At 72.0% G+C, this 57671-nt stretch carries 52 protein-coding genes (1 of these 52 running past the window's edge); 36 read left to right on the forward strand and 16 right to left on the reverse strand.

Annotated features, from left to right (window positions below; translation table 11 throughout):
* The first annotated feature begins 207 nt into the window (after positions 1-207).
* The 9 genes from fmt to FCN18_RS15940 all read left to right on the forward strand — a co-directional run bounded on the left by fmt (position 208) and on the right by FCN18_RS15940 (position 7715).
* Positions 208-1134, forward strand: a complete 927-nt coding sequence (gene fmt, locus FCN18_RS15900) for a methionyl-tRNA formyltransferase (RefSeq protein WP_112274475.1) — start codon at positions 208-210, stop codon at positions 1132-1134.
* Complete coding sequence (locus FCN18_RS15905) at positions 1131-2549, forward strand: RsmB/NOP family class I SAM-dependent RNA methyltransferase (RefSeq protein WP_113643081.1); 1419 nt, start codon at positions 1131-1133, stop codon at positions 2547-2549. The genes fmt and FCN18_RS15905 overlap by 4 nt, the downstream gene beginning before the upstream one ends.
* Complete coding sequence (locus FCN18_RS15910; protein ID WP_137095489.1) at positions 2546-3046, forward strand: flavoprotein; 501 nt, start codon at positions 2546-2548, stop codon at positions 3044-3046. Before FCN18_RS15905 ends, FCN18_RS15910 begins: the two co-directional genes overlap by 4 nt.
* A 73-nt stretch (positions 3047-3119) precedes the next feature.
* Entirely contained in the window at positions 3120-3794 is a 675-nt protein-coding gene (gene rpe / locus FCN18_RS15915) for a ribulose-phosphate 3-epimerase (RefSeq protein WP_206077927.1), read from the forward strand.
* Positions 3795-3825: 31 nt separating this feature from the next.
* On the forward strand, positions 3826-4833 hold the full coding sequence (ribD, locus tag FCN18_RS15920; RefSeq protein ID WP_112274871.1) for a bifunctional diaminohydroxyphosphoribosylaminopyrimidine deaminase/5-amino-6-(5-phosphoribosylamino)uracil reductase RibD: 1008 nt from the start codon (positions 3826-3828) through the stop codon (positions 4831-4833).
* Positions 4833-5459, forward strand: a complete 627-nt coding sequence (locus tag FCN18_RS15925) for a riboflavin synthase (protein WP_112274467.1) — start codon at positions 4833-4835, stop codon at positions 5457-5459. Before ribD ends, FCN18_RS15925 begins: the two co-directional genes overlap by 1 nt.
* 2 nt (positions 5460-5461) lie before the next feature.
* Positions 5462-6754: a bifunctional 3,4-dihydroxy-2-butanone-4-phosphate synthase/GTP cyclohydrolase II gene (locus tag FCN18_RS15930; protein WP_112274466.1), complete on the forward strand. Its 1293-nt coding sequence runs from the start codon at positions 5462-5464 to the stop codon at positions 6752-6754.
* On the forward strand, positions 6751-7260 hold the full coding sequence (gene ribH, locus FCN18_RS15935; protein ID WP_112274464.1) for a 6,7-dimethyl-8-ribityllumazine synthase: 510 nt from the start codon (positions 6751-6753) through the stop codon (positions 7258-7260). Before FCN18_RS15930 ends, ribH begins: the two co-directional genes overlap by 4 nt.
* Positions 7261-7319: 59 nt before the next feature.
* Positions 7320-7715 (forward strand): PH domain-containing protein, encoded by a 396-nt coding sequence (locus tag FCN18_RS15940; protein WP_112274869.1) that lies wholly within the window; start codon positions 7320-7322, stop codon positions 7713-7715.
* A 79-nt stretch (positions 7716-7794) separates the two neighbouring features.
* Here FCN18_RS15940 and FCN18_RS15945 read toward each other — a convergent pair whose 3' ends face one another.
* Positions 7795-8574 (reverse strand): exodeoxyribonuclease III, encoded by a 780-nt coding sequence (locus FCN18_RS15945; RefSeq protein WP_113643079.1) that lies wholly within the window; start codon positions 8572-8574, stop codon positions 7795-7797.
* Positions 8575-8646: 72 nt separating this feature from the next.
* Between FCN18_RS15945 and FCN18_RS15950 the strand changes: the two genes are divergently transcribed.
* From FCN18_RS15950 to FCN18_RS15975, 6 genes are all read left to right on the forward strand, one after another.
* Positions 8647-9324, forward strand: coding sequence for an HAD family hydrolase (locus tag FCN18_RS15950; RefSeq protein ID WP_137095491.1), 678 nt, complete (start codon positions 8647-8649; stop codon positions 9322-9324).
* Between the two features lie 44 nt (positions 9325-9368).
* A complete protein-coding gene (uvrC, locus tag FCN18_RS15955) occupies positions 9369-11315 on the forward strand; it encodes an excinuclease ABC subunit UvrC (protein ID WP_137095492.1) in 1947 nt (648 codons plus the stop codon).
* A 21-nt stretch (positions 11316-11336) separates the two neighbouring features.
* Entirely contained in the window at positions 11337-12224 is an 888-nt protein-coding gene (gene rapZ, locus FCN18_RS15960) for an RNase adapter RapZ (RefSeq protein ID WP_228713987.1), read from the forward strand.
* Positions 12225-12232: 8 nt separating this feature from the next.
* Complete coding sequence (locus FCN18_RS15965; RefSeq protein WP_112274865.1) at positions 12233-13198, forward strand: gluconeogenesis factor YvcK family protein; 966 nt, start codon at positions 12233-12235, stop codon at positions 13196-13198.
* On the forward strand, positions 13198-14184 hold the full coding sequence (gene whiA / locus FCN18_RS15970) for a DNA-binding protein WhiA (RefSeq protein WP_112274456.1): 987 nt from the start codon (positions 13198-13200) through the stop codon (positions 14182-14184). Before FCN18_RS15965 ends, whiA begins: the two co-directional genes overlap by 1 nt.
* A gap of 145 nt (positions 14185-14329) precedes the next feature.
* Complete coding sequence (locus tag FCN18_RS15975; RefSeq protein WP_137095493.1) at positions 14330-15355, forward strand: glucosyl-3-phosphoglycerate synthase; 1026 nt, start codon at positions 14330-14332, stop codon at positions 15353-15355.
* 88 nt (positions 15356-15443) lie between these two features.
* Here FCN18_RS15975 and FCN18_RS15980 read toward each other — a convergent pair whose 3' ends face one another.
* Positions 15444-15881: a PPOX class F420-dependent oxidoreductase gene (locus FCN18_RS15980; RefSeq protein ID WP_137095494.1), complete on the reverse strand. Its 438-nt coding sequence runs from the start codon at positions 15879-15881 to the stop codon at positions 15444-15446.
* A gap of 214 nt (positions 15882-16095) precedes the next feature.
* On the opposite strand from FCN18_RS15980, the gene FCN18_RS15985 reads away from it, so the two are divergent.
* The 3 genes from FCN18_RS15985 to FCN18_RS15995 all read left to right on the forward strand — a co-directional run bounded on the left by FCN18_RS15985 (position 16096) and on the right by FCN18_RS15995 (position 22877).
* Positions 16096-17562, forward strand: a complete 1467-nt coding sequence (locus FCN18_RS15985) for a hypothetical protein (protein ID WP_369973602.1) — start codon at positions 16096-16098, stop codon at positions 17560-17562.
* Positions 17559-18350: a hypothetical protein gene (locus FCN18_RS15990; RefSeq protein WP_112274450.1), complete on the forward strand. Its 792-nt coding sequence runs from the start codon at positions 17559-17561 to the stop codon at positions 18348-18350. The genes FCN18_RS15985 and FCN18_RS15990 overlap by 4 nt, the downstream gene beginning before the upstream one ends.
* An 81-nt stretch (positions 18351-18431) precedes the next feature.
* The gene (locus FCN18_RS15995; protein WP_137095495.1) at positions 18432-22877 is read left to right on the forward strand and encodes a hypothetical protein; all 4446 of its coding nucleotides are present in this window, start codon (positions 18432-18434) and stop codon (positions 22875-22877) included.
* 81 nt (positions 22878-22958) lie between these two features.
* On the opposite strand, the gene FCN18_RS16000 is transcribed toward FCN18_RS15995, so the two are convergent.
* Positions 22959-23603: a LysE family translocator gene (locus FCN18_RS16000; protein WP_113643075.1), complete on the reverse strand. Its 645-nt coding sequence runs from the start codon at positions 23601-23603 to the stop codon at positions 22959-22961.
* 48 nt (positions 23604-23651) lie between these two features.
* On the opposite strand from FCN18_RS16000, the gene FCN18_RS16005 reads away from it, so the two are divergent.
* The 6 genes from FCN18_RS16005 to FCN18_RS16030 all read left to right on the forward strand — a co-directional run bounded on the left by FCN18_RS16005 (position 23652) and on the right by FCN18_RS16030 (position 28760).
* The gene (locus tag FCN18_RS16005) at positions 23652-24827 is read left to right on the forward strand and encodes a winged helix DNA-binding domain-containing protein (protein ID WP_137095496.1); all 1176 of its coding nucleotides are present in this window, start codon (positions 23652-23654) and stop codon (positions 24825-24827) included.
* A gap of 145 nt (positions 24828-24972) precedes the next feature.
* Positions 24973-25977, forward strand: coding sequence for a type I glyceraldehyde-3-phosphate dehydrogenase (gap, locus tag FCN18_RS16010; RefSeq protein ID WP_112274442.1), 1005 nt, complete (start codon positions 24973-24975; stop codon positions 25975-25977).
* 3 nt (positions 25978-25980) lie between these two features.
* Positions 25981-27186 (forward strand): phosphoglycerate kinase, encoded by a 1206-nt coding sequence (locus tag FCN18_RS16015; RefSeq protein WP_112274440.1) that lies wholly within the window; start codon positions 25981-25983, stop codon positions 27184-27186.
* Between the two features lie 100 nt (positions 27187-27286).
* A complete protein-coding gene (gene tpiA / locus FCN18_RS16020) occupies positions 27287-28072 on the forward strand; it encodes a triose-phosphate isomerase (protein ID WP_137095497.1) in 786 nt (261 codons plus the stop codon).
* Positions 28073-28131: 59 nt separating this feature from the next.
* Positions 28132-28362, forward strand: coding sequence for a preprotein translocase subunit SecG (gene secG / locus FCN18_RS16025; protein WP_112274436.1), 231 nt, complete (start codon positions 28132-28134; stop codon positions 28360-28362).
* Between the two features lie 56 nt (positions 28363-28418).
* Positions 28419-28760, forward strand: coding sequence for an RNA polymerase-binding protein RbpA (locus FCN18_RS16030; protein ID WP_110339356.1), 342 nt, complete (start codon positions 28419-28421; stop codon positions 28758-28760).
* A 58-nt stretch (positions 28761-28818) separates the two neighbouring features.
* Here FCN18_RS16030 and FCN18_RS16035 read toward each other — a convergent pair whose 3' ends face one another.
* The 7 genes from FCN18_RS16035 to tkt all read right to left on the reverse strand — a co-directional run bounded on the left by FCN18_RS16035 (position 28819) and on the right by tkt (position 38359).
* Positions 28819-30039 (reverse strand): sensor histidine kinase, encoded by a 1221-nt coding sequence (locus FCN18_RS16035; RefSeq protein ID WP_113643072.1) that lies wholly within the window; start codon positions 30037-30039, stop codon positions 28819-28821.
* Between the two features lie 167 nt (positions 30040-30206).
* Entirely contained in the window at positions 30207-30989 is a 783-nt protein-coding gene (gene pgl, locus FCN18_RS16040; protein ID WP_112274432.1) for a 6-phosphogluconolactonase, read from the reverse strand.
* Positions 30986-31960 (reverse strand): glucose-6-phosphate dehydrogenase assembly protein OpcA, encoded by a 975-nt coding sequence (gene opcA / locus FCN18_RS16045; protein ID WP_112274430.1) that lies wholly within the window; start codon positions 31958-31960, stop codon positions 30986-30988. The genes pgl and opcA overlap by 4 nt, the downstream gene beginning before the upstream one ends.
* Positions 31957-33486 carry a glucose-6-phosphate dehydrogenase gene (gene zwf / locus FCN18_RS16050; protein ID WP_112274428.1) on the reverse strand — a complete coding sequence of 510 codons (1530 nt, stop codon included), beginning with the start codon at positions 33484-33486 and terminating at the stop codon, positions 31957-31959. The genes opcA and zwf overlap by 4 nt, the downstream gene beginning before the upstream one ends.
* Complete coding sequence (locus FCN18_RS16055; RefSeq protein ID WP_137095498.1) at positions 33483-35102, reverse strand: glucose-6-phosphate isomerase; 1620 nt, start codon at positions 35100-35102, stop codon at positions 33483-33485. Before FCN18_RS16055 ends, zwf begins: the two co-directional genes overlap by 4 nt.
* 7 nt (positions 35103-35109) lie before the next feature.
* Positions 35110-36225 (reverse strand): transaldolase, encoded by a 1116-nt coding sequence (gene tal / locus FCN18_RS16060; protein ID WP_112274425.1) that lies wholly within the window; start codon positions 36223-36225, stop codon positions 35110-35112.
* Between the two features lie 34 nt (positions 36226-36259).
* Positions 36260-38359, reverse strand: coding sequence for a transketolase (tkt, locus tag FCN18_RS16065; RefSeq protein ID WP_137095499.1), 2100 nt, complete (start codon positions 38357-38359; stop codon positions 36260-36262).
* Between the two features lie 322 nt (positions 38360-38681).
* Between tkt and FCN18_RS16070 the strand changes: the two genes are divergently transcribed.
* From FCN18_RS16070 to FCN18_RS16080, 3 genes are all read left to right on the forward strand, one after another.
* Positions 38682-39662, forward strand: a complete 981-nt coding sequence (locus FCN18_RS16070; protein ID WP_137095500.1) for a heme o synthase — start codon at positions 38682-38684, stop codon at positions 39660-39662.
* A 93-nt stretch (positions 39663-39755) separates the two neighbouring features.
* The gene (locus FCN18_RS16075) at positions 39756-42104 is read left to right on the forward strand and encodes an ATP-binding domain-containing protein (protein ID WP_170200561.1); all 2349 of its coding nucleotides are present in this window, start codon (positions 39756-39758) and stop codon (positions 42102-42104) included.
* Between the two features lie 21 nt (positions 42105-42125).
* Entirely contained in the window at positions 42126-42719 is a 594-nt protein-coding gene (locus FCN18_RS16080; protein ID WP_112274417.1) for an FKBP-type peptidyl-prolyl cis-trans isomerase, read from the forward strand.
* Positions 42720-42850: 131 nt separating this feature from the next.
* Here the strand turns inward: FCN18_RS16080 and FCN18_RS16085 are convergent, their stop codons facing one another.
* Entirely contained in the window at positions 42851-43822 is a 972-nt protein-coding gene (locus FCN18_RS16085; RefSeq protein ID WP_137095501.1) for a quinone oxidoreductase family protein, read from the reverse strand.
* A gap of 167 nt (positions 43823-43989) precedes the next feature.
* Between FCN18_RS16085 and FCN18_RS16090 the strand changes: the two genes are divergently transcribed.
* The 6 genes from FCN18_RS16090 (at position 43990) to FCN18_RS16115 (ending at position 49519) form a co-directional block, all read left to right on the forward strand.
* Entirely contained in the window at positions 43990-44973 is a 984-nt protein-coding gene (locus FCN18_RS16090) for a DMT family transporter (RefSeq protein WP_112274413.1), read from the forward strand.
* 38 nt (positions 44974-45011) lie between these two features.
* Entirely contained in the window at positions 45012-45692 is a 681-nt protein-coding gene (locus tag FCN18_RS16095; protein ID WP_112274411.1) for a DUF3159 domain-containing protein, read from the forward strand.
* Positions 45693-45737: 45 nt separating this feature from the next.
* Positions 45738-47291, forward strand: a complete 1554-nt coding sequence (locus FCN18_RS39095) for a bifunctional phosphatase PAP2/O-acyltransferase family protein (RefSeq protein ID WP_158303121.1) — start codon at positions 45738-45740, stop codon at positions 47289-47291.
* A complete protein-coding gene (locus FCN18_RS16105; RefSeq protein WP_112274408.1) occupies positions 47284-47613 on the forward strand; it encodes a hypothetical protein in 330 nt (109 codons plus the stop codon). Before FCN18_RS39095 ends, FCN18_RS16105 begins: the two co-directional genes overlap by 8 nt.
* Positions 47610-48485, forward strand: coding sequence for an ATP-grasp domain-containing protein (locus FCN18_RS16110; RefSeq protein WP_112274406.1), 876 nt, complete (start codon positions 47610-47612; stop codon positions 48483-48485). Before FCN18_RS16105 ends, FCN18_RS16110 begins: the two co-directional genes overlap by 4 nt.
* Positions 48486-48550: 65 nt before the next feature.
* Entirely contained in the window at positions 48551-49519 is a 969-nt protein-coding gene (locus FCN18_RS16115; RefSeq protein WP_137095502.1) for a DUF6528 family protein, read from the forward strand.
* A gap of 61 nt (positions 49520-49580) precedes the next feature.
* Here the strand turns inward: FCN18_RS16115 and FCN18_RS16120 are convergent, their stop codons facing one another.
* From FCN18_RS16120 to mptB, 5 genes are all read right to left on the reverse strand, one after another.
* Entirely contained in the window at positions 49581-50522 is a 942-nt protein-coding gene (locus FCN18_RS16120) for an acyl-CoA desaturase (protein WP_113643063.1), read from the reverse strand.
* Between the two features lie 154 nt (positions 50523-50676).
* The gene (locus tag FCN18_RS16125; protein ID WP_113643062.1) at positions 50677-51651 is read right to left on the reverse strand and encodes a COX15/CtaA family protein; all 975 of its coding nucleotides are present in this window, start codon (positions 51649-51651) and stop codon (positions 50677-50679) included.
* A 172-nt stretch (positions 51652-51823) separates the two neighbouring features.
* A complete protein-coding gene (locus FCN18_RS16130) occupies positions 51824-52549 on the reverse strand; it encodes an ABC transporter permease (protein ID WP_137095607.1) in 726 nt (241 codons plus the stop codon).
* 68 nt (positions 52550-52617) lie between these two features.
* A complete protein-coding gene (locus FCN18_RS16135) occupies positions 52618-53541 on the reverse strand; it encodes an ABC transporter ATP-binding protein (RefSeq protein WP_112274398.1) in 924 nt (307 codons plus the stop codon).
* 24 nt (positions 53542-53565) lie between these two features.
* A complete protein-coding gene (mptB, locus tag FCN18_RS16140; protein WP_137095608.1) occupies positions 53566-55224 on the reverse strand; it encodes a polyprenol phosphomannose-dependent alpha 1,6 mannosyltransferase MptB in 1659 nt (552 codons plus the stop codon).
* Between the two features lie 102 nt (positions 55225-55326).
* Here mptB and FCN18_RS16145 point away from each other — a divergent pair, with 102 nt between their 5' ends.
* The 3 genes in view from FCN18_RS16145 to sufD are tightly spaced (at most 1 nt apart) and all read left to right on the forward strand, a layout consistent with a single transcriptional unit that may run on beyond the window.
* Positions 55327-56079: a helix-turn-helix transcriptional regulator gene (locus FCN18_RS16145; RefSeq protein WP_206077917.1), complete on the forward strand. Its 753-nt coding sequence runs from the start codon at positions 55327-55329 to the stop codon at positions 56077-56079.
* Complete coding sequence (sufB, locus tag FCN18_RS16150) at positions 56076-57524, forward strand: Fe-S cluster assembly protein SufB (protein ID WP_112274396.1); 1449 nt, start codon at positions 56076-56078, stop codon at positions 57522-57524. The genes FCN18_RS16145 and sufB overlap by 4 nt, the downstream gene beginning before the upstream one ends.
* Before the next feature lies 1 nt (position 57525).
* Positions 57526-57671: the beginning of a Fe-S cluster assembly protein SufD gene (sufD, locus tag FCN18_RS16155; RefSeq protein ID WP_112274394.1), read on the forward strand. It continues 1030 nt past the right edge of the window; 146 of the gene's 1176 nt are visible here — the first part of the coding sequence; the start codon lies at positions 57526-57528; the stop codon falls past the right edge of the window.

Raw genomic sequence — 57671 nt, forward strand, 5'->3', positions numbered from 1 at the left:
CGTGCGGGAGCGGGGGACTCGCGTGCGGGAGCGGGGGACTCGCGTGCGGGAGCGGGGGACTCGCGTGCGGGAGCGGGGGACTCGCGTGCCGGAGCGGGGGACTCGCGCGTCGCGGCAATGTCCTAGTGCGGTCGGGCGCGGGGACGTGCGGGTGCGCGGCTTAGACTGGCCGGCGATGTTGTTCTCGCTCACCGCCCCGGATCGCCGATGAGGCTCGTGTTCGCGGGCACCCCCGAACCCGCCGTGCCGTCGCTGCGCGCACTGCTGGAGTCCCCTCGGCACGAGGTGGTCGCCGTCGTCACGCGCCCCGACGCTCCCGCTGGGCGGGGACGCAGGCTCGTGCGCTCACCCGTCGGCGCGCTCGCCGACGAACACGGCATCGAGGTGCTCACGCCGGCGAAGGCCGGCGATCCCGGGTTCCTCGCGCGCCTGGCCGAGCTGGCGCCCGACGCGTGCCCCGTCGTGGCCTACGGCGCGCTGCTGCCCCAGCGCGCGCTGGACATCCCGCGCCACGGCTGGGTCAACCTGCACTTCTCGCTGCTGCCCGCGTGGCGGGGCGCCGCGCCCGTGCAGGCGGCCATCCGGGCGGGGGACGAGATCACCGGCGCGTCGACGTTCCGCATCGTCAAGGAGCTCGACGCGGGGCCGGTCTACGGCGTGGTCACCGAGAAGATCGGCCGCACCGACACCGCGGGCGAGCTGCTCGGCAGGCTGGCGGTCTCCGGGGCCACGCTGCTGACCTCCACGATGGACGGCATCGAGGACGGTTCCCTGCGACCCGTGGCCCAGCCCGCCGACGGGATCACCTACGCGCCCAAGGTGACCGTCGACGACGCGAAGGTCTCCTTCACCGACCCGGCCGCGGCGATCGACCGGCACATCCGCGCGGTGACGCCCGACCCCGGCGCCTGGGCGCTGTTCCGCGGCGAGCGGTTCAAGCTCGGCCCCGTGACGCCGGTCGAGGGACCCGGACTGGAGCCGGGCGTGGTGCTCGCCGAGCGCAAGCGGGTGCTCGTGGGCACCGCTACCACGCCGGTGCAGCTGGGCGAGGTCCAGGCACAGGGCAAGAAACGCATGGCGGCGACCGACTGGGCGCGCGGCACGAGGATCGACAACGAGGAGCGCCTGACATGAACCCCGGTAGGCAGCGCAAGCCGGACCGGAACCGGCGGCCCGCGCCGCGTAAGCAGGGTCCGCGCAAACCACCCGTGGAGGACCCGGCCCGGCGGGTCGCGTTCGACGCACTGCGCGCGGTCAGCGAACGCGACGCGTACGTGAACCTCGTCCTGCCCGAGATGCTGCGCGAGCGCAGGATCACCGGCCGCGACGCCGCGCTGGCCACGGAGCTCACCTACGGCACCGCGCGGGCGCAGGGCCTGCTCGACGAGGTCATCGCCGCGTGCCTCGACCGGGAGCTGTCCAAGGTGGACAAGGCGGTGCTCGACGCGCTGCGGCTCGGCGCGTACCAGCTGCTGCGCACCCGGATCCCCGCGCACGCCGCGGTGGCGTCCACAGTGGACCTCGTGCGCGAGGAGGCGGGCTCGCACGTCGGCGGGTTCGCCAACGCCGTGCTGCGCAACGTGTCCGAGAAGGACGAGGCGGCGTGGCTCGAACAGCTCACGCCCGACCGCGACAGCGACCCCATCGGCTACCTCGCGCTGCACACGGCGCACCCGAGGTGGGTCGCGCGCTCGTTCGCGGAGGCGCTGGGCGACAAGGGCGCCGAGCTGGAGGCGGCGCTGCGCGCCGACGACGCCAGGCCGGCCGTGCACCTGCTCGCCAAGCCCGGCGAGATCAGCGCCGAGGAGCTGGCCGCCATCACCGGCGGCGACGAGGCGCCCTACTCGCCGTACGGCGTGCACCTGCCAACCGGGACCGGCGACCTCGCCGAGTCCGAGCCGATCCGCGAGCGCCTTGCGGTGGTGCAGGACGAGGGCAGCCAGCTCGTGGCGCTCGCCGCCGTCAACGCACCCGTCGACGGCGAGGACAGCCGCTGGCTCGACCTGTGCGCGGGCCCCGGCGGCAAGGCCGTGCTGCTCGGCTCGCTGGCCGCGATCTCGGGGGCGACGCTCGACGCCGTCGAGGTCACCCCGCACCGCGCGAAGCTGGTGAAGCAGGCGATCGACGGGCTGCCCGTGACGGTGCACACCGTCGACGGACGCGACCCCGGGCTGGAGGGTGGCTACGACCGGGTGCTGCTCGACGCGCCCTGCAGCGGCCTCGGCTCACTGCGCAGGCGGCCCGAATCGCGGTGGCGCAGGCAGCCATCGGACGTGCCGGGCCTGACGAAGCTGCAGAGCGAGCTGCTCGCCTCGGCGTTCCGGCTCGTGCGGCCCGGCGGGATCGTGGCGTACGTGGTGTGCTCGCCGCACCTGGCCGAGACCGAGGGCGTGTTCGGTGACGGCGTGCGCAGGGCGAAGGCCGAGGTGCTGGACGCGCGGGAGCTCTTCCCCGGTGTTCCGGACCTGGGCGACGGGCCGTACGTGCAGCTGTGGCCGCACCGGCACGGCACCGACGCCATGTTCTGCGCGCTCGCCAGGGCGCGGTGAGCCGGGTTCTTGGGCTCGTCGCCGGCTCGTGCGGCGGCGTGGAGACCCGGTTGCGCGCCGAGCTCGCCCTTCCGGCCACCGAGCGGGGCTGGCGGCTGGCGATCACGCTCACGCCCACGGCCGAGCGCTGGCTCGCCGCGAGCGGTGAGCTGGACCGGCTGCGGGAGCTCACCGACCTGGAGGTCCGCAGCGGCTCGCGGCTGCCGGGCGAGCCGCGCCCGCATCCCGATCCCGAGGTGTTCCTCTTCGCGCCCGCGACGGCGAGTTCGGTGGCCAAGCTCGCACTGGGCATCGCCGACAACCAGGCACTGACCGTCCTCGGTGACGCGCTGGGCGACCCGGCCGTGTCGATCGTGGTCGGCTACCAGGTGCGCGACACCCGCTCCGGCCATCCGGCCTGGCAGGGCCACCTCGATGCGCTCGCCTCCGCCGGTGTGCGCACCCACCGGCTGGACTGGACCGCGCCGTGGACGGACGTGCTCGACCTCCTGCCGTGACCGCCAGGGGAGGGTGCGCACCGATCGGGGCCGCGCGCGCCCCTCTACACTCGCGCGCGTGGCCCATCAACCGCTGATCGCACCAAGCATCCTGTCCGCCGACTTCGCCCGGCTCGGCGAAGAGATCGACGCCGTCGCGAAAGCCGGGGACACCCGCGCCGACTGGGTACACGTGGACGTGATGGACGCCCACTTCGTCCCCAACCTGACGCTGGGCCTTCCCGTGGTGCGGTCACTGCTCAAGGCCACCGACATCCCGCTCGACTGCCACCTGATGATCGAGGACCCGGACCGGTGGGCCCCCGGGTACGCCGAAGCGGGCGCCTACAACGTCACCGTGCACGTCGAGGCCGCCAACGACCCCGTGATGCTCGCCAAGAACCTGCGCGCCGCCGGAGCGAAGGCCGGCCTCTCGATCAAGCCGGGCACGCCGCTCGAGGACCACCTCGACACGCTCAGGCACTACGACACGTTGCTGGTGATGTCGGTGGAGCCGGGTTTCGGCGGCCAGTCGTTCATCCCCGAGGTGCTGGAGAAGGTCCGCACCGCCCGCCGCCTCGTCGACACCGGCCACTTGCAGGTGCTGGTGGAGATCGACGGCGGCATCAACGCCGACACCATCGAGCAGGCCGCCGAGGCGGGCGTCGACTGCTTCGTCGCGGGCTCCGCCGTCTACGGCGCGCAGGACCCCGGACAGGCCGTCGCCGCGCTGCGCGCGCAGGCCGCGGCCGCCAGGGTGGCGCACTGAGGTGACCTTCCCCGCACGCGAGCACGACACCATGGCGGTGGCGCTCGCGCTGAGCGAGACCGTGCGCGGCACCACGAGCCCGAACCCGCCGGTCGGCGCGGTCGTCCTCGACGCCGAAGGCAACGTCGCGGGCCAGGGCGCCACCCAGCCGCCCGGCGGGCCGCACGCCGAGGTCATGGCACTGCGCGAGGCGGGGGAGCGGGCCAGGGGCGGCACGGCGTTCGTGACACTGGAGCCGTGCTCGCACCACGGCCGCACGCCTCCGTGCACGGGCGCGCTGCTGGCCGCCGGGGTCACGACCGTGCGCTACGCGGTGGCCGACCCGCATCCGCTCGGCGGCGGGGGCGCCGACGTGCTCAGGGCCGCCGGGGTCGACGTCGAGGGCGGGCTGCTGGCCGCCGAGGTCGCGAGCGGTCCGCTGCGGGCGTGGCTGCACTTCGTGCGCACCGGACGCCCGCACGTGACGTGGAAGTACGCGGCCACGCTCGACGGCAGGGTCGCCGCCGCCGACCGGACGAGCCGGTGGATCTCCGGCCCCGTCTCGCGCGCTGAGGTCCACGCCATCCGGTCCGCGGCCGACGCGATCGTGGTGGGCACGGGCACGGTGCGCGCCGACGACGCGTGGCTCACCGTGCGCGACGCCGACGGCGTGCTCGCGCCCCGCCAGCCGCTGCGCGTGGTGGTGGGCACGGGCGGCATACCGGAGGGCGCGCGGGTGTTGGACGATTCGGCGGAGACGCTGCTCGCCAGGACCCGCGAGCCCGACGAGGTGCTCACGGCACTGGCCGAGCGCGGCGTGGTGGACGTGTTGCTCGAGGGCGGGCCGACGCTCGCGGGCGCGTTCGTGCGTGCCGGCCGGGTCGACCGCATCCTGGCCTACGTCGCGCCGATGCTCCTGGGTGCCGGGCCCGCCGCGCTCGGGCCTTCCGGAGTGTCAACCATCACCGAAGCACACCGTTGGCGGGTCGAAGGGGTCACCATGAGCGGTGACGACGTGCGGGTCGCCGCCGTCCCGCTCACCGGCGAGGGAGGCAGCTAGTGTTCACCGGGATTGTCGAGGAGCTCGGCGAGATCGCGCGCGTCGAGCCGTTGTCCGACGCGGCGCGCCTCACGGTGCGTGGTCCGCTGGTGACCAGCGACGCGCGGCACGGTGACTCGATCGCGGTGAACGGCGTGTGCCTGACCGTCGTCGAGGTCTCCGGCGACGAGTTCACCGTGGACGTCGTGCACGAGACGCTGAAGCGGTCGAGCCTCGGCCGGGCCGAGGCGGGCCGGCAGGTGAACCTCGAGCGCGCGATGCCCGCGAACGGCCGCTTCGGCGGGCACGTCATGCAGGGCCACGTCGACGGCACCGCCACGTTCCTGTCCCGGGACCCGGACGGGCTCACGCACTTCGCCTTCCCGGCCCCGCTCGGCCGCTACATCGTGGAGAAGGGTTCGATCGCGGTCGACGGCATCTCGCTCACCGTGGCCGCCGTGTCCAGGGAGGAGTTCTCGATCGCGCTCATCCCCACGACGCTGGAGCTGACCACGCTCGGCCGCACCGAGCCTGGAGACGTGGTGAACATCGAGGTCGACGTCCTCGCCAAGTACGTCGAGAAGCTGACTGCCGTCCACCTGCCCGGCGCCGGGGTGGACAATGGCAAGGGCAAGGAGGACGCGTGACCATGACAGATGCCAGTCCCTCGCTGGACGTCGAGACCATCGAGCGGGCGATCCAGGACATCGCCGACGGCCGGCCGGTCGTCGTGGTCGACGACGAGGACAGGGAGAACGAGGGCGACCTGATCTTCGCGGCCGAGAAGGCCACCCCGGAACTGCTGGCCTTCATGGTCCGCTACACCTCCGGCTACGTGTGCGTGCCGCTCACCGAGCAGGACTGCGACCGGCTCGATCTGCCGCCGATGTACCACACGAACCAGGACATGCGCGGCACCGCGTACACGGTGACCGTCGACGCGTCGGAGGGCGTGAGCACCGGCATCTCGGCCGCCGACCGCGCGCACACCATCCGGCTGCTCGCCGATCCGAACTCCCAGCCGGGCGACTTCCGCAGGCCGGGCCATGTGGTGCCGCTGCGCGCCAAGGAGGGCGGCGTGCTGCGCAGGCCCGGCCACACCGAGGCCGCCGTGGACCTGGCGCGGATGGCCGGGCTCGCCCCGGCCGGCGTGCTCTGCGAGATCGTGTCGCAGAAGAACGAGGGCGACATGGCACGGCGTGACGAGCTCGAGGTGTTCGCCGCCGACCACGACCTGCGGCTGATCACGATCGCCGACCTGATCGCCTACCGCAGGCGCAAGGAGAAGCAGGTCGAGCGCGTCGCCGAGGCCCGCATCCCGCTCGCGGCGGGAACGTTCCGCGCGATCGGCTACGACAGCCTGATCGACGGCATCGAGCATGTCGCCTTCGTCTACGGTGAGATCGGTGACGGCGAGGACATCCTCGTGCGCGTGCACTCGGAATGCCTCACCGGCGACGTCTTCGGCTCGCTGCGCTGCGACTGCGGCCCGCAGCTGCAGGCGGCGCTCGAGACGGTGGCCGGCGAGGGCAGGGGCGTCGTGCTCTACGTCCGGGGCCACGAGGGCAGGGGCATCGGGCTGCTGCACAAACTGCAGGCGTACCAGCTCCAGGACGCCGGGGCCGACACCGTCGACGCGAACCTCGCGCTCGGCGTGCCCGCCGACGCCCGCGACTACGGCACCGGCGCGCAGATCCTGGGCGACCTCGGGGTGCGCTCGATGCGGCTGCTCACCAACAACCCGGCCAAGCGGGTCGGCCTCGAGGGCTACGGGCTGCGCGTCACCGGGCGCGTTCCGCTGCCGATCTCGCCGAACCCGGAGAACCTGCGCTACCTGCGCACCAAGCGCGACCGGATGGGCCACGACCTGTCGCAGCTGGAGCATTTCGACGAGGTGGGAGCGGAGGTCGGCGACGTCCGCAACGGTGGAGGACAGGCGTGAGCGGAGAGGGACGGCCCGACGACGCAGGGCTGGAGCTGGCGGAGTGCGAGAATCTGAGGCTCGCTATCGTCGCGACGCGCTGGCACACGAAGATCACCGACAGCCTGCTGGAGAACGCGCTCAAGGCGGCGGGCGAGGTCAAGCTCGCCGACGAGCCGACGGTGGTGCGCGTGGCGGGCGCGGTCGAGCTGCCGGTGGTGGCGCAGGAGCTCGCGCGCAGGCACGACGCCGTGGTGGCCCTCGGCGTGGTGATCAGGGGCGGCACGCCCCACTTCGACTACGTGTGCGACGCGGTGACCGCGGGGCTGACGCGGGTCGCGCTCGACGAGAGCACCCCCGTGGGCAACGGCGTGCTGACGTGTGACACCGAGGAACAGGCGCTGGACCGGGCCGGGCTGCCCGGCTCCGCGGAGGACAAGGGCAGGGAGGCGACGGTCGCGGCGCTCACCGCGGCGCACGCCCTGCGCGGCCTGCGCCAGCCGTGGACGGAACGAGGATTCGGGTGAGTAGTGGCACCGTGACCGAACAGACGACCGTGCTGATCCGGCCGAGGCGGGCCGCGTGGATGGCCGGCGCCCTCGCCCTGCTGCTGCTCGTGGTGTTCACGGTGGTCGCCGTGCTGCTGCGCAGTTCGGACACGGGCGTGATCTTCCAGGTGAGCGACCAGGTCGCGATGATCGGCGTCGGCGTGCTGCTGGCGGGGGCCTCGCTGCTGTTCGCCATGCCGAGGGTGAAGGCCGACACCGAGGGCATCGAGGTGCGCAACGTGGTGGTGAGCCGCCGCTTCGCGTGGGGCGAGGTGCTGTCGGTGAGCTTCCCGGACGGCGCGTCGTTCGCCCGCCTCGAGCTGCCCGACGACGAGTACTACTCGGTGCTCGCCATCCAGGCCGTCGACCGGGACCGCGCCGTCGAGGCCGTGCGCGCCCTCCGCAAGCTCCACAAGGCCGCCCGCGGCGAGTAGACCCAACCAACCGCAGTGAAGGCCACCTTCACTGCGTTCAACGCAGTGAAGGTGGCCTTCACTGCGGTCGGCGAGGGCGCTAGACGGTCAGGTCGACCACTACCGGGGCGTGGTCGCTCGCGCCCTTGCCCTTGCGTTCCTCACGGTCGACGTAGGCGTCGCTCACGGCGTCCGCGAACGCCGGGTTGGCGTAGACCAGGTCGATGCGCATGCCGTTGTTCTTCGGGAACGCGAGCTGCCGGTAGTCCCAGTACGTGTACGGGCGGTCGTACTTGAGCGCCCTCGGCACCACGTCGGTCAGCCCGGTCTCCCGCAGCATCGCGAGCGCCTTTCGCTCGGGCTCGGTGACGTGGGTCGACTCGGTGAACAGCGAGATGTCCCAGACGTCGTCGTCGGCCGGCGCGATGTTGAAGTCGCCCAGCACCGCGAACGGGCGGTCGGCCCCGGACTCGGCGAGCACCGTCGTCTGCAGGGCCTCCAGCCAGCGCAGCTTGTAGGCGTAGTGCGCGTGGCCGGGCTCGCGGCCGTTGGGCACGTACACGGACCACACCCGCACCCCGCCGCACGTGGCGCCGATCGCCCTGGGTTCGGTGACGTCCTCGTACGCCGGCTGGTCGACGAGCCCGCGCGTGACGTCGTCGAGGCCCACCTTCGACAGCACCGCCACGCCGTTCCACCGGCCCGTGCCGTGGCACGCCACGTCGTAGCCGAGCTCGGCGATCTCGGCTCGGGGGAACGCCTCGTCGGCGCACTTCAGCTCCTGCACGCACAGCACGTCGGGCTGCGCCGACGTCAGCCAGCCGAGCAGCCGCGGCAGGCGAGCGGTGACCGAGTTGACGTTCCACGTGGCGATCCGCATGCGGAAACCTTCGCACACATGTTCTGCGTATAACGACATATACAGCGTGGCCCTGCGCCGTACCCTTGGCTCATGGCGCGCGCGACGGCGAGGAAGCCCGAGGTGGTCCTGTTCGACGTGTTCGAGACACTCGTGCGCCTCGACCCGCTGCGGGAGCGGTTCCTCGAGGCGGGCAGGCCAGGCCACGAGCTGGAGCTGTTCTTCGCCCGCACGCTGCGGGACGGCATGGCGTTCACGCTCGCCGGCGAGGCGCCTCCCTTTCGTGAGGTCGCGCGGGCGCAGCTGGCCGCCACGAGCGGCTACACCCTCAGCGACGCGTGGCTCACCCACATCCTCGACGGGTTCGCCGAGCTGCCGCTGCACCCGGACGCCGAGCCCGCGTTCGACCTGCTGGCCGACGCCGGGGTGCCCGCCTACGGCTTCACACACGGCTCCGCCGCGGTCCTCGAGTCCATTGCGGACAGACACGGGATCCGGCACAAGCTCAGGGAAGTCCTGTCGACGGAGGCGATCCGCTCGTTCAAACCACCCGCGAAGGTCTACGACTGGGCGTGCGGGCGGACCGGCTCGGCGCCAGGGGTGACCGCGCTCGTCGCCGTGCACTCCTGGGACACCCACGGCGCGGTGCGCGCGGGCCTGCTCGCCGGGTTCGCCACGCGGCTGGAGGGCCGCCTGCCCGAGGTGGTCGAGCGCCCGCACGTGGTGGCCGAGCGGGTCGACCAGGTGGTGGCCGGGTTACTGGCGCTCTAACGGGGCCCCGGCGGGATGTCGGAGGCTCGCCATAGGCTTGAAGCGTGGCTGACCCCTCGACCTACCGCCCCTCGCCCGGCAGCATCCCGGACGCACCCGGCGTCTACAAGTTCCGCGACGCCACCAAGCGGGTCATCTACGTCGGCAAGGCCAAGAGCCTGCGCAGCAGGCTGAACTCCTACTTCGCCGACCTCGCCGGCCTGCACCCCCGGACCAGGCAGATGGTCACCAACGCGGCGAGCGTCGAGTGGACGGTCGTGTCCACCGAGGTCGAGGCGCTGCAGCTCGAGTACAACTGGATCAAGGAGTTCGACCCCCGGTTCAACGTCCGCTACCGCGACGACAAGTCCTACCCCGTGCTGGCGGTGACGCTGCACGAGGAGTTCCCGCGCCTGCACGTCTACCGGGGCCCGCGCAAGAAGGGCGTGCGCTACTTCGGCCCGTACGCCCACGCCTGGGCGATCCGCGAGACGCTCGACCTGCTGCTGCGCGTGTTCCCCGCGCGGACGTGCTCAGCCGGTGTCTTCCGCAGGCACGGTCAGATAGGCAGGCCCTGCCTGCTCGGCTACATCGACAAGTGCTCGGCGCCGTGCGTCGGCCGGGTCACCGCCGAGGAGCACCGCGACATCGTCAACGACTTCTGCGACTTTCTCGCCGGCCGCACCGACACCATGATCCGCAGGCTGGAGAAGGAGATGGCGCAGGCGGCGGAGTCGCTGGAGTTCGAGCGGGCCGCCCGCCTCCGCGACGACCTCGGCGCGCTGCGCAGGGCCATGGAGAAGCAGGCCGTGGTGTTCGGCGACGGCACGGACGCCGACGTGATCGCCTTCGCCCACGACGAGCTGGAAGCCGCCGTGCAGATCTTCCACGTGCGCGGCGGGCGGGTGCGCGGCCAGCGCGGCTGGGTGATCGACAAGATCGAGGAGATGGACGTCCCGGCTCTGGTGGAGCAGTTCCTCAGCCAGTTCTACGCCGAGCAGGCCGAGCTGGCGCAGGACGCGCCGAACGGCGGCGGCGTGGTCGTACCCCGCGAGGTGCTGGTGCCCGAGCTGCCCGCCGACGCCGACGCGCTCGCCGAGTGGCTGAGCGGACTGCGCGGCGCCCGCGTGCAGCTGCGTGTCCCGCAGCGGGGTGACAAGCGGGCGCTGGCCGAGACCGTGGCGCGCAACGCGCAGGAGGCGTTCGCCCAGCACAAGCTGCGCAGGGCGGGCGACCTCACCGCCCGCTCGGCTGCGCTGTCGGAGCTGCAGGAGAACCTCGGGCTCGACACGGCGCCACTGCGCATCGAGTGCGTCGACATCAGTCACATCGCGGGCAGCGACGTCGTGGCCTCGCTCGTGGTGTTCGAGGACGGCGTGCCCCGGAAGTCCGAGTACCGCCGGTTCGCGCTGCGCGAGGCCGCCACCGAGGGCGACGTCGCCGCGATCGCGGAGGTCGTGCGCCGCCGGTTCGCCCGCTACCTCAAGGAGACCGAGGGCAGCGGCGAGCAGGAGCAGCCCGAGACCACGCCCGGCATCGACCCGGAGACGGGCAAGCCGCGCAAGTTCGCCTACCCGCCGAACCTGCTCGTCGTCGACGGCGCGGGGCCGCAGGCGACCGCCGCCGCGGACGTGCTCGGCGACCTCGGCATCACCGACGTCGCCGTGGTCGGGCTCGCCAAGCGCCTCGAGGAGGTATGGCTGCCCGCCGACCCGGACCCGGTCATCCTCCCGAGGACTTCCGACGCGCTGTACCTTCTCCAGCGGGTACGCGACGAGGCGCACCGCTTCGCCATCCGGTACCACCGGGAGAAGCGGTCCAAGCGCGTGCAGGCCTCGGCGCTCGACGGGGTGCCGGGGCTCGGGCAGGCGCGCAAGGCCGCGCTGATCAAGCACTTCGGCTCCGTGAAGAGACTGAGGCAGGCCAGCGTGGACGACATCGCGGGCGTACCCGGGTTCGGCAGGCGCACGGCGGAGGTCGTGCACGCCGCGCTCGCCGAGGGGCAACAGTGAAGAACGAGGGGAGTCACGGACGTGACTGACGAAGACGCCAGGACCTCGGGCATCGAGGTCGCAGTGGTGAGCGGCCTGTCCGGAGCCGGCCGCAGCACGGCGGCCAAGTGCCTCGAGGACCTCGGCTGGTTCGTGGTGGACAACCTGCCGCCGGAGCTGATCTCCACCATGGTGGAGCTCGGCGCGCAGGCCCGCGGCGCGATCACCAAGGTGGCCGTGGTGATGGACGTGCGCTCGCGGGCGTTCACCGACGACCTCGCGTCCGTGATCAAGGATCTCGACGCGCGCGGCTACAAGCCGAGGGTGTTGTTCCTCGAGGCGACCGACGCGGTGCTGATCCGCCGCTTCGAGCAGGTCCGCCGGGGCCACCCGATGCAGGGTGACGGCAGGCTGGTCGACGGCATCGCCGCCGAGCGTGCGCTGCTGGCCCCGCTGCGTGAGGAGGCCGACCTGCTGCTCGACACGTCCGCGCTGTCGGTGCACGACCTGCGCGCCAAGATCGAGGACGCGTTCGGCACCGAGGCCAGCAGCCAGACGCGGGTCACGGTGCTCTCCTTCGGGTACAAGTACGGTCTCCCGATGGACTCCGACCTCGTGATGGACGTGCGCTTCCTGCCCAACCCGTTCTGGATCCCCGAGCTGCGCGACCACAGCGGGCTCGACGGCGACGTCCGCAACTACGTGCTCACACAGGAGGGCGCCGAGGAGTTCCTGGACCGCTACCACGAGCTGCTGCGGCTGATCGGCGCCGGGTACAAGCGCGAGGGCAAGCGGTACCTGACGCTCGCGGTGGGCTGCACGGGTGGAAAGCACCGCAGCGTAGCCATTTCCGAGGAGCTCGCCGCTCGTCTGTCCAAAGAGGACGGCATGGCCGTGAAGGTGGTGCACAGGGACCTGGGCAGGGAGTGAGCTCGGGCATGCGGGCCGTCGCACTCGGTGGTGGGCACGGACTGCACGCGACGCTGACGGCGTTGCGCCGCATCACGACGGACGTCACCGCCGTGGTCACCGTCGCCGACGACGGGGGCTCGTCGGGACGGCTGCGCCGCGAGCTGGGCCTGCTGCCGCCGGGCGACCTGCGGCAGGCGCTGGCGGCGCTGTCGGAGGCCGAGGACGGCGGCGCGCTGTGGGCCGAGGTGTTCCAGCACCGCTTCGGCGGCACCGGTGCGCTCACCGGGCACGCGGTGGGGAACCTGCTGCTGGCGGGACTCTTCGAGGTGCTCGGCGATCCGGTCGCGGGGCTCGACGAGGCGGGCAGGCTGCTCGGGCTGTCGGGCCGGGTGCTGCCCATGTCGGCCGATCCCCTCGACATCGAGGCCGAGGTCACCGGGCTGGAACCCGGCGGCGAGGTCAGCCGCATCCGCGGCCAGGTCGCCGTGGCCAGCACCCCCGGGCAGGTCCGGCGCATCACCCTGCACACGGCGGGCAGGCCGGGCAAACCGCCCATGGCGTGCCCTGAGGCGGTCGAGGCCGTGCTCGGAGCCGACGCGGTGTTCCTCGGTCCCGGTTCGTGGTTCACGAGCGTGCTGCCGCACCTGCTGGTGCCCGAGCTGCACGACGCTCTCGTGCGCACGCCCGCCACCAAGATCGTCATACTGAACCTCGTTCCGCAGCCGGGAGAGACGGCTGGCTTCTCACCCGAACGGCACTTGGACGTACTCTTCGAGCACGCTCCCCGGCTGCGGGTCGACGCGGTGATCGCCGACCGTGACTCCGTGCCGACGCCGGCGCGCCTTCGCCGCGCCGCGGCCGCGCTGGGCGGGCGTGCGCATCTGGCGTCGGTGGCTGACCCGAGCGTGGTGGGACGCCATGATCCGGATGCCCTGGCTGGCTGTGTGCGAGAGGCTCTCGGTCTGACCGAGAGCGAGAGGGAGGGGCAGTAATGGCCATGACGGCTGCGGTCAAGGACGAACTGAGCAGGCTGGAGATCACCAAGACCGCCCCGCGCCGCTCCGAGGTCGCGTCGATGCTGCGGTTCGCGGGCGGTCTGCACATCGTCGCGGGCCGGGTGGTCGTGGAGGCCGAGCTGGACACCGGCTCGGTGGCACGGCGGCTGCGCAAGGAGATCCACGACCTGTACGGCCACCAGGCCGACGTGCACATGATCACCTCCGGCGGGCTGCGCAAGGGGACGCGCTACGTCGTGCGGGTCGTCAAGGACGGCGAGGGCCTCGCCCGGCAGACCGGGCTCATCGACCAGCGGGGACGTCCGGTGCGCGGGTTGCCCGCCGCGGTGGTGTCCGGGGGCATCGCCGACGCGGAGGCCGCGTGGCGGGGCGCGTTCCTCGCGCACGGCTCGCTGACCGAACCGGGCCGGTCGTCGTCGCTCGAGGTGACCTGCCCCGGCCCCGAGGCCGCGCTCGCGCTCGTCGGCGCCGCGCGCCGCCTCGGCATCCAGGCGAAGTCCCGTGAGGTGCGTGGCGCCGACCGCGTCGTGGTGCGTGACGGCGACGCCATCGGCGCGCTGCTCACCCGGCTCGGCGCCCACGAGAGCGTGCTGGCGTGGGAGGAACGCCGGATGCGCCGCGAGGTGCGTGCCACCGCCAACCGGCTCGCCAACTTCGACGACGCGAACCTGCGCCGCTCCGCCCGCGCCGCCGTGGCCGCGGCCGCGAGGGTCGAGCGGGCGATGGACATCCTCGGCGACACCGCGCCCGATCATCTGCTGGCCGCGGGCAAGCTGCGGCTGACCAACCGGCAGGCGTCGCTGGAGGAGCTCGGGCAGCTCTCCGACCCGCCGATGACGAAGGACGCCGTGGCGGGCCGCATCCGGCGGCTGCTGGCGATGGCCGACAAGCGGGCGGGTGAGCTGGGCATCCCCGACACCGAGTCGGCGGTCACGCCGGACATGCTCGAGGAGGAGGCCTGAGGCCGGTGTGAACGCGGTCCGTTACGTGGGCCCGGCACTCCGGTGATCTCGTAACGCAGCGGTTTCACGCGCGCGCCCCGGCTCGAAACGCGGCGGGCCAACTCTCGATCTCGGCAGCACAGCCGGTTCGAGGAAAGGGGCCCTCGTGCACGCGACAAGGACTGGGGCGGACACCGCCGAGGACGCCGTACCGGCGACGATCGGCACCTGGCTGCGTCGGCGCTCCGCCCGCGCCGACGACTGGACGGCGGCCGAACTGGTGGCCGCCAAACGGGGGAGCACCGTGAGCGTGGTGATCCCGGCGCGGGACGAGCAGGAGACGGTGGGCGAGATCGTGCGGACCATCCGCACGGCGCTCGTCGAGGAGCACCCGCTGGTGGACGAGGTGCTGGTGGTGGACTCGCACTCGTCCGACGCCACGGCCGAGGTCGCCGCGGCTGCCGGGGCGACCGTGGTCGCGCAGGATGCCGTGCTGTACCCGCTGCCGGGCGTGCGCGGCAAGGGGGAGGCGTTGTGGAAGGGCCTCGCGGCCACCACCGGTGACCTCGTTGTGTTCGTCGACGGCGACCTCTGCGACTTCACGGCGGGGTACGTGATCGGGCTGCTGGGGCCGTTGCTGACCGACCCGGGCGTGGACTACGTGAAGGGCTTCTATCACCGGCCGCTGGTCGGCGCGGGGCACACCGACGCCGACGGTGGCGGGCGGGTCACGGAGCTCGTGGCGAGGCCGCTGCTGAACATGTACTGGCCGCGGCTGGCCGGGTTCGTGCAGCCGCTGGCCGGCGAGTACGCGGGCAGGCGGGAGGTGCTGGAGGGCATCCCGTTCGTGACGCACTACGGCGTCGAGGTGGGTCACCTGATCGACCTGGTCGAGTGGCGGGGTCTCGACGCGCTCGCGCAGGTGGACCTCGGGATCCGCACCCACCGGCACCAGGGCACGCACGCGCTGGGACGGATGTCGGGCCAGATCATGCTGACGATCATGGACCGGCTCAGCGCACAAGGGCGGCTGGTGTCGGCCGAGGCCCCTGGCACGCTGCTCGCCCAGTTCCGGCGAGGGCAGGCCACCCACGGCGTCGAACGCGAGCTGGTCCTGACCGACCTGGCGCTCACCCAGCGCCCGCCGCTGTCGACCTTCCGCGACAGGGAACCCCTCCGCGACACCGCCTGACCCGACCGCAGTGAAGGCCACCTTGCCTGCGTTCAACGCAGTGAAGGTGGCCTTCACTGCGGTCGGGGTGCGTGGCCTTGGGGAGCGATCAGGCGGCCATGTCGGCGATGGCGATCACCTTGGTGATCTTGGCGCGGACCAGTAGCTCGCCCTCGACGGCGTTGCGCCTGCCGAACGCCTCAGCCTGGTCCTCACCCATGTACCTGGCGCCGATCTTCGTGGACCACGGGAGCATCTCCTCGAGGTCCTCCGAGGTCCGCGCCTCGGCCGTGAACTGCACGAAGTGGTACGGCGGCCGCTGGTCGTCGACGGTCACCGAGATGCGCGGGTCCCGGCGCAGCGCCTTGCCCTTCACCGTGTCGGCGCCGGTGTTGAAGATCAGCTCGTCGCCGTCGGATCCCTCGTCGAGCACGAACCAGATCGGCGTGACGTGCGGGGAGCCGTCGGCCCGCACCACGCCGAGTTTGCCCGTGAGCGTGCCGGTGCCCGCGAACTGCCACCACTCGTCTCTCGTCATCTCGCGCATGAGCTGAAAGCTACCTTCCTCGCAGGCGAGCCCGGGACGCCTCACCGCCCAAGAGGACACGCTCCGCGTGGCTCGCCTAGCCCGCCCGTCTCCCACCACCGCCCAAGAGGACACGCTCCGCGTGGCTCGCCTAGCCCGCCCGTCTCCCACCACCGCCCAAGAGGACACGCTCCGCGTGGCTCGCCTACTCTTCTCCGCTGTGCGTGTTGACGAGATGGCCGGACTGGGGGAGCCCGACGAGGGGCTGGCCCGCAGGCTCAAGGCGCTCGCCTGCACCGCGCCCCTGCACGACCTCGACGCGCGCAAGTCGAAGCTGGACTGGGCCGACGCGACGGTCTACCAGATGGCCGAGATCGGATTGCACACGATCGACCAGGTCACCATCGCCATGGACTTCGACACCGGGGCGGACCACCAGCAGGTGGTCAACCGGCTCCTGCCGTTCATCGCGGCACAGGCACCCGGCCGGGGGCCCGCCGAGCACACCCGCGTCGCGCGCTGGGTGCTGGACAACCTGATCAACGTCGGCACCACCGACCGCGGCTTCCGGCGCGTGTACGGCTCGGTCGACGCCGACGGGCGGTACCGGCGCCGCGCGTTCGACTTCAAGCTCCTCGTCGAGCTGGCCGCCCCGGACGGCGAGGTGTACCTGCGCGCCACGGACGAGGCCATCAACGTGCTCGTCGGCGCGCTCGACACCGACGTGGAGTCCGCGCAGATCGCCGCCGAGGTGAAGCTGGAGAATCTGATCACCAGGGGCAGGCTCGCCGACGCGAAGCTCGCCGCCGAGCAGGCGCGCTACCGCACCGTGCAGTACGGCGAGACGCTGCGCGCCAAGCTCGACGCCACCCGCCGCGACGTGCGCTCCGTCGACTGGGAGCGGGAGGTGCCGGAGCTGCTGGACTCGGCGCTGTCGCACATCGAGTCCCGGTTCCGCGCCGAGACCGCGATCCTCAAGAACATCACCGCCGCCCGCGACGAGGCCGAGGACCCCGACCGCAAACGACGCGCGGCGGAGCTCGTCGAGATCGTCGGCGACTGCATCCGCAGGCACACCCAGCTCCAGTCGCGCCTGCAGGCCGCGGGCGCGGTGTTCCGGGCCGAGCAGGACCGCCAGCAGTTCTCCGGCCCGCCGCAGCGGGCCGCGATCGACGTGTTCGGGCAACTGCTCACGCCGACGCTGGAGCTGCCGCTGGCCGACGCGGTCACGCCGACGCAGGCGTTCTTCCACGCCGCCACGGGCATCGCGGTGCCCACGGTACCGTCGCTGCCCTCGCTCGTGTCACTGCTGCTGCGGCCCGCGCCGGAACGGGAGCAGCTCGTCGGTGAGATCCCGGAGCCCGAGCTGGCGCCCGCCGAGGTGACCGACAGCTACAGCGACGAGCAGTGGCGCCTGGCCGACGAGCTGCTCGACCTGCCCGAGGTGCCGCGCAGGCTCTCCGGGCTGCTCGCCGAGGCGCGGGAGACCGACGCCGGTGTGGCCCGGCTGGTGGCACTGCGCGCGCTGCACGCCTACGGTCCCGAGGTGGGTGCCGCGATCAGGCAGGGGGAGCGGCGGGTGCTGCTCGCGTTCGACGACGGCACCACGCTGGACGATCCGGAGTTCGGTGGTGCGGACCTCTTGCTGATGTCCGCGGGCGTCGAGGGCGGCGACGGCACGGAGACCGAGGAGGTGGCGTGAGCACAGGGCATTCGTCGGCGGACGCGGAGGCCGCGGCGCGGCTGGTGTCGTTCGGCATGCGGCCGAAGCTGCTGCCCGGCCGTGACGTGGTGTACGGCGAGCTCGTGCGCCGCTACGGCGAGGACAGCGCCTTCAAGCAGCTCACGCACGCGGTCGCCGCGGGGCTCGGCCTCATGGTGCTGGAGGTCAGCACCCAGGCGGGCGCGGTGCTCGCCGCCACCGACGAGTCGATCTTCGAGATCAAGATGGACAGCTACGCGCGGCAGAGCAAGATCCGCGAGCGGCGCGACACCGAGAAGGTGCTGCACGGGCTGATCCACCTCGCCACGGCCGCGCTCGGCTACCCGCGGCCCGACGACCTCGCCAACGACACCTACATCGGCCGCGTGAGCGTGGAGCAGGTCGACGGCGTGGTGCGCGAGGCGTGCCGGATCCTCGACGAGCGGGCCAGCGGCAACAAGGACCCGCTCGCCGACGCGCCCGAGCTGGAGCAGGCGTGGCGGGCTTACGCGCGCAGACCGGCCGCCGCCGCGACCAAGGACGGCAGGCTCGCCTCGGACACCACGCGGGGGATGGTGGCCAGAGCGTTGCGGTTCCTGTCCGAGCAGGGGTTCCTGGTGCACGTGAGCGGTGAGCAGGGCGGCACCTACCGCACGACGCCGCGCTACCAGGTGCAGGTGCGCGAGCTGGCCGCCGACGCCGCGTTCGACGAGCTGCTGACACTGGGAGTCGTGTCGGTGCCCGGCGGCGAAGGCAGCCTGCGGGCGACCGCGTCGGACACGCTGTAGGGACGAGACCGATGAGGGACCAGGAGGCACCCGAGCGGGCCACTGAGCGCGCGCGGGGCCGCCGAAGGTAGGGGGAAGTACATGTACGAGCTGTCGCGGGTGCGGCTGCACTCCGTGGGGCCGAGCGGTGCCCGCTACCAGGATGTGGTGCTGGACTTCAGCGGTGTCGGCGAGGTGATCACCGCGCCGAAGCAGGACGCGCTGTTCGGCGCGGGCATTCACAGCGCCGAACAGGGCCTGCCACGCAGGTCGTCGCCCGCCAGCGTGCTGTTCCTGGAGAACGGCGGCGGCAAGTCGGTGCTGATCAAACTGATCTTCTCCGTGATGCTGCCGGGCAGGCGGCAGGTGGTCGGTACCACCAACACGCGCGTGCTGGAGAAGTTCGTCGGCGCAAAGGACGTCGCCCATGTGGTGCTCGAGTGGCAGCACACCGAGACCGGCGAGCGCGTGATCACCGGCAAGGCGTCGGAGTGGCGCGGTCACGTCGCGTCCTCCGATCCGGCGAACCTGATCGACTCCTGGTACTGCTTCCGGCCCAGCACGTCGGTGGGCCTCGACACGCTGCCGCTGACGGCCGACGGCAGGCTGCTCACGATGTCCGGCTTCCACGACCGGCTGAACGAGCTGCACGCCGAAGTGCCCGAGCTGGAGCTGTTCTGGACGCGCAGGCACCACGAGTGGACCGAGCGCCTCGACCTGCTGGGCCTCGACACCGAGCTGTTCCGCTACCAGCGGGCGATGAACGCGGGGGAGGGCGAGGCCGCCGACGCGTTCGCGTTCAACACCGACGAGGCGTTCGTCGAGTTCCTGCTGCGGGCCGTGGTGACCGAGGACGAGCCGAAGGACCTCGCCGAGGTGGTGGCCACCTACGCGCACAATCTCGCCCAGCGCGGCGACCTGATGTCCGAACGCGACTTCGTGGCCGGGGCGCTGGACCTGCTGACGCCGCTGACCGACGAGGAGCGCCTCGCCGCCGCCTCCCGCAAGCTCGCGGCCTCCGCGCGCGGCGAGCTGGAGACGCTCGCCGGGCGGATCGCCGCGCGGGACCGCATCGAGAACGAGCGGCTCGCGGGGCTGGAGGCGCACGTCGAGGAGGTCGGCGACGCGGAGAAGCTGGCCGAGGGCGACCACCGCCGCCTCTCCGCCGTGGTGACCGAGCTGCGGCGTACGGTCGCGAGCCTGCTGCTCGACGAGGCGCGGGCGAGCAAGGAGCGCGTCGACGCCGAGCTGGCCGAGGCGAAGACCCTCGCCGAGGCGTGGCGCGAGACCGGCACCGTGCTCACCCACCTCAACGCCACCCGCAGGGCCCGCGACATCCGTGAGCTCGTGGGCAGCCGTGAGCAGAAGGCCCAGCCCGCGCTGGAGGCCAAGAACGCCGCCGCTCTCGCGCTCGCCAGGGGACTGCTGGGCCTTGCTCGTGAGGCGCAGGCGCAGGCCGACGAGGCCGAGAGCGCCGCCGAGGCGGCGCGGGCCGAGGCCGAGCAGGCGCAGCGCGAGCGGGACGAGGCGACCGGCACCGCGGCCAACCGGCGTGCCGAGGCCGACGGGCTCGCCGCCCGCATCGAGGAGGTCCGCGCCGAGATCGCCCGCGCGAGCAAGGACGGACTGCTGGCCTCCGGCGCCGACGTCGCCGAGGCCGCCAGGATCGCGAGCGCCGCCGCCGAGACCGCCACCGCGGAGCTGGCGCGCAGGGAGGCCGAGCTGGAGCGGGTCGCCGAGGAGTTCGGCGCCGCGCAGGCCGCCGTCAACGAGGCGCACCGCACGGCCGGGTCGGCGCGCGACCGCGCGGAGCGCGCCGCCGAGGAGCTGGAGCGCGCGCACCGGCGCACCGACAGCCTCGCCGCGGAGGCCCGGCTCGGCGAGCTGCTCGGCACCGGCGACGTCGCGCTGGAGACCGACACCCCGGCGCTGCTGGACCGGTTGCGCGAGGCCCGTGCCACCGCGGAGAGCGAGCAGACCGCCTTGCGCATCGAGGAGTCGCTCGACGAGCGCGCGCTGGGCGCGCTCGGCTCGGGCGGCCTGCTGCCGCCGCCACAGGAGGTGCAGGCGGCGCTCGACGCGCTGGAGGCCGCGGGCATCACGGCGTGGTCCGGCTGGCGCTATCTGTCCAAACTGGACTCCGAGCGGCGGGCGGAGGCACTGCGCCTGGCGCCGCAGCTGGTGTCGGGCGTGCTGCTCAACGACGCCGGGCACCTGCCGAGGGCGCGTGAGGTGCTGACCGAGCAGCGGCTGCTGCCGAGCGCGGCGATCGCGGTCGGGGTCACGGCCGCGTTGGCGGACGCGGACCTGGACGCCGCGCCGGGCGTGGAGTTCCTCGTACCGCCCAACCCGGCGATGTACGACGAGGAGGCCGCCGACAGCGAACGCGAGGCCATCGCGCGCAGGCAGGCCGAGCGGCACCGGCGGCTCGCGCGGCTGGAGGAGTCGATCGGCGCCGACGCCGCGCTGTCGTGGAAGCTCACCACGTGGCGCGAGGACTACCCGCCCGGCAGCATCGCGGTGCTCGCCGAGCAGGCGCAGGCCGCCGTCGCCGCGCGCGACGCCGCGGACGCCGCCGTCGCCGAGGCCGAGGCACGGCTGGAGCGGCTGACGTCCATTCGCGACACGGCGCGCGAGCGCGTCCCGGCGCTGCGGGCAACCCTGCGGGAGGCCGAGGAGAAGGCCCGCAGGCTGGAGGAGCTCGCGGGCCGGGCGGCACGCGTTCCACAGTGGACCGAGGAGACCGGGCACGCGCGGGAGATCGCCGACCGCGCCGAGGCGAGGGCCCTGGAGGCGGGCGCCAAGGCCGCGCGGCTGCGTGAACGCGCCGCCGAGCATCAGCGCACCGCCGACGGTCACCGCAGGACCGCGAGCACCGCGAGGGCGGAGCTCGCCGAAGTGCCCGGCGGCGGCTCGGTGCCCGAAGAGGACGCCGCACCCGCCGAGCCGGTGGACGCGCTTCGCCGGGCCTTCGCCTCGGCCGCGGAGGCGTACGCGAAGGTGGAGGTGGGCAGCGACCTGCGCGCCGAGCTGGAACAGGCCGAGAGCGCGGAGTCCTCGGCGAGGGCCGCGCTGGAGAACCTGCCCGAGGCCGTGCGGGCACTGGCCGGGGAGCTGCTGGAGACCCCGGACGGCTCGGACGCCTCGGCGAGGGCCGCGGCGCAGGCGAGGACGGCTAGGACCGTGTCGGCTCTGGAGGACGAGCGCGCCGAGGTGATCGGCCTGCTCGCCACGCGAAGGGCCGAGCTGGACCAGTTGCCCCGGCAGCACGGACCGCTCGACTCCTTCGACAAGCCCCGCGACGTCGAGCACGGCCGGGAGCTGATCGACGCCGCGGCGGCCGAGGTCTCCGCCGCCGCCCGCAAGTGGGAGGAGCTGCGGGAGCAGCGGGCCGCCGCGCAGGCCTCGCTGGACTCGGCGCGCCACTCGGCGTCCGGTTTCCGGCTGCTCGCCGAGTCGCTGGCCCCGTATCTGCCCTCCGGCGAGCCGGACCAGGTCTACGACGCCGACGTGGACACCGCCCGTGCGCGCTATGGCGAGCTGAGCGCGAGCCTCGCGCGTGCGCAGGAGACCGTCGACGAGTCGGAGAGGCGGGTGCGCGCGGCGGCCGACACGCTAGCCCAGTACGCGACGGAGAAGCGGTTCGAGAAGCTCACGACGCCGGTGCGCCAGCAGGTGATCTCCGTGCGCCGCGACAACCTGCCGCAGCACGCGGAGGAGTGGGCGCGGGCGCTGCGTCCCCGGCTGCGCACGCTGACCGACGACCTGGCCCAGATCGACCGGCACCGTTCCGGGATCATCACCCGGCTGCAGAGCATGGTCGAGGGTGCGCTGCGCACCCTGCGCTCCGCGCAGCGCGTGTCGCGCCTGCCGGACGGGCTCGGCGACTGGTCGGGCCAGGAGTTCCTGCGGATCCGGTTCACCGAGCTGGAGGGCACCGAGCTCGCCGAGCGGCTCGGCGAGGTGGTGGACGAGGCCGCGGCTGGCAAGACCAGCGACGGCAGGGACGTCAAGCGCGACGGCATGTCCCTGCTGCTGCGTGGCGTGCAGGCCGCGGTGCCGAAGGGCTACCGCGTCGACATGCTCAAGCCGGACTCGGTGCTGCGGACCGAACGGCAGCGGGTGTCGGAGATCCGCGACGTGTTCTCGGGCGGCCAGCAGCTCACCGCGGCGATCATCCTGTACTGCACGCTCGCGGCGCTGCGGGCCAACAACCGGGGCAAGATGCGCAACCCGCACTCGGGAGTGCTCTTCCTGGACAACCCGATCGGCCGTGCCTCGGCGGGCTACCTGCTGGAACTGCAGCGGGCCGTCGCGAAGGCCCTCGGCGTGCAGCTGATCTACACGACGGGCCTGTTCGACGCCGGGGCGCTCAGCGAGTTCCCGCTCATCATCCGCCTGCGCAACGACGCCGACCTGCGGGCGGGCCGCAAGTACCTGTCCGTGGAGGCGACGCTGCGGCAGCAGCTCGACGAGCTGGCTGAGCCGGACGGCGTGGCCCGCCTCTCGGCGACCCGCCTCTACGCCAAGCCCGCCGCCACCGGCTGACCACACAGGTGCGCTAACTGTCCCCCAAGGCCACCTTCGTTGCGCTCAACGCAACAAAGGTGGCCTTGGGGGACTGCGGGGTCAGTCCTTGCGGCCCGTGAAGGCGAGGGTGGCGCCGAGGCCGATCATCGTGAGGCCGCCCGCGCCGCCGACCAGCTCCAGCCTGCGCGGCGAGCGGGCGAACCAGTCCCGCGCCGTGCCCGCGACGAACGCCCACGCGCTGTCCGACAGCACCGCGATCACCGGCAGCAGGATGCCCAGCACCAGTATCTGGGCCGGCACAGACCCGGCCTGCTGGTTCACGAACTGCGGCAGCACGGCGGCCAGGAACACGATCGACTTCGGGTTGAGGAAACCCACCAGGAACCCGTCGCGCAGCACCCGCAGTGTGTGTCCCCGCGTGGCCTCGATCCCAGCGCGGAACACGTCGGCGAGCGAGCGGCGGTGCCGCCACGCCTGCACCCCCAGGTACACCAGGTAGGCCGCGCCGGCGAGCTTGACGATCGTGAACACCGTCGCCGAGCGCTCGACGAGCGTGCCCAGCCCGAAGGCCACGGCGACGACCTGCGCGTACACCCCGGTGGCGTTGCCGAGCACGGTGAGCAGCGCATCGCGCCGCCCGACGGTGAGCGCGCGACTGATCGTGAACAGCACGCTCGGCCCGGGGACGACGACCATGACGAACGTGAGGGCGGCGAAGGCGGCCAGCTGGCTCGCGGAGACCATGCGTCAGAGGCTACGGCCATTGTCGGGGGGCGGTGGTAGGAAAGCGCCGTGACACGGAACGTGAGCGTCGCCGAGCGGCGGGCGCGGCTGGGCGTGCGGCACCGGCTCGCGCGATCGGCGCGCGCGGGCACTCCCGAGGACGTCGCGGAGAGCCTCCTCGCGCTGCACGCGACCGACCCGGGGAGCGTGTACCTCGCGGCGGCGGCGAGGATGGCCGAGCCGGAGGTGCGCGCGGTCGAGCACGCGCTGTACGAACGGCGCTCGCTGGTGCGGATGCTGGGCATGCGGCGCACGATGTTCGTCGTGCCCGCGGAGGTGGCTCCGCTGGTGCAGGCGGGCTGCGCCGTCGACATCGAGCGCAAGCAGCGGCGGCTGCTCCTGCAGCACCTCGAGCAGACGGGCATCCCCGGCCTCGACGCGTGGCTGCGCGACGTCGAGGACGCCACCGTGCGCGCCCTCGAGACGCGGGGCACCGCGCACGCCACGCAGCTGGCCGAGGACGAGCCGAGGCTGCGCACGGAGATCGTCATGGCGCAGGGCAAGCCGTACGAGTCGCGGGGCTACGTCACGAACCGGGTGCTGTTCCTGCTCGCCGTGAGCGGGCGGATCGTGCGCGGGCGCCCGCGTGGCACGTGGCTGTCGACGCAGTACGAGTGGGCGCCGGCGGAGAAGTGGCTGCCGGGCGGGCTCGGCGACCTCGACCCCGCCGCGGCGCGGGTGGAACTGGCGCGGCGCTGGCTAGGGGCCTTCGGTCCCGCGCAGGTGAGCGACCTGGTGTGGTGGACGGGCTGGACGGCGCGACAGGCCAAGCAGGCGCTGGCCGCGCTGGACACCGTCGCCGTCGACATGGACGGCATCCCGGGCATCGTGCTGGCCGACGACGCCGGGCCGGTCCCGGAACCGGAGCCGTGGGTCGCGCTGCTGCCCGCGCTCGACCCCACCGCGATGGGCTGGGCCGAGCGCGGCTGGTTCGTCGGCGAGCACCGGGCGGCGCTGTTCGACCGCACCGGCAACATCGGGCCGACGGTGTGGAGCGACGGCCGGATCGTCGGCGGCTGGGCGCAACGCCCGGACGGCGAGGTCGTGGTCCGGCTGCTGGAGGATCCCGGAGCCGAGGCGGTCGCCGCGATCGAGGCCGAGGCGGCCCGGCTGACGGCGTGGCTCGGCGACGTCGTGGTGGTCCCGAGATTCCGCACACCGGTCGAGAAAGAGCTGTCTTCTTGATCGATTCGCTGAATGCTTCGAGGTGGGGGACGTCTCGGTCGGGGGATGAGGGTCCGCCCTGGCCAGGCACGCTAGGGTGGCGGTTGAACCCGAAGATGTGTAGCCCCGGCTGCGGCCGGGTCGAACCCTTGAGGAGAGAAGAGCAGTGACGGTTCGCGTAGGCGTCAACGGCTTCGGCCGCATCGGCCGCAACTTCTTCCGCGCGGTGCAGGCCAGCGGCCACGACATCGAGGTCGTCGCGTTCAACGACCTGGGCGACGTCGCCACGATGGCCCACCTGCTCAAGTACGACAGCGTCCTCGGCCGCTACCCGGAGGAGGTCAGCGTCTCCGACGAGGGCATCGTCGTCGGCGGCAAGACCATCAAGGCGCTCGCCGAGCGCGACCCGGCCAACCTCCCGTGGGGTGACCTCGGCGTGGACGTGGTCGTGGAGTCCACCGGCTTCTTCACCAACGCCGACGCCGCCAAGGCCCACATCGCGGGCGGCGCGAAGAAGGTCATCATCTCGGCGCCCGCCAAGGGCGAGGACCTGACCGTCGTGCTCGGCGCCAACGACAAGCTCTACGACGGCTCGCAGACGATCATCTCCAACGCTTCCTGCACCACCAACTGCCTGGCCCCGCTCGCCAAGGTGCTGCACGACACGTTCGGCATCGAAAAGGGCCTGATGACCACCATCCACGCCTACACGCAGGACCAGAACCTGCAGGACGGCCCGCACAAGGACCCGCGCCGCGCTCGCGCCGCCGCGCTGAATGTCGTGCCGACCTCCACCGGCGCCGCGAAGGCCATCGGCCTGGTGCTGCCGGAGCTCAACGGCAAGCTGGACGGCTACTCGCTGCGCGTCCCCGTGCCCACCGGCTCGATCACCGACCTCACGGTCAACCTGACCAAGAAGGCCACGGTCGAAGAGATCAACGAGGCCTACAAGGCTGCCGCGGAGGGCCCGCTCAAGGGCATCCTGCGCTACAGCGAGGACCCGATCGTCTCGTCCGACATCGTCAACGACCCGGCCTCGTGCATCTACGACGCGCCGCTGACGAAGGTCATCGACGACCAGGTCAAGGTGTTCGGCTGGTACGACAACGAGTGGGGCTACTCCAACCGCCTCGTGGACCTCGTCGGCCTCGTCGGCTCCAAGCTGTCCTGACCGATGGCGCTCAAGTCACTCGACGACCTGTTGTCCGAGGGTGTCTCCGGGCGGTACGTGCTGGTGCGTTCGGACCTGAACGTGCCGCTCGACGGCGCCACCATCACCGATGACGGCCGCGTGCGGGCCGCCCTGCCGACCATTGAGCGCCTCGCCGACGCGGGCGCGAAGGTGGTCGTCACGGCCCACCTCGGCAGGCCGAAGGGCGCACCCGACGAGAAGTACTCGCTGCGCCCGGTCGCCGCGCGGCTCGGTGAGCTGCTCAGGGCCGAGGTCCAGCTGGCCGGTGACGTCGTCGGCCAGCAGGCGAAGGCCGTCACCGGCTCGCTCGCCGACGGCCAGGTGGCCCTGCTGGAGAACGTGCGCTTCGACCCGCGCGAGACGAGCAAGGACGAGGGCGAGCGGGCCGGGCTGGCCCGCGAGCTCGCCGGGCTCGTCCCCGGCGCCGCGTTCGTCTCCGACGGCTTCGGCGTGGTGCACCGCAAGCAGGCCTCCGTGTACGACGTGGCCCGCGTGCTGCCCGCCTACGCGGGCGGCCTGGTGCTCGCCGAGCTGGAGGTGCTCGCGAAGCTCACGGGTGACCCGCGGCGGCCCTACGCGGTGGTACTCGGCGGCTCGAAGGTCTCCGACAAGCTCGCCGTGATCGAGGCGCTGCTGCCGAAGGTCGACCGGCTGCTCGTGGGCGGGGGCATGTGCTTCACGTTCCTCGCCGCGCAGGGCCACGGCGTCGGCAGCTCGCTGCTGGAGACCGACATGGTCGACACGTGCAAGCGGCTGCTGGCGGAGGCGGGCGGCAAGCTCGTGCTGCCGGTCGACGTCGTCGCCGCGGACAGGTTCGCCGCCGACGCCGCCACCCGCACCGTGGCCGCCACGGAGATCGAGGACGGCTGGATGGGCCTCGACATCGGCCCGGAGACCACCACCGCGTTCGCGGCCGCCATCACCGGAGCGGAGACGATCTTCTGGAACGGGCCCATGGGCGTGTTCGAGATGGCGCCCTTCGCCGAGGGCACCCGCGGGGTCGCGCAGGCGATCGCCGGCTCGTCGGCGTTCAGCGTCGTCGGCGGTGGCGACTCGGCCGCCGCGGTGCGCCTGCTGGGCCTGCCCGAGGACGGCTTCTCGCACATCTCCACCGGCGGCGGCGCGTCGCTGGAGTACCTCGAAGGCAAGGAGCTGCCCGGCGTGGCGGTCCTGAGTGAAGGAGCCTGATGGCGCGCAAGCCGCTGATCGCGGGCAACTGGCCGTGTCCAATTCCTGGGGGGAGCTCCGCTCCACCCCAGACCCCCCTCGACGAGCGGGAGGTACGCGCGTGAGCCGCAAGCCACTGATCGCGGGCAACTGGAAGATGAACCTCAACCACCTCGAGGCCATCGCCCTGGTGCAGAAGATCGCCTTCTCGCTGCCCGAGAAGTACTACGCCAAGGTCGACGTCACCGTCCTCCCGCCGTTCACCGACATCCGCAGCGTGCAGACGCTGGTCGACGGCGACAAGCTCCTGCTCACCTACGGCGCGCAGGACCTCGCGCCGCAGGACTCCGGGGCCTACACCGGTGACGTGTCGGGCCCGATGCTCGCCAAGCTCGGCTGCACCTACGTCGTTGTCGGTCACTCCGAGCGGCGCGAGTACCACGCCGAGACCGACGAGATCGTGAACAAGAAGGTGCGGGCCGCCCACAAGCACGGGCTCTCGCCGATCCTCTGCGTCGGCGAGCAGCTGGAGGTGCGCGAGGCCGGCGGGCACATCGAGCACACGACCGCGCAGCTCATCGCCGGGTTGAAGGGGCTCAAGGCCGAGCAGGTGCAGAACACGGTCATCGCCTACGAACCCGTGTGGGCGATCGGCACCGGCCGTGTGGCGACCCCGGCGGACGCCGAGGAGGTGTGCGCGGCCCTGCGGACGGCGCTCACCGAGAAGTACGGCGCCGAGGTGGCCGAGCAGGTCCGCGTGCTCTACGGCGGTTCGGTGAAGTCGGGCAACATCGCCGACCTGATCAAGTGCGACAATGTCGACGGCGCGCTCGTGGGCGGCGCCAGCCTCGACGGTGAAGAGTTCACGAAACTGTGCGCTCTCGCCGCCGGAGGGCCTCTACCCTGATCTCAGTGGGGACCCGCTACTCTGGGTACCCCCGCCACCCGCAGTACACAGAGGATGACATGAAGCTTTTCCTGCAGATCCTGTTGATCGCGACCAGCGTGCTGCTGATCGTTGCGGTGTTGCTGCACCGTGGCCGCGGTGGCGGGCTGTCCTCCCTGTTCGGTGGTGGTATGCAGTCGAGCCTGGCCGGGTCGAGCGTGGCCGAGAAGAACCTCGACCGCATCACGCTCGGCCTCGGCGCCGTATGGATCATCTCCATCATCGGTCTCGGTCTGCTGCTGAAGATCTGATCGGAATCGGCGTGCCTGGCGGGGTACGTCAACTTCACTGGTGGGTGTGAGGAAGCATGGTTGGCGGTAACGCGATTCGAGGCACGAGAGTCGGGGCGGGTCCCTCCGGCGAGTCGGAGCGTGGGGAGGCCGCTCCGAGGCGCCGGGTGTCCTACTGGTGTGCCAACGGGCATGAATCCCGGCCGTCGTTCGCGATGGATGCCGAGGTTCCGGAGGAGTGGGACTGCCCTCGGTGCGGGCTGCCGGGCGGACAGGACGAGCAGAACCCGCCCGCGGCTCCGCGCACGGAGCCGTACAAGACTCACCTGGCGTACGTGAAGGAGCGGCGCAGCGACGCCGACGGTGAGGCCATCCTCGCCGAGGCGCTGGAGCGGCTGCGGCAGCGCCGCCAGATCTGAGAGTCGGCTCGACGACGGCCGCCGGGCACCCGCCCGGCGGCCGTCATCGTGCCCAGAGTCAGAACGACACGGGGTACTTCGCGGCCACCCGCCAGCCGCCGTCCGGCGTCGGCGTGGTCTCGAAGGTGCCGCCGAGCAGGCGCGCCCGCTCCGCGAGGCCCGTGAGCCCGTAGCCGCCGGAGGGGAACTCGTCGGCGCCGCCGTGCGGCTCGTCCGGCCGGTCGTTGCTCACCTCGACCGAGAGGCCCTCCTGATCGCCGCGCAGGCGCACGAACGCCGTCGCGCCCGGTGCGTGCTTGCGGACGTTCGTCAGGCACTCCTGGACGGTCCGGTACGCCGCCGCGGACACCTTCGGCGGCAGGTCCTCCGGCACCCGCTCGACGGCGAGCTGCACCGGCACGTCCGCGGCCCTGATGAGCTCCGAGAGGTCCGCGAGGTCGGGCTGCGGGCCGTCGTCCTCGGTGCCGGAGCGCAGGACGCCCACGAGCGCACGCAACTCCTCCAGAGTGCGCGTGGACAGCTGGCGGATCGTGCGGGCCGTGCGCTCCGCGTCGCCGCTCGGGCTGATGGCGGCCAGCGCGCCCGCCTGCATGGCGATGAGGGTGATGTCGTGGGAGACGACGTCGTGCATCTCCCTCGCCAGCCGGGCCCGCTCGTCCGCGCGCACGGTCTCGGCGTACAGCTTGCGTTCCCGGTCGCGGCTGGCCGCCAGCTCCGCGAGCCGGGCGGCCAGCTCCTGCCGCGCCCCGATGAGCAGGCCGATCGCCACCGGCATCCCGGCGACGATCACGCCGTAGATGGCCGAGAGGGCGTGCTCGCGCCACGTGAGCGCGACGAAGTCCGGCAGCGGCCACAGCACGAACCTGGACAGCCACACGAGCCCCGCGCCGACCCAGGTCTGCCAGTGCATCTGCTTGCGGGTCGCCAGGTAGCCCAGCGCGATCATCGCGGCCAGCTGCGCCCACCCGGCGATGAACCCGGGGAACGTCAGCAGCACGACCGTGAACGGCAGCCAGCGGCGCGCCACCAGCGCCACGCAGCTCGCCGCGGAGAGCCAGACGGAGTACTTTTCGGCGCCTTCCGGGATCACCAGCCAGACGTCGAGTACGGCGATGAGGATGACGGCCGCGTCGACCGCGACCTTGCGCACGCCAGGGTGGTTCCACAGTGCTGTCGTCGCTCTCGGGACGGTCGTCCGGCGCGACCGCGCGCGGTCGGCGGCCCCCGCGCCTGGGCCGCCGACCGAAACCCCGGGGATGGTCATTCCCTCTGTGGTCATGGCTTGGACCTCTCGTCTTGTGGACTCGACAATGAGAGGTCATGAGGACGGGTTTGGGACGCGAAAACCTGAAAAAGTGTGCGGAAGTTAACGCCCCGCACACACGGTGTCGCGCGTCCGTGTGTGCGGGGCCAGGGGAAACGGTGGCGTGTGCCGGTGAAAACCGCCTACACGCGAGGCGATGTCGGCACGTCGCCGAGCTTGCCCGCGGCGGCCTTGTCCAGCAGCCACAGCGTGCGGCGCCTGCCCCGCGCGCCCGCCACCGGCAGCTGCACCTCGCCCGCACCCGAGAGCGCCAGCGCCACGGCGTCGGCCTTGGCCTCGCCCGTGGTCACCAGCCACACCTCGGCCGCGCTGCGGATCGCCGGGAACGTCAGCGAGACGCGGGTGGGCGGCGGCTTCGGGCAGTTGCGCACCGCCACCACCGACCGCTCGTTCTCGTACGCGGCGGGCGACTCGGGGAAGATCGACGCCGTGTGGCCCTCACCGCCGAGGCCGAGCAGCATGACGTCGAACGTCGGCACCGGGCCGTGGTCCTCCGGCCGCGCGTTCGCGGCCAGCACGTCGGCGTAGGCGGCCGCCGCCGCGTCCGGGTCGTCGCCGAACTCGCCGTCTGACGGCGCCATCGCGTGCACCCGTGCCGGGTCCACCGGCACGTGGTCCAGCAGCGCCTCGCGCGCTTGCTTCTCGTTGCGCTCCGGGTCGTCCGCGGGAACGAACCGCTCGTCGCCCCAGTACAGGTCGAGCCGCGCCCAGTCGATCGCGTCCCGTGCGGGGGAGTGGCGCAGCTGCTCCAGGATCGCGATCCCGGTGCCCCCTCCGGTCAGCACGAGCGACGCCGACCCCCTGGCGGCCTGCAGGTCCACCAGCTTCGTCACCAGCCGGGCCGCGCACGCGGCCGCGAGCAGACCGGGGTTGGCGTAGACCACCACCTCCGAGGCCGGGTTCATGCCTTCGCCTTCGTCTTCGTCGCGGCGGCCTTGCCGGCCGCCGGCTTCTTGCGGGCCGCCGACAGCTTGCCGAGTCCCAGCAGCGCGGCCTCGTAGATCTCGTCCGGATCCAGCCTGCGCAGCTCCTCGATCAGGCAGTCGCGGTTGTCCCTGCGGTGCAGCGAGATTCGCCGGGTCGGCTGGCCCGGCTGGGTCAGCGTGCCGGTGCGGCCGTCGGGCCGGTAGATCTCGATCGCGCCGGAGGGGCGCTCCAGCGACACCGCCACGATGCCCTGAGCCGTGGTGGTCTTGACCCGCTTCACCGGCACCTTCAGGTACTCGGCGAGCCAGCCCGCCAGCAGCTCGGTGGACGGCGAGTCGGCCTCCCCGGTCACCGACGCCGCGGTGACCCGCTCGTACGGCGGCAGGTCCAGCGCCGAGACGAGCTGCGCCCGCCAGTTGGTGAGCCTGGTCCAGGCCAGGTCGGTGTCACCGTCGACATAGGACTTCGCCCGCGTCATCAGCGCCCTGATCGGGTTCTTCTCCGCGGCCGAGTCGGTGATCCGCCGCTGGGCGAGCTCGCCCAGCGGGTCCCTCGCCGGTGCCTTCGGCCCGCTTCCCGGCCACCACGTGACGATCGGGGCGTCGGGCAGCAGCAGCGGCACCACCGCGCTCTGGCCCTGGCTCGCGAGCGCGCCGTAGAGCCGGAGCACGATCACCTCGCTGGCCCCCGCGTCGCCACCGACGCGGATCTGGCCGTCGATGCGCGGCGCCGCCGTGCGGGCGCCCTTGGCCACCACGATCACCCGCGACGGGTGCTCGCGGCTGGCCTCGTTCGCCGCGTCGATGGCATCCTCGAGCTGCTCGTCGTCCTCCGCGGCGATCACCAGCGTGAGCACGCGGCCGAGCGCGATCGCGCCACCGCGCTCGCGCAGCTCGACCAGTTTCTTGTTGAGCTGGGACGTCGTGGTCGATGGCAGATCGATGATCACGGCCGCCTCCAGTGCCTACCCGAACGCTCCAGCATCGCCTCCGCCGACGGCGGCCCCCACGAGCCCGGCTGGTACGGCTCGGGCGCCCCGCGCTTGGCCCAGTGCTCCAGAACCGGGTCCAGGATCTGCCAGGACAGCTCGACCTCCTCGTTCACGGGGAACAGCGACGGCTCGCCCAGCAGCACGTCCAGGATCAGCCGCTCGTACGCCTCCGGCGAGGTCTCGGTGAACGCGTGGCCGTAGCCGAAGTCCATCGTGACGTCGCGGACCTCCATCGTGGTGCCGGGCACCTTGGAGCCGAACCGCATCGTGATGCCCTCGTCCGGCTGCACCCGGATCACCAGCGCGTTCTCGCCCAGCTCCTCGGTTGCCGTGTAGTCGAACGGCAGGTGCGGCGCCCGCTTGAACACCACGGCGACCTCGGTGACCCTGCGGCCGAGGCGCTTGCCGGTGCGCAGGTAGAAGGGCACCCCGGCCCAGCGCCGGTTCTGCACCTCCAGCGTCACCGCGGCGTAGGTCTCGGTGGTCGACTCCTTCGAGAAGCCGCCTTCCTGCAGCAGGCCCGGCACCTTCTTGCCGCCCTGCCAGCCGCCCGCGTACTGGCCCCGCGCCGTGGTCTCGTCGAACGGCCCGACGGGCTTGGTGGCGCTGAGCACCTTGACCTTCTCGGCGCGCAGCGCTCTCGGGTGGAAGGAGACCGGCTCCTCCATCGCCGTGAGCGCAAGCAACTGCAGCAGGTGGTTCTGGATCACGTCCCGCGCGGCGCCGATGCCGTCGTAGTAACCGGCGCGGCCGCCGAGGCCGATGTCCTCGGCCATCGTGATCTGCACGTGGTCGACGAAGTTGGCGTTCCAGATCGGCTCGAACATCTGGTTGGCGAAGCGCAGCGCCAGGATGTTCTGCACCGTCTCCTTGCCGAGGTAGTGGTCGATGCGGAACACCGACTCCTCGGGGAACACGTCGTTGACGACCGCGTTGAGCTCCTTGGCGCTCGTGAGGTCGTGGCCGAACGGCTTCTCGATGACGACCCTGCGCCACACGTCCTCGCTGGACTCCGCGAGCCCGCAGCGCGCCAGCTGCTTGGTGACCACGGGGAACGCCCACGGCGGGATGGAGAGGTAGAACGCGGTGTTGCCGCCCGTGCCGCGCGCCTCGTCGAGGTCGTGCACGGTCTGGGCGAGCCGGTCGAACGCGTCGTCGTCGTCGAACGTGCCCTGAACGAAGCGGATGCCCTCGGCGAGCCGGTTCCACACCGACTCGCGGAACGGCGTCCTGGCGTGCTCGGCCACCGAGTCGTGCACGAGCTCGCCGAAGTCCTGGTCCTCCCAGTCCCGCCGCGCGAACCCGACGAGCGAGAACCCGGCCGGCAGGAGGCCACGGTGCGCGAGGTCGTAGATGGCGGGCATGAGCTTCTTGCGCGAGAGGTCCCCGGTGACGCCGAAGATCACCAGGCCCGAGGGCCCGGCGATCCTCGGCAGCCGCTTGTCGCGGGGATCCCGCAGCGGGTTGGTCCACCCTCGTTTCATGAAGCGAGCTCCTGTACGGCGCGCATCAGTTCGGCCAGCCCCGCGGCCCGGTCGGTGAGGTGCAGCCGCAGCACGGGCCTGCCGCCCGCGGCGAGCACCTGACCGTCACCCAGCGCCTGCGCCCGCTGCAGCTGGCCCAGCGTGTACGGCCGGTCCGGCACCTCGAGGTCGTTCTCCGGCGTGCCGGTGAGCTGCAGGAAGACGCCGTTCGGGTGGCCGCCCTTGTGGTACTGGCCGGTGGAGTGCAGGAACCGGGGTCCCCAGCCGAACGTCGTCTGCAGCCCGGTCCGCTTGGCCAGCTCGGGGCGCAGCAGCGAGGCCGACGCGTCGTCGAGCCGGTCGAGGTAGGCCTGCACGGCCACGTAGCCGCCCTCGGGGGCGCTGTCGAGGAACTCCCGCAGGACGTCGGTCAGCGAACCCTCTCCGGTGGTTCCCGCGCCTCCGTACACCTCGACGGAGCCGAGCACCGCCGACGGCTCGGCGGAGCCGGTGAGCGCTGCCGGGTCGTCCAGCAGCGACCTGGCCGCCTTCTTCGCGGCCTCCACGTCGGGCTGGTCGAACGGGTTGATCCCGAGCAGCCTGCCCGCGATCGCCACCGCGAACTCCCACAGCAGGAACTGGGCGCCGAGCGGGCCCGTGACGGCGACCTTGGCCTCACCCGACGCGGGGCCGACGGCGACCGGGGTCGCGTCGGAACCCGCGCTCGTGAAGCCGGGTGCGGTGTGGCCCTCGACGACGACGGGCAGCAGGCCGGTGCCCTGCTTGCCCGTGGACTCGGCGATGAGCTGCTCGGCCCAGTCGCCGACGCCCGTGATGCCGGAGCCGGTGTCGGCGAGCACGATCTTCTCGGCGCCGTCGGCGTGCGCGGCGCCGAGCGCCGCCGCGAGCCGCAGTGCCGGGTTGTCCGTCGAGTCGGCCGTGAGCGTGTCGGCGACGCCGGCCGCCTGGTCGAGCAGCCGCGCCACGTCGGCGCCGGCGAGCCCGGCCGGGACGAGCCCGAACGCGGTGAGCGCCGAGTAGCGGCCGCCGACGTTCGGGTCGGCGAGGAACACCTTGCGGTAGCCCTCGGTCTCGCCCAGCTCCGCCAGCGGTGAGCCGGGATCGGTGACCACGACGATGCGCCGGGCCGCGTCGATGCCCGCGTCGGCGAACGCCTTCGCGAAGATCCGCCGGTGGCTGTCGGTCTCCACCGTGGTGCCGGACTTGGACGACACCACGATCACCGTGCGGTCCAGGTCGCCGGCGAGCGCGTCGGCGACCTGGCCGGGGTCGGTGGTGTCCAGCACCGTGAGCGCGACGCCCTCGGTGCCGGTGATCACCTCCGGCGCCAGTGACGAGCCGCCCATCCCGGCGAGCACGACGCGGTCGACGCCCTCGGAGCGCAGCTCGGTGCGCAGGGCCTCGATCTCACCGATCAGCGGGCGGGAGCTCCTGTGCAGGGTGGTCCAGGACAGCCGGATGGACGCCTCGGACTCCGCCTCGGCGCCCCACAGCGTGGCGTCCTGGGCGCCGACCTTGCTCGCCACCCCGTCGCTGACGAGCTTGTCGAGCAGCGGCGCGGCCGCGGTGTCGAGTGCGGTGTCTTCGATCGTGACTGAAGTCCGTTCTCCAGCCATCGCCGGCTCAGCCCTTCGCCTTGTCGAGCTGGCCGGTGACGGTGTCCAGCAGCTCGGCCCAGGACTTGTCGAACTTCTCGACGCCCTCGTTCTCCAGAGTGAGGAACACGTCGGTCACGTCGATGCCGATGGCACGCAGCTTGTCGAACACCTCCTGCGCCCGCGCGCCGGTGCCGCTCACCTTGTCGCCCACGATCTCGGCGTGGTCGGCGGCGGCGAACAGCGTCTTCTCCGGCATCGTGTTCACCGTGCCGGCCACCACGAGCTCGTCGACGTAGCGCGTGTCGGAGTACTCCGGGTTCTTCACGCCGGTGGAGGCCCACAGCGGGCGCTGCGGGTTCGCGCCCTCGGCCTTGAGCGCGGCCCACCGCTGCGAGGCGAACAGCTCCTCGTACGCCGCATAGGCGAGGCGGGCGTTGGCGATCGCGGCCTCTCCGCGAAGGGCCAGCGCCTCGTCGGTGCCGATGGCCTCCAGCCGCTTGTCGACCTCGGCGTCCACCCGGGACACGAAGAACGACGCGACGGACTGGATGCCCCTGAGATCGTGGCCGTTGGCCTTGGCCTGCTCCAGCCCGGCGAAGAACGCCTCGATGACGGCGCGGTACCGCTCGACGGAGAAGATCAGCGTGACGTTGACGCTGATGCCCTCGGCGAGCGTCCGCGTGATCGCGGGCAGACCCTGCTCGGTGGCCGGGATCTTCACCAGGATGTTCGGGCGGTCGACCGTCTTCCACAGGTCCTGCGCCTCGGCGACGGTCTTCTCGGTGTCCCGCGCGAGGCCGGGGTCGACCTCGATGGAGACGCGGCCGTCGACCCCGTTCGTGGCGGTGTAGACGTCGCGGAAGAGGTCCGCGGCGTTGCGCACGTCGGTGGTGGTCAGCTCGCGCACCGCGGCGTGCAGGTCGGCGCCGCGCTCGGCGAGCTCGCGCACCTGCTCGTCGTAGGCCTCGCCCTTGGACAGCGCGCCCGCGAAGATCGTCGGGTTGGTGGTGACACCCACGACGTGCTTGTCGCGGATGAGCTCGGCGAGGTTGCCCGAGGTGAGCCGCTCCCTCGACAGGTCGTCGAGCCAGATCGACACGCCTGCCTGCGAGAGCTGGGCCAGCCGGTCGGTGTTGCTCATGACGTGATCCCCTTTGATAGTCGGGAGTTGTTTGTCAGGAGTTCTTCTCCAGCGAGCGGCGGGCCGCGGCGACCACGGCCTCCGCCGTGAAGCCGAACTCGCGGAACAGGGTCTTGAAATCCGCCGAGGCGCCGAAGTGCTCGATGGACACGATCTCGCCGCGGTCGCCGACGAAGCGGTGCCACGGCTGTGCGATGCCGGCCTCGACGGCCACGCGGGCCTTGACGGTCGGCGGAATCACGGCGTCGCGGTAGCTCTGCTCCTGCGCGTCGAACCACTCGACACACGGCATGGACACCACACTCGTGGCAACGCCGTCGGCCTCGAGGACCTTCCTGGCCTCGACGGCCAGCTGCACCTCGGAGCCCGTGGCGATGAGCACGACCTCGGGATTGCCGTTGGAGGCCTCGGCCAGCACGTAGCCGCCCCTGGCGACGCCCTCGGCGTTCGTGCCCTCCAGCACCGGCACGTTCTGCCGGGTCAGCGCGAGGCCGGACGGCGCGTCGGTGTCCTCCAGCACGGCCTTCCACGCGGCGGCGGTCTCGTTGGCGTCGGCGGGGCGCACGACGTTGAGGCCGGGGATGGCGCGCAGCGAGGCCAGCTGCTCGATCGGCTGGTGGGTGGGGCCGTCCTCGCCGAGGCCGATCGAGTCGTGCGTCCACACGTAGACGACCGGCGCCTTCATCAGCGCGGCGAGCCGCACCGCGGGACGCATGTAGTCGCTGAAGATCAGGAACGTGGCGCCGTAGGGCCGGGTGCCGCCGTGCAGCGCGATGCCGTTGAGGATCGAGCCCATCGCGTGCTCGCGGACGCCGAAGTGCAGCGTGCGGCCGTACGGGTTGGCCTTCCACATGTCGGTGGAGGCGCTCTCGGGGCCGAACGAGTCGGCGCCCTTCATCGTGGTGTTGTTGCTCTCGGCGAGGTCGGCGGAGCCGCCCCACAGCTCGGGCAGCACGTCGGCGACGGCCGACAGCACCTCACCGGAGGCCTTGCGGGTGGCGATGCCCTTCTCGTCCGGCTCCCAGCTCGGCAGCTTCTCGGCCCAGCCGGCCGGCAGCGAGCGGGTGGCCAGGCGGTCGGCCAGCTCCTTGCGCTCCGGGTTGGCCTCGGCCCAGGACTCCCACAACTGGAGCCACTTGGTGTGCTCGGCCTTGCCGCGGTCGAGCGCCTTGCGGGTGTGGGCGAGGACCTCGTTCTCGATCTGGAAGCTCTTCTCCGGGTCGAAGCCCAGGATCTCCTTGACGGCGGACACCTCGTCGGCGCCGAGCGCGGCGCCGTGGGCTTTGCCGGTGCCCATCTTCTTCGGCGCCGGGTAGCCGATCACGGTGCGCAGCAGGATGAATGACGGGCGCGTGGTCTCGGCCTTGGCGGCCTCGATGGCCTGCTCGAACGCCACGACGTCCTCGCCGCCGTCGACGACCTGCACGTGCCAGCCGTAGGACTCGTAGCGCTTGGCGGTGTCCTCCGACAGCGCGATGTTGGTGTCGTCCTCGATGGAGATCTTGTTGTCGTCGTAGATCACCACGAGGTTGCCGAGCTCCTGGCGGCCCGCGAGCGAGGAGGCCTCGGAGGTGACGCCCTCCTCGATGTCGCCGTCGGAGGCGATCACGTAGATGTGGTGGTCGAACAGGCTCTCGCCCTGCGGCGCGTCGGGGTCGAGCAGGCCGCGTTCGCGCCGGGCGGCCATCGCCATGCCCACGGCGTTGGCCAGGCCCTGGCCGAGCGGTCCGGTGGTGGTCTCGATGCCGGGGGTGTGCCGGTACTCGGGGTGGCCAGGGGTCTTCGAGCCCCACTTGCGCAGCTGCTCGAGGTCCTCCATCTCGAGGCCGTAGCCGGCGAGGAAGAGCTGGATGTAGAGCGTCAGGCTGCTGTGCCCCGCCGAGAGGATGAACCGGTCACGGGCCGGCCACTCCGGGTCGCTCGGGTCGTGCCGCATCACGCGCTGGAACAGCGAGTAGGCCACCGGCGCCAGGCTCATGGCGGTGCCGGGGTGACCGCTGCCGCAGTTCTCCACCGCGTCGGCGGCCAGTACGCGGACGGTGTCCACCGCGCGGGTGTCCAGCTCGGTCCAGTCGGCCGGGTAGTTCCGGCGCAGTAGGGGGTTGTTCTCGGCGGTCGTGGCGTTTTCCGACACTGAACTCGGCTCCTGAGTCGATTGCGCGTAGTAGCTCTTCGTGGTTACCCGGTGGCGCCCGGCCGCCACCCACCTTAATCGATCCGGAGCCCGTTATCCTGCAATCTTGCGAGGTGACCCGGGATCCGCGATCGACGAGGGCCAGCCTAGTAGGTACCCGGTTTGCTCGCGGGGGCACCAACGGGCGGCCCCGCATGCGACGCACGTCTCTTCCGCGCGATGCCGCCACGGGGCCCCGGAACGCCTTCTACTACGATCTGTCAAGGCAGTGGCCGCTGAGCAGTGGCAGGGCTGCCGACCCCGATCTGACGCAGGGAGCGAAATGTCGTTGGTGCACGCTGCGCACGGTCGCAGTGAGAACACCAGCGCCGTGCATCCCACCGGTGAGTCCCCAGCCGGTGGCCGGCGAGGTTTCCGCCAGGTGGTCGGCGCGTACGCCGCGCTCGCCAAGCCGAGGGTCATCGAGCTGCTGCTCGTGACCACGATCCCCGCGATGTTCCTCGCGGGGCGCGAGATCCCCTCGCCGTGGCTGGCGCTCGCCACGCTCCTCGGCGGCACGATGGCGGCGGGCAGCGCCAACGCGCTCAACTGCGTGATCGACGCCGACATCGACAAGGTGATGAACCGGACCAAGCGGCGCCCGCTGGTTCGCGACTCGGTGCCGAGGCGCGGCGCGCTGATCTTCGGGCTCGCGCTCGGCGGCGCCTCGTTCGCGGTGCTCTATCTCACCGTGAACCTGCTGGCGGCGCTGCTCGCGATCGCCACGATCCTCTTCTACATCTTCGTCTACACGCTCGTGCTGAAGCGGCGCACGCCGCAGAACGTCGTGTGGGGCGGTGCCGCCGGCTGCATGCCGGTGGTGATCGGCTGGGCCGCGGTGGAGGGCACCGTGCAGTGGCCGGCCTTCGTGATGTTCGGCGTGATCTTCTTCTGGACGCCGCCCCACACGTGGGCGCTCGCCATGAAGTACCGCGAGGACTACGAGCGGGCCGGCGTGCCGATGCTGCCCGTGGTGGCCACGCCGCAGCACGTGGCCAAGCAGATCGTCATCTACTCGTGGGTGATGGTCGGCTGGACGCTGCTGCTCGCCCCGGCGACGAGCTGGCTCTACGCGTCCTTCGCGGCGCTGGCCGGCGCGTGGTTCCTGTTCTACGCCCACCGCCTGCACTCCTCCGTGAGGCGCGGGGTGGAGACCAAGCCGATGGCCCTGTTCCACCGGTCCAACACCTACCTGATGATCGTGTTCTGCGCGCTGGCCGTCGACTCCGCGATCGGCCTGCCGGTGCTGGGCCTGCCCTTCTGAGTCCGGCGCCGCCCGGCGGGGCGGGGAATTCTCGCGAGCCGGTGTTCGTTATGACTCGGCCACCGATTCCCGTCGTTCGAAAGCAGGCTGCCCTTGTCCGTGTCCCCGTCCGACGACGGCAAGTCCGCCGACATCGCCGCCGAGCAGGAGTACCTCTCGCTCCTCTACGCCAAGCTCGACACCGAGCGGGAGCTGGCCTCGCGCAGGCTGACCGAGGCGCTGCGCTCGGGCGGCAGCGGCCCGCAGGCACAGGCCGAGCGGGAGGCCGCGACGGCGACGCACAGCGACCGGCTGGCACAGCTCAGCTCGGTGGAGCAGGGCCTGTGCTTCGGCAGGCTCGACTTCGCCGAGGGCCACGACGGTGACTCGCCCATCTACATCGGCAGGCTGGGGCTGTTCGACGAGGACGACGACTATCAGCCGCTGCTGATCGACTGGCGTGCGCCCGTGTCGCGCCCGTTCTACCTGGCGACGGCAGCCTCGCCCGACGGCGTGCGGCGCAGACGCCACATCCGCACGCTGACCCGGCGGGTCGTGGGCGTCGACGACGAGATCCTCGACCTCGGCTCCGCCGAGAGCAGCGACCACCTCGGGCTCGCGGGCGAGGCGGCGCTGCTGGCGGCACTGGAGAAGCGGCGCACTGGCGCGATGTCCGACATCGTCGCCACCATCCAGGCCGAGCAGGACCGCATCATCCGCGCCGACCTCGGCGGCGTCATGGTGGTCCAGGGCGGCCCTGGCACCGGCAAGACCGCCGTCGCGCTGCACCGGGCCGCGTACCTGCTCTACACCTACCGGCGTCAGCTCGACACGCGTGGCGTGCTCGTGGTGGGCCCCAACAGCACGTTCCTGCGCTACATCGGCCAGGTGCTGCCGTCGCTGGGCGAGACGGGTGTGCTGCTCTCGACCGTCGGAGAGCTGTTCCCCGGCCTCGCGGCCACGGGCGCCGACTCGCCGGAGGCGGCCGAGATCAAGGGCAGGCTCACGATGGTCGATGTGCTCACCCAGGCCGTCCGCGACCGCCAGACCGTGCCCGAGGACGTGCTGGAGATCGAGGTCGAGGGCGAGACGCTGACCCTCGACCGGGCCACGTGCGAGCGGGCGAGGGAGCGGGCGAGGAACACCCTCAAGCCGCACAACCTCGCGCGCCGCGGCTTCGTCGACGAGCTGCTCGACGCGCTGGCCGCGCAGTCGGCGCAGCGGCTGGAGTCCGTTGTGCTCGACAACGTGCCCGACATCCCGCTCGCCGAGGACGAGACCGACGACGGCGAGCTGCTCGACGCTCGCGACCTCGCCACCATCCGGCAGGAGCTGGCCGAGGACCCGGCCGTGCTGGCCGCGCTGAACGGGCTGTGGCCGAAGCTCACGCCGCAGGAGCTGCTGGCCGACCTGCTGACCTCGCCCGCCCGGCTCGACTCCGCCACGCGCGGGCACCTCACCGACGACGAGCGCGACGTGCTGCTGCGCCTGCCCGGCTCGCTGTGGACGCCGGCCGACGTCCCGCTGCTGGACGAGCTCGCCGAGCTGCTCGGCGAGGACGACACGGAGATCCGCGCCCGCAGGGCCAAGCGCGAACGCGAGGAGAAGGCCTACGCCGAGGGCGTGCTCGACATCCTCGAACAGGACGAGGAGATCTTCGACGAGGAGCGCATCCGGGTCTCCGACGTGCTGGACGCCGAGCTGCTGGCCGAGCGGCAGGACGCCGCGAGCGTGCTGACCGCCGCCCAGCGTGCCGCCCAGGACCGGACGTGGACCTTCGGGCACGTGATCGTGGACGAGGCACAGGAGCTCTCCGCGATGGACTGGCGCATCCTCATGCGCCGGTGCCCCAGCCGGTCGATGACGATCGTGGGCGACGTGTCGCAGACCGGCTCGCCAGCGGGCACGTCGTCGTGGGCGGACGTGCTCACGCCCTACGTCGCCGACCGGTGGCGCCTGCGGGAGCTGACGGTGAACTACCGCACGCCCGCCGAGATCATGAACCTCGCAGCCGGGGTGCTCGCCGAGATCGCCCCGGAGCTGCGCGCGCCGACATCGGTGCGCGAGACCGGGACGGAGCCGTGGCAGCGCGAGCTGCCCCGCGACGCCGTCGTGGGCGAAGCCCGGTCCATTGTGGACCAGGAGCTGGCCGAGGTGGAGGGCGGCACGGTGGCCGTGCTGGTGCCAGCCGGCCTGGAGGGACCGCTGTCGGCGGAGCTGGCCGGCGCCGGGGGGACCACGGCCGAGGACGACAACCCGAGGGTGTCGGTGCTCACGGTCGACCGGGCCAAGGGGCTGGAGTTCGACGCCGTCGTGGTGGTGGCCCCCGACGAGGTGGTCGCGGAGTCCCGGCGCGGACTCAACGATCTCTACGTCGCGCTGACGCGAGCCACGAAACGCCTCGGCATCGTCCACACCGGACCACGCATCCCCGCACTGTCAGGTGCGCAAAGCGCCCGGTAGACGCCCAGCTAGGGTGTCCACATGCGCAATGCTGGCAAGATCATGATCGTGGCTGCCGCCGCCACGGCACTCGCGGCGTGCTCGCCGTCTCTCGAGGAGCCGACCGACCTGCAGCCTGGCGAGCAGCCGACGCACACCCCGGCTCCGGTGTCCGTGTCCGCCTCGGCCTCCGCGTCCGAGTCGCACGCCGCCGGGCACGCGATGGAGTGCACGGCCGCCGACCTCACCGTCGACACCGCCGGTGAGCAGCCGCGCGTGCAGATCCCGAGGGACTGCGCGGCGCCGACGACCGTGCTGACGCGTGACCTGGCGGAGGGTTCCGGCGCCGGCGCCGAGCCCGGCGACACCGTCGAGGTGAACCTGCAGGTCGTCGCCTGGTCGAACGGCGAGGTCGGGCAGAACACGTTCGCCCAGGAGCGGCCCGTGTCCGTCCGGCTTGGTGAGCCGCAGGACATCGAGGGCCTCACCGAGGGTCTGACCGGCATCATGCAGGGCGGCAGCAAGGTGTTCGTGCTGCCGCCGGACCTCGGCTACGCCGAGCAGAGCGGCAACCCGCTCGCCGGCGAGACCCTCGTGGTCGTCGCCGAGGCCGTCCGGGTGACCACCGGCAGCTGAGCCACCGGATCACCTCGCAGTGAAGGCCACCATCACTGCGTTCAACCAACGCAGTGGCGCGCAGCGTCTCCGTTTGGGTGGTGGTGGGAGACGGGTGGGCGCAGGCATGGTGGCCTTCACTGCGGAATCGGCTAGGGGAGTAGCAGCACCTTGCCCGTGGTGCGGCGGCCCTGGAGGTCCTCGTGGGCCTGGCGGGCCTGCGCGAGCGGGTACCTCGCCCCGATGCGGATGCCGAGCGATCCCTCCGCGACGGCGTCGAACAGCTCGCGGGTGCGCCACTCCAGCTCCTCCCGAGTGACCACGTGGTCGTCGGTCTTCGGCCGCGTGAGGAACAGGGAGCCGCCCGCGTTGAGCCGCTGCGGGTCGATCGGCGGCACCGGCCCGCTCGCGGCGCCGAACAGCGCCAGCAGGCCGCGCCTGCGGAGGCTCTTGAGGCTGCCCTCGTAGGTCGACGCGCCGACTCCGTCGTAGACCACGTCCACGCCCTCGCCACCGGTGAGCCGCCTCGCCGCCTCGGCGAAGTCCTCCTCGGTGTAGCGGATCACCTCGTCGGCGCCGGCCTCGCGCGCGAGCCGCTCCTTCTCCTCCGTGGACACCGTGCCGATCACCCGCGCGCCCTTCGCCTTCGCGAGCTGGACCAGCAGTAGCCCCACCCCGCCCGCGGCAGCGTGGACCAGTACCGTCTCGCCCTCGGTCACCGGATGGGTCGAGTTCAGCAGGTAGTGCGCCGTGATGCCCTGCAGCATCGTGGCCGCGGCCGTCTCGGCGGACACGGCGTCCGGCACGCGGACCACGATCCCCGCGGGCACCAGCGCCTGCTGGGCGTATCCGCCGGGATGACCCTGCCACGCGACGCGGTCACCCATCGTGACCTCGGTGACCTCCGCACCCACCGCCGACACGGTGCCCGCGCCCTCCAGTCCCGGCGTGTAGGGCAGCGTCATCGGGTAGATCCCGCTGCGCTGGTAGGTGTCGATGTAGTTCACCCCCGCGGCGGCGACATCGACGACGACCTCTCTCGGCCCGGGCGGGCCGATCTCGACATCGGCGACCTCCAGCACCTCTGGACCGCCGGTCTGCTGGATTCGAATCGCCGTGGGCATGCCAATCTCCGTTTCTCGAGCACGATCGTGTTCGCCGTTGAAGAATCCTTCACGCCTGGTAGACGCCTCCGCACGGGGTCCGGTGTAGTCTGCGTGAACCACCACAACGGGGGCATTTCACCGATACAGCCGGAATCCTTTCCCGGCGCGGAGTGCTGGTAATAGATGTGTTAGCGCCTGTCTTCCTCGGCTTCGGCGCGGCGTTCTTCTTCGCCGCGTCGGCCGCGTTGCAGCGGCGCGCGGTCCTGCGGGCCGCGGACAGCGACACCGAACACCGCGCCAGCAGGCACCAGATTCCCGTGGTGTGGCTCGTGCGCAGGCTGCTGCGGCAGCGCCTCTGGCTCATCGGCTGGGCCACCAACCTCCTCGGCTTCTTCTGCCAGGCCATCGCGCTCCACCTCGGCTCCATCGCCCTCGTCCAGCCGCTGCTGGTGACCCAGCTGCTGTTCGCGCTGCCGATGGCGTCGGCGGCGATCCGCAAGTGGCCCCCGCTGAGGGACTGGCTGGCCGCGCTCGCCGTCAGCGGCGGCGTCGCGCTCATCCTGACGGTCGAGGGCGCCGCGCCGCTGGAGGGCACGCCGAACCGCGACCGGCTCCTCATCGCCGTGCTCATCGCCGCGGCGACCGTCGTGACGCTGGTGCAGCTCGCCCAGCGCGGCGGACCCCTGTTCTACGGTGGGCTGATCGCCGCGTCGGCCGGGATCTGCTACGCGATCAGCGCCGCGATGATGAAGCTCACCGCCGACAGTCTGATCGCCGAGGGCGTGCTCGCCACCGCACTCGACTGGCCCGGCTACGTGCTCGCCGCGTCGACCCTGTGCGGGCTGCTGCTCGGGCAGCAGGCCTACGGCTCCGGATCGTTGCCCGAGGCGATCGCGATCATGTCCATCGTCAATCCGGGCGCGAGCTACGCGCTGGGTCTGCTCGCCTTCCACGCACATCTCTCGACCGCTCCCGCCGCCCTCGCCGCGACGGCCGGAGCCGCGTTGTTGCTGATCATCGGGGTGATCGGGCTCGCGCACTCGCCGACCGTTCGGGAGGAGACCTCGCGCACGACGACACGCGGGATTTACCCCGCACGGGGTAAAGTCTCAAGAACGGCCGCCACGCGGGCACCTAATCACGGTTCCGACACCTGCCCGCAGGAGTGAGCGCCGGAGTGAGCCAGGACCCCCTGGAGGCGTAGCCCGTGCACCATAGATCGTCGCACCCGGAGCGACATCATCTGGTCATCGAGATCCCGCATTTGCGGAGCACCGTCGGCAGAGCGCTGGTCATCGCGCTCGAGACCGCGGTCATCCCCACGGTGCTGCTCATGCTGCTGCTGCACTACGTCGGCCTGGTGGCCGGCCTGTGCGCGGTGCTCGGCTGGTGCGCCTTCGTGCTCGGCACCCGGCGTGCCCTCGGCAAGGAGATGCCGCGCACGCTCCTGCTCTGCACCGGGATGCTCGCGGGCAAGGCGGCCTTCGCGCTCGTCACGTCGAGTGCCGTGGTCTACGTCCTGCAGCCCGCGGTCGGCTCGGTGCTCATGTTCCTGCTCTTCGTCGGTAGCGCGGCCCTCGGCAAACCCATCACGGAACGACTCGCGAAGGACTTCGTGCACCTGCCCGCCGAGGTCTTCGCCAACAAGGCCGTCCGCCGCGTCTTCATCAACGTCGCCCTGCTGTGGGGCGGGTCGCGGCTCATCGACGCGGCGATGACCCTCGGGTTCCTGCACTGGAGCGTCGAGGCCGGGCTGTTCTCCCGCGGCGTGCTCAGCGGCCTGCTCACGGCGCTCACCATCGCGGTCTGCGCGGGCCACGGCTGGCGCGCTCTGCGCAAGCTGCCCGGAGTCACTCTGAGACTCGGAGCGAAACCCGCCGTCGCGTGACCTTCGGCCCGCGCGCGCCCCTGGCCGGGCGTGATATACGGAATTGTGCTCACTGCGGGTTCGACCGGCAGTACGGGGCTGACGGACGGTAGGGCCGCCGGCTCGACGCGGCGAGCCCGGTGGTGGACGGAACTCCTGCTCGGTCTCGGGCTGTTCGGCGTCTACCTGCTCATCAAGTTCCTGCCGCTGCCCGCCAACCTCGAGCGGGCGCAGGCCAACGGCGAGGCGATCCTCGCGCTGGAGCGGTTCTTCGCACTGGACTTCGAGCTGCCCGTCAACCTCTGGCTCGCCGACCAGGGCTGGCTGCGCGTCGCCGCCAACTACGAGTACGCCTACACATACATCATCACCACGCTGATCCTGCTCGTGTGGGTGTTCGCGCGGCGTCCGGAGCACTACCGCTGGGTGCGCAACTCGTTCCTGTGGATGAACCTGCTCGCGCTCGGGGTGTTCTGGATCTTCCCGGTGGCGCCGCCGAGGATGCTGCCCGACGCCGGGTTCGTCGACACCGTCCGGCTCGGCCGCACGTGGGGTTCGTGGGGCTCGCCGATGGTGGACAACGCGAACCAGCTGGCCGCGATGCCGTCGCTGCACATCGGCTGGGCGCTGTGGGTGTCGGTGGTGCTGGCTCGCATCGCGGGCGGCTGGCTCGTGCAGGTCGTCAGCGCGGTGCACGTGCTGGTGACTTTCGTGGTGATCGTGGCGACCGGCAACCACTACTGGCTCGACGCCGTGGGCGGCGCCGTGGTGGTGTGGCTCGGCGTCGCGCTCACCGGCGTGGGCAGACGACAAGCGGACCGCCTCACGCCCGGGGAGGCACGGTTGCTGGCCACCGCGAACGGGGCGTGCGGCGCGCTGGCGCTGCTCGACACCTCGCGCGGCTCCCAGCCGGGGCCGGAGCAGGTGAAGGCACTGGTCGGGGCGCGGCTGGCCGACCGGCCCCGCCTGCGGCAGCGCCCGCCGCGCCCCGGCCGCCGGCGACCGCGCTGGCTGGAGCATCCGCGGCTGGACTGGGCGTGGCACGTGCCCGTGTTCGACCTGTCCCGGCCGGGTGGCACGGCCGCGCTGCACCGCCTCGTCGCGGACCTGGCCGCCGAGCCGCTGCCCGGCGACCGGCCGCTGTGGCGCGTGGCGGTGGTGACCGGGGTGGCCGACGACGTCGCCGCCGTGGTGACGCTCGTGCATCCCGCGCTCGCCGACGAGGCCGGTGCCGTGGAGCTGGCGTTCGATCTGCTCGGCGGCACGCCCGTGCCCGGATCGCGCGAGCGGAGGCCCACGTCGGCGCCGCCGCCTCCCAGCGGCCGGGCCTTCACCGCGCTGTGCCTCGACCCAGAGACGCGCCCGGAGGCCCTGTCGAGCGTGCTGGGGCGCACGGTACCGGTGCTGACAGGTCCGGCGGGCCAGCCGCGTTTCGGCGAGCTGCCGGTCACGGCGGTGGTTCCGGTGCCGCTGCCCGCCGACGGCGTCTCGGCGGTGGCCCTCGACCGCGGCGGCGTGCTGACCGTGGGGGCGCTCGCGGCGGACGGTGACATCGACCGCTTCGGCGCCAAGATCCGCGCGGAGCTGCCCGGGCTCCGCCTAGACTCACGGCGTGGCTGACACCGAGAGCACCGAGAAGACCGAGGCACCCGCGGCCCCCACGGGCCGCCAGCTGGCCGCGGCCCGCGCGTTCGTCGCGGCGCACGGCAAGCCGTCGAAGGCCGTGGTCGAGCGCATCGGCAGGGTGGGAGCCCGGGTCGTGCTCGTCGGCGCGGACGGCGCGCTCGGCGACGTGGTCGTGCCCAGCCCGGAGACCGGCGAGGCGCTGGTGGAGGCCGTCGAGGACCTCCAGGCCGCCACGTGGGACGCCGAGACGGTCAACGCCACGGTGATCGGTCCGGCGCACCGGCGGCGGATGGCGGTCTCGTTCCTCCGGCGGTGAGGGCGCGAGCGATCCTCGTCGGCTGCGCGGGCCTGCCCGAGGGCGACGGCGACGAGGCGGGCGCCCAGCAGGCGCTCGCCGAGGTCGGGGTCGGCACCCGGTGGGCCGTGTGGGACGACCCGGACGAGGACTTCACCGACGCCGACCTGGTGATCCTGCGCGCGACCTGGGACTACTCCGCGCGGCGGGACGCCTTTCTCGACTGGTGCGCGTCGGTCCCTTCGCTGCGCAACGACGTCGACGTGGTGCGGTGGAACACCGACAAGGCCTACCTGCTCGATCTCGAGAACGCCGGGATCCCGATCGTGCCGACCCGGCTCGTCGCGCCCGGCGCCGAGCCGGAGTGGCCGGAGACGGAGTTCGTGGTGAAGCCCTCCGTCGGCGCCGGCTCGCGGGGCGCCGCCCGGTTCGCCGCGGATGAACGGGAGCAGGCCGAGACTCACCTGCGCTCGCTGCACGCCGATGGCCGGTCGGTGCTGGTGCAGCCGTACCAGCGAACCGTGGACTCCGAGGGCGAGACGGCGCTCGTGTTCTTCGGCGGCGCGTACTCGCACGCCTTCACCAAGGGCGCGATGCTGACGGGCGCGGCGGTGGACGAGTCCGGACTGTTCGTGACCGAGAAGCTCGGCGTCACGCAGCCCGAGGCCGCCTACCGGGCGCTGGCGGAGGATGTGCTCGACGCCGTGGCCGGGTGGTTCGGCGCAGGACGGTCCGGGCTGCTGTACGCGCGGATCGACCTGGTGCGCACCGACGACGGCACGCCGGCGGTGCTGGAGGTGGAGCTGGCCGAGCCGAGCCTCGGCTTCGGCCAGGCGGGGCCGGGCGCCGCCGTGCGGTTCGCGTCCGCGGTGCGCCGCGACCTGCGCCGCTGAACTTCGCGAAAGATCTTCAGCTGGACGTCACCGCACGGTCAGCCGGCCACGCTTGGCTGTCGATCATGCGAAGACTCCGGAAAGCATGGCTGGCCCCGCTGCTCGCCGCTCTGACCGTGGCGGCGCCGCTACCCGCCACGGCCGCCGAGGGAGGACGGGACGCGGGCTCCATCGGCTCGATCGTTCTGACCGAGCAGGCGTCGCGGCGGATCCTGGTGCTGCCCGCCGACCAGGACGCGTGGAATGCGCGGGAGTTCACCTGGTCCTGGGCGCCCAGCGCCGCGGGCGGCCTCGGTGACCTGGTCTCGGCGTGGACCAACCCCGACGAGGCGAAGCTCACCGAACGCGACGGCCGGCGGTACCTGATGACGACCGCGTCCGGCGGGTTCGCCGCGGTGGTGCCCTACCCCGAGGGCACCGGCGCCTACTGGGCGGCCGACGTGGGCGGGTCGAACAACCCGCACAGCATCGAGCTGCTGCCGGACGGCAACGTCGCCGTGGCCGCGAGCACGGGCGGCTGGCTGCGCGTCTACACCGCCTCACAGGGACCGAGATCCACGCACTACGCCGAGTACCCGCTCGTCGGCGGGCACGGCGCGGTGTGGGACGACCAGGCGGAGGTCCTGTGGGCGCTCGGCACGCACGAGCTGGTGGCCCTGCGCGTCGGCGGCACGCCCGCCGAGCCGGTGCTGACCCCCGAGCGCGTCTACCAGCTGCCCAGCAAGGGCGGTCACGACCTGCAGCCGGTGCCGGGGGAGCCGCGCCAGCTGTGGGTCACCACGGAGTCGGAGGTGCTGCGGTTCGACAAGGGCACGGGCCGGTTCTCGAAGCACTACCGGGGCGCCCGCTCGATCAGCGACGAGCACGTCAAGAGCGTGACCACGAACCCGCAGACGGGTCAGGTGCTCACGGTCTCGCCGCAGGAGGGCCACCTGTGCACGTGGTGCAGTGACACCGTGGACCTCGACCTGCCGCACGGGGACCTCACGCTGCACGGCGCCTGGATCTACAAGGCCCGCTGGTGGAACGACTGAGGTGGAAAGCGAACGGCCCGGCCCCTCTCGCGGGGACCGGGCCGTCGCCGTCTCGGGGTGATCAGGCGGCCACGCGCTTGGCGGCGATGCGCTCGGGCTTGGGCCAGCGCACGTTGTGGGCCCAGCCGAGCTTCTCGAAGATCCAGATGAGCCGGGCGGACACGTCGATCTGGCCGCGCAGCACGCCGTGGCGGGCGCAGGTCGGGTCGGCGTGGTGGGAGTTGTGCCACGACTCGCCCATCGACAGGATCGCGAGCGGCCAGAAGTTGGCGGCCCTGTCCCTGCTCATGAAGGGGCGCTCGCCGAACATGTGGCAGATCGAGTTCACCGACCAGGTCACGTGGTGCAGGAACGCGATGCGCACGAGCCCGGCCCAGAAGAACGCCGTCACGGCGCCCCACCACGTCCACGTGAGCAGGCCACCGAGCACGGCGGGCAGCGCGAGGCTCAGCGTGATCCACAGCCAGAAGTAGCGGTTGACCACGCGCAGGTCGTTGTCGGCCAGCAGGTCAGGGGCGAAGCGCTCGTAGTTGGTGACCTCACGCTTGAACATCCAGCCCATGTGGGCGTGCCAGAAGCCCCGGGCCAGCGCCATCGGCGACGAGCCGAACAGCCACGGCGAGTGCGGGTCGCCCTCGCGGTCGGCGAACGCGTGGTGCCTGCGGTGGCTGGCGACCCAGAAGATCACCGAGCCCTGCACGGCCATGCTCCCAGCGATGGCGAGCGCGACGCGCAGCGCGCGGTTGGTCTTGAACGCGCCGTGGGTGAAGTAGCGGTGGTAGCCGACGGTGACGCCGAGCGTCGCGACCGTGTAGAACACGGCCGCCAGCACCAGGTCGACCCAGCTCAGCCCCCAGCCCCACGCGAAGGGGACCGCGGCGACCAGAGCGACGAACGGAATCAGCAGGAATGCCTTCAGCACGATCATCTGGCCGGTGGTGCGCTCTTCGCCGGTGATCGGCTTCGGTTCGGATTTGGTTCCGGACACGCTTGCGGTGCTCATGGTTCGGTGCGACCTCGCATCGGATGAAAGGGTGTGGTGGGGAGCGGATTCGATCATTCGGACAAATACCCGGTCACGCTAGAGCGTAACGGCGTGGACCATCACACACGCGCCGTCGGGATGACGACCGTGTGACGGGCCGCGGACGCGCGCGTTAGCGGGAGCTCGCGGCGGTCGCCTCGGCCGGGGCGGGGGAGAAGCTGGTCACCGGGCCGCGGTCCCTGGCCGCGCACCACAGCGCCGCCGTGGCCACGATGACGGCGGCCGAGCCGAGGACGTGGAACGAGACCAGCGCCTCCGGTACGCCCAGCGCGTACTGGACGCTGCCGAGCGCGCCCTGGGCGAGCGCGACCACCCAGACCACGGTGTAGCGGCGCCAGAGCTGCTTCGGCGCGCCCGTGCGCAGCCACTGCAGGCCGAGCACGGCCAGCACGATCAGGTAGACCACCAGCAGGCTGCCGTGGACGAACGTGAGTGTCTCGATGGGCGCCTGCAGTCGCGGCGTGTCGGGGTCGCCGCCGTGCGGGCCCGCGCCGGTGACCGTGGTGCCGGCGGCGAGGAGGCCCGCCATGGAGACGACGAGCGTCACGAGCAGTGCCCTGCCGCTCCCGGCGACGCGCCAGCGCGGCCGCTCGTCACCCTCGTTGAAGGCGTGCAGGAGGAGTGTGGCGAGCCACACCAGTACCGCCGAGGCGAGGAAGTGGATGGCGACCGTCCACCAGAGCAGGCCCGTGAGCACGGTCATGCCGCCGATGACGGCCTGAGCCACGACCCCGCCGGGCATGGTCCAGGCGAGCTTGACGAGGCGCTTGCGCTCGGGGTGGTCGATCTGGATGCGCCAGGCCGCGAGCACGCAGAGCGCGGCCACGATGCCGACCACGCCGGTCAGCAGGCGGTTGCCGAACTCGATCCACTGCGTGAGTGTCTCGTACTCGGGGTGCTGGACGGGGAACATGCTGCCCTCGAAGCACTGCGGCCACGTCGGGCAGCCGAGTCCGGATCCGGTGACCCGCACGACCGACCCGGTGACCCCGATGCCGCCCTGGGTGATGATGGCGGCTATCGCGAGGGCCCGCTGCACCGCCTTCGAGGGGTACGGCAGCCGGGCGACGAGGGAAGTCAGTTGCACGACAATAGATAGTAGAGCGGCGCGAAGCGCCTCCGTTTGGGTGGTGGTGGGGAAGTGGCTGGCCAGTAGAGCGGCGCGAAGCGCCTCCGTCTGACGGCCCCCAAGGCCACCTTTGGTGCGTTCAACGCACCAAAGGTGGCCTTGGGGGCCGTTATGTGGGCTTCTGGGGCAGTTACGTGAGCTTCGTGGTGCGGGTGGCGATGGCTCCGGCGGCGACGGCCCAGACGGCGAGCGTGGCCAGGGCGTCCCAGGCGAACATGCCGTCGACGAGCGCCGCGCGCAGGCCCTCCGCGAGGGCGCCCGAGGGCAGCAGGGCCACCAGGTCGCCGAGCACGCCGGGCAGCGACGACGGCGCCATCAGGATCCCGCCCGCGAGCAGCAGCACGAACCACACGATGTTGGCCAGCGCCAGCACCGCCTCCGCCCGCAGCGCCCCGCCGAGCAGCACGCCGAGCGCGCCGAAGGCGAGCGTGCCGAGCACGAGCAGCACGATCGCCGCACCGATGCCCGCGCCTGAGGGCGACCAGCGGAGCAGTGCCGCGACGATCCCGAGCACCACCACCTGCAGCAACACCACGACCAGAGCGGCCACGAGCCGCCCGGCCACGAGCAGCCAGCGCGGCAGCGCGGTGGCGGAGAGGCGCTTGAGCACGCCGTAGCGGCGGTCGAAGCCGAGCGCGATGGCCTGGCCGGTGAACGCGGACGACAGCACTGCCAGCGCGAGAATCCTCGGCGTCACCCAGTCGACCCGGGACAGGGAGCCCAGCTCGCCGGTTGGCAGGAAGTCGAGCAGGCTCAGGCCCACCAGCAGCGCCAGCGGGATGAGCAGCGTGAGCAGGATCTGCTCGCCGTGGCGCAGCGTGAGGCTCGTCTCGATCCGCGCGTGGGTAAGCAGCATCCGGCCGTAACGGCCCGCGCCGGGGGCGGGCGTGAACGTGCCGGGCTCGAACCGGGTGCCTGTCGCCGTCACGTCCGCAGCTCCCGTCCGGTCAGCTCGAGGAAGACCTCCTCCAGGTCGCGCTTGCCGACGTGCAGCTCCTCGGCGAGCACGCCCTGCTGCGCGCACCAAGCGGTGACCGTGGACACGACCTGCGGGTTGACCAGCCCGGCCACCCGGTAGGCGCCGGGGGAGGACTCGCGCACCAGGTAGCCCTCCGGCAGCGCGGCGCTGAGCAGGTCGGTGTTGAGGCCGGGGCGCGCCTTGAACCGCAGCTGGGCGTCCTCGGCGTGCTCTGCGGTCAGCGCGCTCGGCGAGCCCTGCGCGATCACGCGGCCGCCGTCGACGATCACCACCTCGTCGGCGAGCGTCTCCGCCTCCTCCATGAGGTGGGTGGTGAGCAGCACGCTCACGCCGTCGGCGCGCAGGGCGGCGAGCAGGTCCCACACCAGCCGCCGCGCCTGCGGGTCCATGCCCGCCGTCGGCTCGTCGAGAAACACCAGCTCGGGGCGGCCGACCAGCGCGCACGCGAGCGAGAGGCGCTGCTGCTGGCCGCCGGAGAGCCGCTTGAACGGCGTCCGCCGGGCGGAGGCGAGCCCGAGCACGTCGAGCAGCCAGGCGGGGTCGAGCGGGGTGGCCGCGCACGCGGCGACGAGCCTCAGCATCTCCTCGGCCCGCACGCCCGGGTAGGCGCCGCCGCCCTGCGGCATCACGCCGATGCGGGGGCGCAGCGCGGCGCCGTCGCGGGCGGGGTCGAGGCCGAGCACGCGCACGGTGCCGGTGTCGGGGCGCAGGAAGCCCTCACAGATCTCGACCGTGGTGGTCTTGCCCGCGCCGTTGGGGCCCAGCAGGGCGAGCAGGCCGGCCCTCGGCATCTTCAGATCGAGTCCGTCGACCGCCGTGACCGCCCCGAAGCGCTTCACCAGCCCGGTGATCTCGACGGCTGCACTCACAGATGTAAAGGGTACGGCGTGACCTCAGACGGCCTCGGGCCGCGTCTCGCCCATCCGCCGGGAGAACAGCAGCGGGGCGCTGCGCCACACGATCACGAGCGCGCCGAGAAGCACGATGCCGCCGGCGACGTAAGCCTGCGAGACGATGTACGAGCGTCCGTCGAACGTGCTGCCGGTCGGCGGGATCACCATGGCCAGCACGGCGCTCACCGCCGTGGCCGCCGCCCGGAACCGGGACGTGCCGGCCGAGGCCGCGAGCGGGATGACCGCCCACAGCAGCCACCACGGCTGCATCGCGACGTGCAGGGTCATGAACGCGCCCAGCGAGACGCCGAGGCCGATGATCGGGCGGTAGCGCCAGCGGAAGCTGTCCCACAGGAACTTGGCCGTGATCGACCCCGCAACCACGTAGCCGAGGATGCCGAGGATCGCGATGACGGCGGCGGTGTGGTTGCCGAGGCCGAGCATGATGCCGAGGATGCCGCCCAGCTGGCCGAGCTCGGCCACGGGCGAGATCCAGTTCCACACCATGCCGGGCGTGCCCAGCGCGCCGACCCAGCCGAAGCCGAGCCCGGTGCCGAAGCAGATCGCGGCCGTCACGGCGGCGCACACGACGGTCATCAGCGCCGCGGCCCACAGCAGGTCGGTGATCCTGCCGTACCAGCGTCTCGCGATCATCACGCCGAAGAACCCGAGCGCGACGATCGCGTGGATCTTGACCATGGCGGCGGCGGTGATCACGACGGCGCCGAGGACGATGCAGGCGAGCTCGCCCTTCGCGAACGGTGGCGGACTGTCGCCGGAGACGCGGATGGGCAGCCTGCGGATGCCCAGCTCGAGGCCGGCCAGCATCAGGCCGATGCCGAGCGCCTCGTTGTGCGCGCCGGCCACCAGGTGGAACAGCACGAGCGGGTTGGCCGCGCCGAGCCACAGCGCGGTGCTCGGCTGCACGCCGAAGCGCCGCGCGAGGCGGGGCAGCGCCCACACGATCAGGCCGAACCCCACGAGCGCGAGCCCGCGCATGAGCAGCACGCCGACGGCGACGTGGGTGCCGACCGCACCGGAGATCCAGCTGCCGATGTCGAGGAACAGCGGGCCGTAGGGCGCGGGCGTCTCGCGCCACATGTTCGACACGCCCGCCGTGAGCGGGTCGGCCACGCCGAGCGCCTGCGCGGGACCGAGTTCGTAGGGATCCATGCCGCGGTCGACGATCGCGCTCTGTGCGAGGTAGCTGTAGACGTCGCGGGAGAACAGCGGCGGGATGACCAGCAGCGGCACCGTCCACATCGCGAGCGTGCGGTACAGCTGCGCGGGGCTGGCGAGCCGCGTCCTGCCCGGCCTGGCGAAGCGGCCGAGCAGCAGCCAGCCGGCGACCATCATGCCCATGCCGGTGAAGGCGATCGCCAGCGACACGGTGGGGATGCGGGCGAACAGCCGCAGCACCGGGATGTTCAGCACCGGGTTCAGGATCGGCGCGGCGCCCGCGCCGAGCGAGCCGAACGCGAGGAACAGCGCGCCGACGATGCCGAGCCGGTTGACGACCCGCAGCGCACGGTTCTCCTCGGCGTTCAGCGGCTCCGGGTCGCCGGGGTGGACCGGCGAGAGCGAAGGGGCCGCGGCGCCGGCGGCGCTGACGACCGCGAGGTCGCCGTCCGCCTGCTGTTGCGTACCGCCTTTGCCCAGAGCCACGAGCGAGAGCGTATCGACTGCCCCCTCGACGTGAGACCGGTCACTCGGATTTCGCGGGTCTTTGCTCCCCGCCGGGAAATACGACACACTTATGTTGTGAAAAAGCAGGACACCTTCGACCAGCACGATGACGGCCAGTCATCGGCTGCCACCGGTGTTCCTGTCCAGGTGACGGCCGAGGGCCGGACCCGCAACGAGGTCGCCCGGCTGCTGCTTGAGCAGGGGCCGATGACAGCGGTGGCGGTGGCCGAGCAGCTCGGCATCAGCCCGACGGCGGTGCGTCGCCACCTCGACGTGCTGCTGGCCGACGCCGAGGCCGAGACCAGGGAAGCCCCCCGGCGAGGGCCGAGGGGCCGGGGTCGCCCGGCCAAGCTCTTCCTGCTGACCGAGCAGGGCAGGGCGCGGTTCGGGCATGCCTACGACGACCTGGCGGTCGCCGCGGTCCGGTTCCTCGCGGAGCACGCGGGGGACGACGCGGTACGGGCCTTCGCCGAGAGCCGCGTGGCGGCGCTCGTCGAGCCGTACCGGGACTCGGTCACCAGCGAGGCCGCGCCGGCGTCCAGGGCGGAGGCCCTGGCAACGGCGTTGACCAGGGAGGGTTACGCTGCGTCGACCCGGCAGGTCGGCGCGGGCGAACAGCTCTGCCAGCACCACTGTCCCGTCGCTCACGTCGCAGCCGAGTTCCCGCAGCTGTGCGAGGCCGAGACGGAGGCATTCGCCAAGCTGCTCGGCACGCACGTGCAGCGGCTGGCGACGATCGCACGCGGCGACGCCGCGTGCACCACGCACGTGCCCGCCGACAAGCCGGGTGACGAAGCACGATCTCCGAATGGAGGGACCACCGCATGACTGCCGCTGCCGAGCAGCGCAATCCCACCACCACGCCGCTGAGCCAGGAAGAGACCATCGAGTCTCTCGGCAAGTACGCGTTCGGCTGGGCGGACCCGGACACCGCGGGCGCGAGCGCCCGACGCGGGCTCAACGAGGAGGTCGTCACCGACATCTCCGAGAAGAAGTCCGAGCCGGAGTGGATGCGCGAGACACGCCTGAAGGCTCTGAAGCTCTTCGAGCGCAAGCCCATGCCCAACTGGGGCGCGGACCTGTCGGGGATCGACTTCGACAACATCAAGTACTTCGTTCGCTCCACGGAGAAGCAGGCCACCAGCTGGGACGAGCTGCCGGAGGACATCAAGAACACGTACGACAAGCTCGGTATCCCGGAGGCGGAGAAGCAGCGCCTCATCGCCGGTGTCGCGGCACAGTACGAGTCCGAGGTGGTCTACCACCAGATTCGCGAGGACCTCGAGAAGCAGGGCGTGCAGTTCCTCGACACCGACACCGCGCTGCGCGAGCACCCGGAGCTGTTCAAGGAGTACTTCGGCTCGGTCATCCCGGCCGGTGACAACAAGTTCTCCGCGCTGAACACCGCCGTGTGGTCGGGTGGCTCCTTCATCTACGTGCCGCCGGGCGTGCACGTGGACATCCCGCTGCAGGCCTACTTCCGGATCAACACCGAGAACATGGGCCAGTTCGAGCGGACCCTGATCATCGTCGACGAGGGTGCCTACGTGCACTACGTCGAGGGCTGCACCGCGCCGATCTACCAGTCCGACTCGCTGCACTCCGCGGTGGTCGAGATCATCGTGAAGAAGGGCGGCCGCTGCCGCTACACGACGATCCAGAACTGGTCGAACAACGTCTACAACCTGGTCACCAAGCGCGCCAAGTGCGAAGAGGGCGCGACGATGGAGTGGATCGACGGGAACATCGGCTCCAAGGTGACCATGAAGTACCCGTCGGTGTTCCTGATGGGCGAGCACGCGAAGGGCGAGGTGCTCTCGGTCGCGTTCGCCGGTGAGGGCCAGCACCAGGACGCGGGCGCCAAGATGGAGCACCTCGCGCCGCACACGTCCTCGACGATCGTGTCGAAGTCGGTGGCGCGCGGCGGTGGCCGCACCTCCTACCGGGGTCTGGTCAAGGTCGCCAAGCGGGCGCACCACTCGCGCTCCAGCGTGGTCTGCGACGCGCTGCTGGTGGACACCATCTCGCGCTCGGACACCTACCCCTACGTCGACATCCGCAACGACGAGGTGTCGATGGGCCACGAGGCCACGGTGTCCAAGGTGAGCGAGGACCAGCTGTTCTACCTCATGTCGCGCGGCCTGTCCGAGGACGAGGCGATGGCGATGGTCGTGCGCGGGTTCGTCGAGCCGATCGCCAGGGAGCTCCCGATGGAGTACGCGCTCGAGCTGAACCGCCTGATCGAACTGCAGATGGAAGGAGCCGTCGGCTGACATGACGGTGACGAACGACGCGGCGCGCACGGCCGAGGCGGTGGAGGCTGCGACCGTCCCGGCCGCCTCCCGTGCCGAGCGGTTCGCCTCCTACGACGTCGAGGCATTCGAGGTCCCCGGCGGCCGCGAGGAGAACTGGCGCTTCAC

It is taken from the genome of Prauserella endophytica, assembly GCF_005146945.1.
GTDB lineage: Bacteria > Actinomycetota > Actinomycetes > Mycobacteriales > Pseudonocardiaceae > Prauserella_A > Prauserella_A endophytica.

Excerpts from the sequence above, each read along its gene's own strand:
- FCN18_RS15945 (WP_113643079.1), bottom strand. The coding sequence starts at position 8,574 with ATGCGGATCGCCACGTGGAACGTCAACTCGGTCACCGCTCGCCTGCCG.
- secG (WP_112274436.1), top strand. The coding sequence starts at position 28,132 with ATGAAGCTTTTCCTGCAGATCCTGTTGATCGCGACCAGCGTGCTGCTG.
- whiA (WP_112274456.1), top strand. The coding sequence starts at position 13,198 with ATGGCCATGACGGCTGCGGTCAAGGACGAACTGAGCAGGCTGGAGATC.
- FCN18_RS16000 (WP_113643075.1), bottom strand. The coding sequence starts at position 23,603 with ATGGTCTCCGCGAGCCAGCTGGCCGCCTTCGCCGCCCTCACGTTCGTC.
- FCN18_RS16055 (WP_137095498.1), bottom strand. The coding sequence starts at position 35,102 with ATGGCTGGAGAACGGACTTCAGTCACGATCGAAGACACCGCACTCGAC.
- FCN18_RS16120 (WP_113643063.1), bottom strand. The coding sequence starts at position 50,522 with ATGAGCACCGCAAGCGTGTCCGGAACCAAATCCGAACCGAAGCCGATC.
- sufB (WP_112274396.1), top strand. The coding sequence starts at position 56,076 with ATGACTGCCGCTGCCGAGCAGCGCAATCCCACCACCACGCCGCTGAGC.
- FCN18_RS16030 (WP_110339356.1), top strand. The coding sequence starts at position 28,419 with ATGGTTGGCGGTAACGCGATTCGAGGCACGAGAGTCGGGGCGGGTCCC.
- FCN18_RS15905 (WP_113643081.1), top strand. The coding sequence starts at position 1,131 with ATGAACCCCGGTAGGCAGCGCAAGCCGGACCGGAACCGGCGGCCCGCG.
- FCN18_RS16070 (WP_137095500.1), top strand. The coding sequence starts at position 38,682 with ATGTCGTTGGTGCACGCTGCGCACGGTCGCAGTGAGAACACCAGCGCC.
- pgl (WP_112274432.1), bottom strand. The coding sequence starts at position 30,989 with ATGAACCCGGCCTCGGAGGTGGTGGTCTACGCCAACCCCGGTCTGCTC.
- tal (WP_112274425.1), bottom strand. The coding sequence starts at position 36,225 with ATGAGCAACACCGACCGGCTGGCCCAGCTCTCGCAGGCAGGCGTGTCG.
- FCN18_RS15985 (WP_369973602.1), top strand. The coding sequence starts at position 16,096 with ATGGCCGGACTGGGGGAGCCCGACGAGGGGCTGGCCCGCAGGCTCAAG.
- FCN18_RS16130 (WP_137095607.1), bottom strand. The coding sequence starts at position 52,549 with ATGCTGCTTACCCACGCGCGGATCGAGACGAGCCTCACGCTGCGCCAC.
- FCN18_RS16085 (WP_137095501.1), bottom strand. The coding sequence starts at position 43,822 with ATGCCCACGGCGATTCGAATCCAGCAGACCGGCGGTCCAGAGGTGCTG.
- FCN18_RS15995 (WP_137095495.1), top strand. The coding sequence starts at position 18,432 with ATGTACGAGCTGTCGCGGGTGCGGCTGCACTCCGTGGGGCCGAGCGGT.
- FCN18_RS16115 (WP_137095502.1), top strand. The coding sequence starts at position 48,551 with ATGCGAAGACTCCGGAAAGCATGGCTGGCCCCGCTGCTCGCCGCTCTG.
- FCN18_RS16035 (WP_113643072.1), bottom strand. The coding sequence starts at position 30,039 with ATGACCACAGAGGGAATGACCATCCCCGGGGTTTCGGTCGGCGGCCCA.
- FCN18_RS15965 (WP_112274865.1), top strand. The coding sequence starts at position 12,233 with ATGCGGGCCGTCGCACTCGGTGGTGGGCACGGACTGCACGCGACGCTG.
- fmt (WP_112274475.1), top strand. The coding sequence starts at position 208 with ATGAGGCTCGTGTTCGCGGGCACCCCCGAACCCGCCGTGCCGTCGCTG.
- FCN18_RS15980 (WP_137095494.1), bottom strand. The coding sequence starts at position 15,881 with ATGCGCGAGATGACGAGAGACGAGTGGTGGCAGTTCGCGGGCACCGGC.
- ribD (WP_112274871.1), top strand. The coding sequence starts at position 3,826 with ATGGCGGTGGCGCTCGCGCTGAGCGAGACCGTGCGCGGCACCACGAGC.
- FCN18_RS15940 (WP_112274869.1), top strand. The coding sequence starts at position 7,320 with ATGGCCGGCGCCCTCGCCCTGCTGCTGCTCGTGGTGTTCACGGTGGTC.
- zwf (WP_112274428.1), bottom strand. The coding sequence starts at position 33,486 with ATGAAACGAGGGTGGACCAACCCGCTGCGGGATCCCCGCGACAAGCGG.
- FCN18_RS15930 (WP_112274466.1), top strand. The coding sequence starts at position 5,462 with ATGACAGATGCCAGTCCCTCGCTGGACGTCGAGACCATCGAGCGGGCG.
- FCN18_RS15950 (WP_137095491.1), top strand. The coding sequence starts at position 8,647 with ATGGCGCGCGCGACGGCGAGGAAGCCCGAGGTGGTCCTGTTCGACGTG.
- FCN18_RS16080 (WP_112274417.1), top strand. The coding sequence starts at position 42,126 with ATGCGCAATGCTGGCAAGATCATGATCGTGGCTGCCGCCGCCACGGCA.
- FCN18_RS16015 (WP_112274440.1), top strand. The coding sequence starts at position 25,981 with ATGGCGCTCAAGTCACTCGACGACCTGTTGTCCGAGGGTGTCTCCGGG.